Annotated in this window: 54 protein-coding genes (1 of these 54 running past the window's edge); 35 read left to right on the top strand and 19 right to left on the bottom strand. The window is 67.0% G+C overall.

The genetic code is table 11. The features are described from left to right. Window positions 1-1,419 carry the 5' portion of an FAD-binding oxidoreductase gene (locus tag HV783_RS18095; protein ID WP_064525073.1) on the bottom strand. Its footprint begins 9 nt before the window's first position, so 1,419 of the gene's 1,428 nt are visible here — the first part of the coding sequence; its start codon is at window positions 1,417-1,419; its stop codon lies off the left edge, out of view. Between the two features lie 219 nt (window positions 1,420-1,638). Here HV783_RS18095 and HV783_RS18090 point away from each other — a divergent pair, with 219 nt between their 5' ends. Beyond that, window positions 1,639-2,787 (top strand): alpha-hydroxy acid oxidase, encoded by a 1,149-nt coding sequence (locus HV783_RS18090; protein ID WP_064525070.1) that lies wholly within the window; start codon window positions 1,639-1,641, stop codon window positions 2,785-2,787. 17 nt (window positions 2,788-2,804) lie between these two features. Next, entirely contained in the window at window positions 2,805-3,611 is an 807-nt protein-coding gene (gene proC / locus HV783_RS18085; RefSeq protein ID WP_175189609.1) for a pyrroline-5-carboxylate reductase, read from the top strand. Window position 3,612: 1 nt separating this feature from the next. Here the strand turns inward: proC and HV783_RS18080 are convergent, their stop codons facing one another. Next, window positions 3,613-5,058: an MFS transporter gene (locus HV783_RS18080; RefSeq protein ID WP_175189608.1), complete on the bottom strand. Its 1,446-nt coding sequence runs from the start codon at window positions 5,056-5,058 to the stop codon at window positions 3,613-3,615. Between the two features lie 95 nt (window positions 5,059-5,153). Between HV783_RS18080 and HV783_RS18075 the strand changes: the two genes are divergently transcribed. Further along, complete coding sequence (locus HV783_RS18075) at window positions 5,154-6,080, top strand: helix-turn-helix transcriptional regulator (RefSeq protein ID WP_254603944.1); 927 nt, start codon at window positions 5,154-5,156, stop codon at window positions 6,078-6,080. 73 nt (window positions 6,081-6,153) lie between these two features. Then, window positions 6,154-7,050: a DMT family transporter gene (locus HV783_RS18070; RefSeq protein ID WP_116791662.1), complete on the top strand. Its 897-nt coding sequence runs from the start codon at window positions 6,154-6,156 to the stop codon at window positions 7,048-7,050. Between the two features lie 87 nt (window positions 7,051-7,137). Here the strand turns inward: HV783_RS18070 and HV783_RS18065 are convergent, their stop codons facing one another. Further along, window positions 7,138-7,359 (bottom strand): hypothetical protein, encoded by a 222-nt coding sequence (locus HV783_RS18065; RefSeq protein ID WP_144655635.1) that lies wholly within the window; start codon window positions 7,357-7,359, stop codon window positions 7,138-7,140. Between HV783_RS18065 and HV783_RS18060 the strand changes: the two genes are divergently transcribed. Both HV783_RS18060 and HV783_RS18055 read left to right on the top strand, forming a co-directional pair. Beyond that, a complete protein-coding gene (locus HV783_RS18060) occupies window positions 7,354-7,998 on the top strand; it encodes a PadR family transcriptional regulator (RefSeq protein WP_240317270.1) in 645 nt (214 codons plus the stop codon). The two genes, HV783_RS18065 and HV783_RS18060, sit on opposite strands and share 6 nt — an antisense overlap. Before the next feature lie 25 nt (window positions 7,999-8,023). Continuing rightward, window positions 8,024-8,839, top strand: coding sequence for a siderophore-interacting protein (locus HV783_RS18055; RefSeq protein WP_064525052.1), 816 nt, complete (start codon window positions 8,024-8,026; stop codon window positions 8,837-8,839). Window positions 8,840-8,853: 14 nt separating this feature from the next. On the opposite strand, the gene HV783_RS18050 is transcribed toward HV783_RS18055, so the two are convergent. Further along, window positions 8,854-9,732, bottom strand: a complete 879-nt coding sequence (locus HV783_RS18050) for a LysR family transcriptional regulator (protein WP_064525049.1) — start codon at window positions 9,730-9,732, stop codon at window positions 8,854-8,856. A gap of 107 nt (window positions 9,733-9,839) precedes the next feature. Between HV783_RS18050 and HV783_RS18045 the strand changes: the two genes are divergently transcribed. Further along, window positions 9,840-10,700 (top strand): isocitrate lyase/PEP mutase family protein, encoded by an 861-nt coding sequence (locus HV783_RS18045; protein ID WP_054500525.1) that lies wholly within the window; start codon window positions 9,840-9,842, stop codon window positions 10,698-10,700. Between the two features lie 46 nt (window positions 10,701-10,746). Here the strand turns inward: HV783_RS18045 and HV783_RS18040 are convergent, their stop codons facing one another. The 4 genes from HV783_RS18040 to HV783_RS18025 form a co-directional block, all read right to left on the bottom strand. Next, a complete protein-coding gene (locus HV783_RS18040) occupies window positions 10,747-13,635 on the bottom strand; it encodes a WG repeat-containing protein (RefSeq protein WP_175189607.1) in 2,889 nt (962 codons plus the stop codon). Next, the gene (locus HV783_RS18035; RefSeq protein ID WP_254603942.1) at window positions 13,632-16,742 is read right to left on the bottom strand and encodes a WG repeat-containing protein; all 3,111 of its coding nucleotides are present in this window, start codon (window positions 16,740-16,742) and stop codon (window positions 13,632-13,634) included. Before HV783_RS18035 ends, HV783_RS18040 begins: the two co-directional genes overlap by 4 nt. A gap of 184 nt (window positions 16,743-16,926) precedes the next feature. Beyond that, the gene (locus HV783_RS18030; RefSeq protein WP_054500527.1) at window positions 16,927-17,490 is read right to left on the bottom strand and encodes an RNA polymerase sigma factor; all 564 of its coding nucleotides are present in this window, start codon (window positions 17,488-17,490) and stop codon (window positions 16,927-16,929) included. Window positions 17,491-17,764: 274 nt separating this feature from the next. Continuing rightward, on the bottom strand, window positions 17,765-18,403 hold the full coding sequence (locus tag HV783_RS18025; protein WP_054501193.1) for a response regulator: 639 nt from the start codon (window positions 18,401-18,403) through the stop codon (window positions 17,765-17,767). 66 nt (window positions 18,404-18,469) lie between these two features. Between HV783_RS18025 and HV783_RS18020 the strand changes: the two genes are divergently transcribed. Continuing rightward, window positions 18,470-19,876 (top strand): sensor histidine kinase, encoded by a 1,407-nt coding sequence (locus HV783_RS18020; protein ID WP_175189606.1) that lies wholly within the window; start codon window positions 18,470-18,472, stop codon window positions 19,874-19,876. Window positions 19,877-20,030: 154 nt separating this feature from the next. Next, a complete protein-coding gene (locus tag HV783_RS18015) occupies window positions 20,031-21,221 on the top strand; it encodes an MFS transporter (protein WP_054500529.1) in 1,191 nt (396 codons plus the stop codon). Window positions 21,222-21,267: 46 nt separating this feature from the next. On the opposite strand, the gene HV783_RS18010 is transcribed toward HV783_RS18015, so the two are convergent. Beyond that, the gene (locus HV783_RS18010; RefSeq protein WP_116791656.1) at window positions 21,268-21,648 is read right to left on the bottom strand and encodes a cupin domain-containing protein; all 381 of its coding nucleotides are present in this window, start codon (window positions 21,646-21,648) and stop codon (window positions 21,268-21,270) included. Between the two features lie 303 nt (window positions 21,649-21,951). On the opposite strand from HV783_RS18010, the gene HV783_RS18005 reads away from it, so the two are divergent. The 3 genes from HV783_RS18005 to HV783_RS17995 all read left to right on the top strand — a co-directional run bounded on the left by HV783_RS18005 (window position 21,952) and on the right by HV783_RS17995 (window position 24,342). Beyond that, on the top strand, window positions 21,952-22,191 hold the full coding sequence (locus HV783_RS18005) for an Arm DNA-binding domain-containing protein (protein WP_054500531.1): 240 nt from the start codon (window positions 21,952-21,954) through the stop codon (window positions 22,189-22,191). After that, a complete protein-coding gene (locus tag HV783_RS18000) occupies window positions 22,188-22,736 on the top strand; it encodes an ureidoglycolate lyase (RefSeq protein WP_054500532.1) in 549 nt (182 codons plus the stop codon). The genes HV783_RS18005 and HV783_RS18000 overlap by 4 nt, the downstream gene beginning before the upstream one ends. A gap of 241 nt (window positions 22,737-22,977) precedes the next feature. Next, a complete protein-coding gene (locus HV783_RS17995; RefSeq protein ID WP_254603941.1) occupies window positions 22,978-24,342 on the top strand; it encodes a DUF1254 domain-containing protein in 1,365 nt (454 codons plus the stop codon). Between the two features lie 84 nt (window positions 24,343-24,426). On the opposite strand, the gene HV783_RS17990 is transcribed toward HV783_RS17995, so the two are convergent. Beyond that, window positions 24,427-25,128, bottom strand: a complete 702-nt coding sequence (locus tag HV783_RS17990; RefSeq protein WP_175189604.1) for an XRE family transcriptional regulator — start codon at window positions 25,126-25,128, stop codon at window positions 24,427-24,429. Window positions 25,129-25,401: 273 nt separating this feature from the next. Between HV783_RS17990 and HV783_RS17985 the strand changes: the two genes are divergently transcribed. From HV783_RS17985 to HV783_RS17915, 15 genes are all read left to right on the top strand, one after another. Next, window positions 25,402-25,992, top strand: coding sequence for a hypothetical protein (locus HV783_RS17985; protein ID WP_231132937.1), 591 nt, complete (start codon window positions 25,402-25,404; stop codon window positions 25,990-25,992). Window positions 25,993-26,145: 153 nt separating this feature from the next. Then, window positions 26,146-26,613 carry a phage tail tube protein gene (locus HV783_RS17980; protein ID WP_049076510.1) on the top strand — a complete coding sequence of 156 codons (468 nt, stop codon included), beginning with the start codon at window positions 26,146-26,148 and terminating at the stop codon, window positions 26,611-26,613. Window positions 26,614-26,618: 5 nt separating this feature from the next. Then, window positions 26,619-27,092 (top strand): phage tail assembly chaperone, encoded by a 474-nt coding sequence (locus HV783_RS17975; RefSeq protein WP_054500535.1) that lies wholly within the window; start codon window positions 26,619-26,621, stop codon window positions 27,090-27,092. Beyond that, window positions 27,092-27,382, top strand: coding sequence for a phage tail assembly protein T (locus tag HV783_RS17970; RefSeq protein ID WP_064525023.1), 291 nt, complete (start codon window positions 27,092-27,094; stop codon window positions 27,380-27,382). Before HV783_RS17975 ends, HV783_RS17970 begins: the two co-directional genes overlap by 1 nt. A gap of 57 nt (window positions 27,383-27,439) precedes the next feature. Continuing rightward, complete coding sequence (locus tag HV783_RS17965) at window positions 27,440-28,723, top strand: phage tail tape measure protein (RefSeq protein ID WP_175189603.1); 1,284 nt, start codon at window positions 27,440-27,442, stop codon at window positions 28,721-28,723. Between the two features lie 2 nt (window positions 28,724-28,725). After that, the gene (locus tag HV783_RS17960) at window positions 28,726-29,064 is read left to right on the top strand and encodes a phage tail protein (protein ID WP_054501195.1); all 339 of its coding nucleotides are present in this window, start codon (window positions 28,726-28,728) and stop codon (window positions 29,062-29,064) included. 4 nt (window positions 29,065-29,068) lie between these two features. Beyond that, window positions 29,069-31,711: a pyocin knob domain-containing S74 family peptidase gene (locus HV783_RS17955; protein WP_175189602.1), complete on the top strand. Its 2,643-nt coding sequence runs from the start codon at window positions 29,069-29,071 to the stop codon at window positions 31,709-31,711. A 2-nt stretch (window positions 31,712-31,713) separates the two neighbouring features. Beyond that, entirely contained in the window at window positions 31,714-32,442 is a 729-nt protein-coding gene (locus tag HV783_RS17950) for a phage minor tail protein L (RefSeq protein ID WP_054500539.1), read from the top strand. 2 nt (window positions 32,443-32,444) lie between these two features. After that, complete coding sequence (locus HV783_RS17945) at window positions 32,445-33,224, top strand: C40 family peptidase (RefSeq protein WP_064525016.1); 780 nt, start codon at window positions 32,445-32,447, stop codon at window positions 33,222-33,224. Continuing rightward, window positions 33,221-33,826, top strand: a complete 606-nt coding sequence (locus tag HV783_RS17940) for a tail assembly protein (RefSeq protein ID WP_175189601.1) — start codon at window positions 33,221-33,223, stop codon at window positions 33,824-33,826. Before HV783_RS17945 ends, HV783_RS17940 begins: the two co-directional genes overlap by 4 nt. Further along, on the top strand, window positions 33,823-37,428 hold the full coding sequence (locus tag HV783_RS17935; RefSeq protein WP_254603939.1) for a TipJ family phage tail tip protein: 3,606 nt from the start codon (window positions 33,823-33,825) through the stop codon (window positions 37,426-37,428). The genes HV783_RS17940 and HV783_RS17935 overlap by 4 nt, the downstream gene beginning before the upstream one ends. Then, window positions 37,425-37,796 carry a hypothetical protein gene (locus HV783_RS17930; protein WP_175189600.1) on the top strand — a complete coding sequence of 124 codons (372 nt, stop codon included), beginning with the start codon at window positions 37,425-37,427 and terminating at the stop codon, window positions 37,794-37,796. The genes HV783_RS17935 and HV783_RS17930 overlap by 4 nt, the downstream gene beginning before the upstream one ends. Continuing rightward, window positions 37,777-37,992: a hypothetical protein gene (locus tag HV783_RS17925; protein WP_175189599.1), complete on the top strand. Its 216-nt coding sequence runs from the start codon at window positions 37,777-37,779 to the stop codon at window positions 37,990-37,992. The genes HV783_RS17930 and HV783_RS17925 overlap by 20 nt, the downstream gene beginning before the upstream one ends. Beyond that, window positions 37,989-38,585: a tail assembly protein gene (locus HV783_RS17920; protein WP_054500543.1), complete on the top strand. Its 597-nt coding sequence runs from the start codon at window positions 37,989-37,991 to the stop codon at window positions 38,583-38,585. The genes HV783_RS17925 and HV783_RS17920 overlap by 4 nt, the downstream gene beginning before the upstream one ends. Window positions 38,586-38,708: 123 nt before the next feature. Next, window positions 38,709-39,638 (top strand): LysR family transcriptional regulator, encoded by a 930-nt coding sequence (locus tag HV783_RS17915; RefSeq protein WP_054500544.1) that lies wholly within the window; start codon window positions 38,709-38,711, stop codon window positions 39,636-39,638. A 55-nt stretch (window positions 39,639-39,693) separates the two neighbouring features. Here HV783_RS17915 and HV783_RS17910 read toward each other — a convergent pair whose 3' ends face one another. From HV783_RS17910 to kce, 3 genes are read right to left on the bottom strand one after another with little or no spacing between them, the layout of a single operon-like run. Continuing rightward, window positions 39,694-40,512, bottom strand: a complete 819-nt coding sequence (locus tag HV783_RS17910; RefSeq protein WP_175189598.1) for an SDR family oxidoreductase — start codon at window positions 40,510-40,512, stop codon at window positions 39,694-39,696. 31 nt (window positions 40,513-40,543) lie between these two features. Then, window positions 40,544-41,743 (bottom strand): ABC transporter substrate-binding protein, encoded by a 1,200-nt coding sequence (locus HV783_RS17905; protein WP_063587942.1) that lies wholly within the window; start codon window positions 41,741-41,743, stop codon window positions 40,544-40,546. 56 nt (window positions 41,744-41,799) lie between these two features. Further along, complete coding sequence (gene kce / locus HV783_RS17900) at window positions 41,800-42,735, bottom strand: 3,5-dioxohexanoate:acetyl-CoA acetone transferase (RefSeq protein ID WP_049076490.1); 936 nt, start codon at window positions 42,733-42,735, stop codon at window positions 41,800-41,802. Window positions 42,736-43,002: 267 nt separating this feature from the next. On the opposite strand from kce, the gene HV783_RS17895 reads away from it, so the two are divergent. The 5 genes from HV783_RS17895 (at window position 43,003) to HV783_RS17875 (ending at window position 48,703) form a co-directional block, all read left to right on the top strand. Next, the gene (locus HV783_RS17895) at window positions 43,003-44,574 is read left to right on the top strand and encodes a xylulokinase (RefSeq protein ID WP_254603937.1); all 1,572 of its coding nucleotides are present in this window, start codon (window positions 43,003-43,005) and stop codon (window positions 44,572-44,574) included. Between the two features lie 147 nt (window positions 44,575-44,721). After that, window positions 44,722-45,666: an ABC transporter permease gene (locus HV783_RS17890; RefSeq protein WP_175189613.1), complete on the top strand. Its 945-nt coding sequence runs from the start codon at window positions 44,722-44,724 to the stop codon at window positions 45,664-45,666. 14 nt (window positions 45,667-45,680) lie between these two features. After that, window positions 45,681-46,640, top strand: coding sequence for a sugar ABC transporter substrate-binding protein (locus tag HV783_RS17885; protein WP_175189597.1), 960 nt, complete (start codon window positions 45,681-45,683; stop codon window positions 46,638-46,640). A 45-nt stretch (window positions 46,641-46,685) separates the two neighbouring features. Then, window positions 46,686-47,456, top strand: coding sequence for an ATP-binding cassette domain-containing protein (locus HV783_RS17880; RefSeq protein ID WP_175189596.1), 771 nt, complete (start codon window positions 46,686-46,688; stop codon window positions 47,454-47,456). A gap of 167 nt (window positions 47,457-47,623) precedes the next feature. Beyond that, window positions 47,624-48,703, top strand: a complete 1,080-nt coding sequence (locus HV783_RS17875) for a hypothetical protein (RefSeq protein ID WP_064524993.1) — start codon at window positions 47,624-47,626, stop codon at window positions 48,701-48,703. A gap of 106 nt (window positions 48,704-48,809) precedes the next feature. Here the strand turns inward: HV783_RS17875 and HV783_RS17870 are convergent, their stop codons facing one another. Together HV783_RS17870 and HV783_RS17865 are read right to left on the bottom strand one after the other, a co-directional pair. Beyond that, window positions 48,810-49,091, bottom strand: coding sequence for a peptidylprolyl isomerase (locus tag HV783_RS17870; protein ID WP_006385706.1), 282 nt, complete (start codon window positions 49,089-49,091; stop codon window positions 48,810-48,812). A gap of 197 nt (window positions 49,092-49,288) precedes the next feature. Further along, window positions 49,289-50,305, bottom strand: coding sequence for an amino acid ABC transporter substrate-binding protein (locus HV783_RS17865; protein ID WP_175189595.1), 1,017 nt, complete (start codon window positions 50,303-50,305; stop codon window positions 49,289-49,291). Window positions 50,306-50,598: 293 nt separating this feature from the next. On the opposite strand from HV783_RS17865, the gene HV783_RS17860 reads away from it, so the two are divergent. Beyond that, window positions 50,599-50,922, top strand: coding sequence for a YXWGXW repeat-containing protein (locus HV783_RS17860; protein ID WP_049076479.1), 324 nt, complete (start codon window positions 50,599-50,601; stop codon window positions 50,920-50,922). A 57-nt stretch (window positions 50,923-50,979) separates the two neighbouring features. Here the strand turns inward: HV783_RS17860 and HV783_RS17855 are convergent, their stop codons facing one another. Then, window positions 50,980-51,246, bottom strand: a complete 267-nt coding sequence (locus tag HV783_RS17855; protein WP_175189594.1) for a hypothetical protein — start codon at window positions 51,244-51,246, stop codon at window positions 50,980-50,982. A gap of 59 nt (window positions 51,247-51,305) precedes the next feature. On the opposite strand from HV783_RS17855, the gene HV783_RS17850 reads away from it, so the two are divergent. Both HV783_RS17850 and HV783_RS17845 read left to right on the top strand, forming a co-directional pair. Next, the gene (locus tag HV783_RS17850) at window positions 51,306-51,701 is read left to right on the top strand and encodes a type II toxin-antitoxin system RelE/ParE family toxin (RefSeq protein WP_269465443.1); all 396 of its coding nucleotides are present in this window, start codon (window positions 51,306-51,308) and stop codon (window positions 51,699-51,701) included. Continuing rightward, complete coding sequence (locus HV783_RS17845) at window positions 51,698-52,000, top strand: addiction module antidote protein (RefSeq protein ID WP_049076473.1); 303 nt, start codon at window positions 51,698-51,700, stop codon at window positions 51,998-52,000. The genes HV783_RS17850 and HV783_RS17845 overlap by 4 nt, the downstream gene beginning before the upstream one ends. Before the next feature lie 279 nt (window positions 52,001-52,279). On the opposite strand, the gene HV783_RS17840 is transcribed toward HV783_RS17845, so the two are convergent. The 3 genes from HV783_RS17840 to HV783_RS17830 form a co-directional block, all read right to left on the bottom strand. Next, complete coding sequence (locus HV783_RS17840; protein WP_175189593.1) at window positions 52,280-54,925, bottom strand: DEAD/DEAH box helicase; 2,646 nt, start codon at window positions 54,923-54,925, stop codon at window positions 52,280-52,282. Next, window positions 54,922-55,887: a HamA C-terminal domain-containing protein gene (locus tag HV783_RS17835; RefSeq protein ID WP_175189592.1), complete on the bottom strand. Its 966-nt coding sequence runs from the start codon at window positions 55,885-55,887 to the stop codon at window positions 54,922-54,924. The genes HV783_RS17840 and HV783_RS17835 overlap by 4 nt, the downstream gene beginning before the upstream one ends. A gap of 87 nt (window positions 55,888-55,974) precedes the next feature. Further along, window positions 55,975-56,055: an integrase core domain-containing protein gene (locus tag HV783_RS17830; RefSeq protein ID WP_238924200.1), complete on the bottom strand. Its 81-nt coding sequence runs from the start codon at window positions 56,053-56,055 to the stop codon at window positions 55,975-55,977. Window positions 56,056-56,057: the final 2 nt, after the last annotated feature.

Here is a 56,057-nt window from a genome sequence, read left to right as displayed (position 1 = left end):
CAAGCGACCGGGATTGAAGAGGGCGGCGGGATCGAAGCTGGCTTTCAGCGTGCGCATCATGGCCAGTTCGACCGGGGACTTGTAGTGCGCCATTTCGGCCAGCGACGTGCGGCCCACGCCATGCTCGGCGCTGAAGGTGCCGCCCAGCGCATCGGCCACGTCGTTGACGGCGCGGCGGATGGCGGCCGCCATGGCGTCGCGCTCGGGCAGCGCGTTCCACGCGTCGAACGTGAAAAACGGAATGAAGTGGACGTTGCCGTCGCCCAGGTGGGCGACGATCAGGATGGGCAGGTCGGGCACCAGGCGGCGCACGGCGTCGGTGGCGGCGGCGATGAATCGCGGCACGCTCGAGACGGGCACCGCGCTGTCGGTGGTCAGGCCCACGCCCGCTTTCTTGTTGCCTTCCGAGACGCTGTGGCGGACTTCCCAGAGCGCGGCGCGCTGGCTGTCGTTGCTGGCCACCACGGCATCGTGCAGCAGGCCCTGTTCGGACGCCTGCTCCAGGATCTGCTGCAGCACGTCCTGCAGTTCCGTCCCGCTGCCGGTGTCCGACAGCTCCACCAGCACATGCCACGGATGCGCGCCACTGAGCGGATTCTTGCGGCCGGGCACGTGCGCCATGACGATGTCCAACTGATTGCTGTCGATCATCTCGAAGGCGGACAGGCGCGAGCCGCACTGCTGCTGGAACAGGCCCAGGATATCGAGCGCGGCCTGCGGATCGGTGGGCGCCAGCCAGGCGATGGCGTGGCGGGTGGGCAGCGGGTGCAGCTTCAGCACGGCCGCGGTCACGATGCCCAAGGTGCCTTCGGCGCCGATGAACAGGTGCTTCAGGTCGAAACCCGTATTGTTCTTGCGCAGGGCGGTCAGGCCGTTCCAGATGGAGCCGTCGGGCAGCACGACCTCCAGGCCCAGGATGTTGTCGCGCGTATTGCCGTAGCGCAGCACGCCGGTGCCGCCGGCGTTGGTGGCGATGGTGCCGCCGATCTGGCATGAACCTTCCGCGCCCAGGCTGATGGGATACAGGCGGCCTTGTTCCGCGGCGGCCTGCTGCACGGCGGCCAGCACGCAGCCGGCTTCGACTTCCATCGAGTTGTTGGCCGGGTCCACGCGGCGGATCTGGCGCAGGCGGGAGAGATTGACGATGACGGGGGGCGGGCCCGCTTCGTCCGGCACCGCGCCGCCGCACAGGCTGGTGTTGCCGCCTTGCGGCAGCACGGGGGTGGCGTGGGCGTTGCACAGGCGCACGATGTCGGCGACCTGCTGCGTGGAATTCGGCAGGGCCACGCAGAGCGCCGCGCCCTTGTAGCGGCCGCGCCAGTCTTCGGTGTAGCCGGCCATGTCGGTGTCGGTGCGCAGGATCGCGCTGTCGCCCAAGGCCTGGATGAGCGCATCGAGCAGGGAGGTGCCTGTGGTCATGTCTGTCGTCCCATGGAGATCGGGGGTAGAAAAGCCGATCACGTTGAGACACAGCATACGATTACTTAAATCGCTTTTCGATTTAAGTAATCGTATAACGATTGAATTGAGGGTATGTCCTAGGGCGGAACATCCGGGCAATCGTCTAAAAAACAATCGAAATACAATCGATACGTTCGATATGTAATTTAATCGGATTCCCGGCAACAAGGAAGAGAAATGCTGCCCAGCGTGATGGATTACCGGGCGCAGGCGCGCAAGCGACTGCCGCGGCTGGCCTTCGATTATCTGGACGGGGGCGCAGAGGACGGCGCCTCGTTGCGGCGCAACGTGGCCGCCTTCGGCGCGCTGGAATTCGTGCCCGAGGTGCTGGCGGACGTCACCGACTGCCATCTGCAAACCACCGTCCTGGGCGCGGCCGCGGCCATGCCCGCGATCGTCGGGCCGACGGGCCTGAACGGGCTGTTCTGGCCCGACGCGGACGTGCACCTGGCGCGCGCCGCGCATCGAGCGGGGCTGCCGTTCGTGCTGTCCACCGCATCGACCTCGCTGCTGGAAGAAGTGCGCGCGGCGGGCGCGGGCGAGCTGTGGTTGCAGTTGTACGTGCAGCGCGACCGCCGCATCGCCGAACACCTGATGGACCGGGCCTGGGGCAGCGGCTACACGGCGCTGTTCCTGACGGTCGACGTGCCGGTGCATGGCAATCGCGACCATGACAAGCGCAACGGCTTCCAACTGCCGCTGCGTCCTTCCGGCCGCTTGCTGCTGGACCTGGCGGCGCATCCGGGCTGGTGCTGGCGCATGCTGCGCGGTGGCGGGCCGCAACTGAAGAACCTGGCCGTCAGTTCCAACGCGCGGGAGAACATCTCCGAACAGGCGTCCGCCCTGAGCCGGCAGATGGACCTGGCCTTGACCTGGGATGACATCGACTGGCTGCGCCGGCGGTGGCGCGGCCGCATCGTCATCAAGGGCATCCAGACGCTGGCCGATGCGCGCCGGGCCAAGGCGCGCGGCGTGGACGGCATCGTGCTGTCCAACCATGGCGGCAGGCAGTTGGAATGCGCTCCCTGCCCGCTCGAAGTCCTGCCGGAGGTCGCGGCCGAACTGGGGCAGTCGCTCGAAGTGCTGGTGGATGGCGGGGTGCGGCGCGGCAGCGATATCGCCAAGGCGGCGGCGCTGGGCGCGCGCGCGGTGCTGCTGGGCCGCGCGCCGCTGTATGGGCTGGCGGGCCGCGGGCCGCGCGGCGCGGGCGAGGTGCTGGCGATCCTGCGCGCCGAGCTGGAAAACACATTGCGGTTGCTGGGACGCACGCGCATTGGCGCGCTGGACGCCACGGCGGTGCGCAGGCGCCGGGCCATTTTCGATTGAGGAAAGGAATCAGGATCATGCAAGAAAAAATCGTCTTCATCGGCGGCGGCAACATGGCTAGCGCCATCATCGAAGGATTGCTCGAACAGGGCCGCCAGTTGGCGGATTTCCTGGTGATCGAACCCTTCGAGCCCACCCGCGCCGGCCTGCTCGCGCGCGGCGTGAACTGCCGCGAGAGCGTCGGCGCCGAGATCGCCGACGCGGCGCTGTGCGTGCTGGCGACCAAGCCGCAGGTGTTGCGCGAGGCGTGCGGGCAAGTCCAGGCGCATCTACGCGCGCAGACGACGGTGGTCAGCATCGCGGCGGGGGTCAATCTCAGCGCGCTGTCGCAATGGCTGGACGGCCATGCCCGTATCGTGCGCGCCATGCCCAACACGCCGGCCAAGGTCGGGCTGGGCATGACGGGCCTGTACGCCAGCCAGGCCTGCGGCGCGGCGCAGCGCGAGCAGGTGGACGCGTTGTTCGCCGCCGTGGGCGAGCGCATCTGGGTCGATCGCGAAACCCTGATCGACGCGGTCACCGCCGTGACCGGCAGCGGTCCGGGCTATGTGTTCCATTTCATGGCGGCGCTGGAAAAGGCGGCGCTGGCGCTGGGCTTTGGCGCGGTCGATGCGCGTCGCCTGTCGGTGGCGGCGTTTCGCGGCGCGGCCGAGCTGGCCGCGCGCGACGAAGCGCCCCTGGTCGAACTGCAGGAACGCGTGACCTCAAAGGGCGGCACCACCTACGCCGCGCTGGCGCATCTGCGCGAGGCGGGCGTGGCGCCCGCCATTACCGAGGCGGCGCTCAAGGCCGAGCAACGCGCGCGCGAATTGTCGGCGGGCTAGGTCAGCGCCGCCGACCCAGCCACCACAGCAGCAATACCGACGCGGCGATCGCCGCCACGTTGAACTGCATGGCGCTGGCGAACGCGCGCGCATAGCGATCGCCGAGCGCCGCGTCGGCGTGCGCGTCCAGCGCGCCGCTGAACAGCATGCCGGCGGCGGACACGCCCAGCGCCGCGCCGACCTGTTGCAGCGTCGAGACCACGCCGGCGGCCATGCCCGCGTGATGGTCCTGCACCAACCCCAGCGCGAGGTTGACCAGCGGTGTATTGACCGCGCCCTGCGCGGCGCCCAGCCAGATCAGCGCCGGCACCAGCGACCAAGGCGCGAGCAGGGCGCCGGCCGCGTCCACCTGCCACATCAACGCGGCCGTGGCGCCGCCGTACAGCATCGCGGCCACCATGATGGCGCGCGTGCCGAAGCGCGCCACGAGTCGCGGCGCGGCCATCGAGCCCGCCACGAAGCCGACGCTGGCGGGCGCGAACACCGCGCCCGCCGTCAGCGCGTCCACGCCCAGCCCGGTCTGCAACAGCAGGGCGTAGCACAGGAACATCGCGCTGGCGGTGGAGAACACCAGCGTCACCAGCAGGCAGCCTGCCGCGAATCGCGGTTGCGCCAGCAGCGCCGTATCGACCAGTGGCACGCGCCCGGCGGCGCCGGCACGGCGCTGCGTCCACACGAACAGCGCCAGCAACGCGACCGCCGCCGCGCCGCAGGCCAGCGTCCACACGGGCCAATGGCGCGCCGGGCCTTCGACCAGCGCCAGCAGCAACAGGCCCAGTCCCGCGCCGACCAGCGCCGAGCCGCCCCAGTCCATCGGCGCGCCGGCGGCGTCGCGCGATTCGGGGATGTGGCGCGCCAGCCGCCAGGCCAGCACGCCAAGCGGCACGTTCACCAGGAAGATCGTGCGCCACGCCAGGCCGAACAGGTCGGCGTGCACGATCCAGCCGCCCAGCACCTGGCCGGCGATGGCCGCCAGCCCCAGCGTCATGCCGAGCAGGCCGAAGGCGCGGCGGCGCGCGTGGCCGTCGTAGCTGACGCGGATCAGCGCGTAGACCTGCGGGAACAGCATGGCCGCCGCCACGCCCTGCAGCACGCGCGCGCCGATCAGCGTGTTGGCATCGGGCGCCAGCCCGCACAGCGCCGAGGCCAGCGCGAAGCCGGCCATGCCCAGCATGAACAGGCGCCGGCGGCCATGGCGGTCGCCGAGCCGGCTGCCGGCGATCAGCAGCACGCCATAGGCCAGCTCGTAGGCGACGATGATGAAATTGATCTGTGCGAAGCTGGCCGACAGCGTGTGCTGCATGCTGGGGATGGCGACGTTGACCACGAACAGGTCGAAGATCGTGATGAAGCCGCCGGACAGCAGCACGGCCAGGCCGAGCGGGCCCGGCGTGGCGGGGCGGGCGGAGGTGTCGGGGCAGGGCGAGGGCAGGGTGGCGCAGGGCATGGACAGGCCGCGGGAGTGGGGATTGGCGCTATTCTGTGGGCTGTTCCAGACTTATACAATTTAGCCGTTTATGCTATTACTGAAGGCAATAGCCTATGCCCCGTTCCCCTTCGCATGACGCCGCGCCCGCGCCGCGCACCGGCGCGCTCGACACGGGCGCGCAGCGCCTGGACCGTACGCGCGCCGACCTCGCCGAATTCCTGCGGCTGCGCCGCGAGCGCCTGAGTCCGGCCGCGCTGGGCCTGCCCGCCGGCGGCCGCCGGCGCACCCCTGGCCTGCGGCGCGAGGAAGTGGCGGCGCTGGCCGGCGTCGGCCTGGCCTGGTACACCTGGTTCGAGCAGGGCCGCAATATCAGCGTGTCGGCCACCTTCCTGGAGAGCCTGGCGCGCGTGCTGCGGCTGGACGCGGCGGAACGACGCCACCTGTACCTGCTGGCGCACCAGCGTCCGCCGGCGGAACCGGGGCGCACCTGGTGCACCGTGCCGCCGCAGGTGCGGCGCCTGATGGACGACCTGCCCGCGCGTCCCGCCTACATCCTCAACCTGCGCTGGGACGTGGTGGTGTGGAATGCCGCCGCCGAACGCGTGTTCGGTTTCGGCGCGCAGCCGACGGGGCGGCGCAACCTGCTGTGGATGCTGTTCGTGGATCCGGCGATGCGCGAACTGTTCGTCGATTGGCCGGCTCAGGCGCCGGCCATGCTGTCCACCTTCCGGCGCGATTTCGCCTCGGCCTCGGGCGCGCCGGACATCACCGAACTGGTCGACGAACTGGAGCGCGTCGCGCCCGAGTTCAAGGCCTGGTGGCGCGAGCACGACGTGCACGGCGCCTGCATGGGCGTGCGCAGCCTGCGCCTGCCGACGCTGGGAGAGGTGGCGTTCGAGCATTCCACCCTGTCGGTCGATGAAAGCCGCCACCTGCGCCTGGTGGTGTACGCGCCCGCGCCGGACGAGCCGCAGGCCATGGCCTTCGCGCGCTGGCTGGCGCGCAAGCCGCGCGCGGCCGTGCGTGGCTCCAGAGATTAGGCGCCGCGTGGTTCTACGGCGGGGGCGCGGCGCGCTTCTATAGTCGGGGCGATCCGCCACTTCCGCCCACGCCATGTCCACTGAAATCCTGCCTCGCCGCCAGGCCTTGTCGCTGCTCATCGTGGTGGTGCTGGCCTGGGGGCTCACCTGGGTCGTCAGCAAACTGCTGCTGCAATACATGACCCCGATCTGGGCGGTGGCCGCGCGCAGCGTCGTCGGCACCGCCGCGTTGCTGGCGCTGGGCCTGGCGCTGCGGCGCGTGGCGTGGCCGGTCAAGGCCGACATTCCGGTGATCCTGAGCGTGGGCCTGCTGCACATGGGCGCGTTCGCCGCGCTCGTCAGCCTCGGACTGCAATACGTGCCGGCCGGCCGCTCGGTGGTGCTGGCCTACACCACGCCGCTGTGGGTCATTCCCGCCGCCCGCGTGTTCCTGGGCGAGCCGATCGGACGCGGACGGCAACTGGGGCTGGCGCTGGGCGTGCTCGGGCTGGCCGTCATTTTCAATCCGTTGGCGTTCGACTGGGGCAATCACGAGGCGGTGTTTGGCAACGGCCTGGTGCTGCTCGCGGCGCTGTGCTGGGCCGCCAATATCGTCTACGTGCGCGCGCATCGCTGGGTCACGCCGCCGTTCGAGTTGGCGTTCTGGCAGGCGCTGCTGGCCTCCGGCGTGCTGGCCGCGGTGGCCTGGGCGGCGGAGGGCGCGCCGCGCGTGCTATGGCATGCGGACCTGGCCTGGCTGCTGGGCTACGGCGGGGTGTTTGGCATCGCCGTGGCCTATTGGGCGGCGGTGAACGTGAACCGGTCCCTGCCCGCGGGCGTCACCGCGATCGGCCTGCTGGGCGTGCCGGTGGTGGGCCTGCTGTGCTCGGCGGCGCTGCTGCATGAGCCGCTGAGTGCGCCGCTGTTGCTGGGCATGGCGCTGATCGTGGCCGGCATCGCCGCCGGCGTGCTGGACAACGAGCGCCGATAGCGGCGGGAATCAAGAAGGGGCTTGACGGCCGGAATCGTGTATGTGTATCGTAAGACCTATATCTTAAGATACATCGTAAGTAATACGTCAGACACCAGCGAGGCCCCCATGCGCCACTTTCATTTCCTGACCGCTTTCGCCCGTGGCTCGCGCCATGCGTTGCACGAGCGCCACCATGGCCACCATGGCCATCACGAATCCCACGATCACCACGGCCATCATGGCCGCCACGAGTTCCACGATCATCACGATCACCACGGCCGTCACGAACGCCATGGCCACGCCGGCCATGACGCGGACGGCTTGCACGGCGGCCGCGGCCGCCATGGCCGCCACGCCGGCGGCGGTCGCGGCTGGTTCGGCGGTCCCTGGGGCGGCAATGGCCGCGGCGGCGATGCCGACGACAGCTTCGGCGGCGATGGCCGTCACTGGGCGCGCGGCCGCAAGGTCACCGCCGACGACCTGCAACTGATGTTGCTCGGCCTGCTGGAACAGAACCCCAGCCACGGCTACGAGCTGATCAAGGCGCTGGGCGCGATGTCCAACGGCTTCTACACGCCCAGCCCGGGCATGGTGTATCCGGCGCTGACCTATCTCGAAGAACTGGGCTACGCCACCGTCGAGCAGGAGGGCAGCAAGAAGCGCTACCACCTGGCGGACCCGGGCCGCGAACACCTGGAAGCCAACCGCGAGCGCCTGTCGGTGATGTTCAACAAGCTCAAGCACGTGGCCCGCAAGATGGACTGGATGCGCCAGGCCTGGAGCGGCGAGCCGCGCGCTGCCGCCGAGGAAGACGCCAGCGGCTGGATCGACGAGTTCGTGCACGCCCGCCAGGAGATCCGCCACGCGCTGCTGCAACGCACCGAGGCCTCGCCCGCCGAGCAACGTCGCATCGCCGCCATCCTGCGTCGCGCGACCGCGGAAATCACCGGCAAGAGCTGTGACTGATTCCGCCTATCCCATTGGAGACCCCATGACCCGTAGCGACCTGACTGTCGAACGCGTGCGCCATCCCCTGAAGATGCGCATCCTGACCGTGGCGCGCGTCGAGCGCATCGCCGGCCTGCTGGCCCGCGTCACCTTCACCGGCGAAGACCTGCGCGACTTCGTGTCCGCGTCCTTCGACGACCACGTGAAGCTGTTTTTTCCCGCCGATCCGTCGCAACCGCTGCTGTTGCCCGAGGTCGGTCCCGACGGCATCAAATTCCCCGACGGCGCGCCGCGCCCGGCCGCGCGCGACTACACGCCGCGCCGCTACGACGCCGCGCGCGAGGAGCTGGATATCGACTTCGTGCTGCATGGCGACGGCCCGGCCTCGACCTGGGCCGAGCAGGCCGAGGCTGGCCAGCGCCTGGGCATCGGCGGACCGCGCGGTTCGTTCGTGGTGCCCAAGGGCTTCGATTGGCACGTGTTGATCGGCGACGAGACCGCGCTGCCCGCCATCGCCCGCCGCCTGGAGGAACTGCCCGCGACCGCGCAGGCCCTGGTGCTGGTCGAAGTGCCGGCCGCCGCCAACGAGATCCCGCTGCCGACCCAAGCGCAGGCCACCGTGCGCTGGCTGCACCGCGACGGCACCGCGGCCGGCTACAGCACGCTGCTGCTGGAAGCCGCGCGTGAGCTGGCGTTGCCATCCGGCGAGGGCTACACCTGGATCGCGGCCGAGTCGGCCGTGGCCAAGGCGGTGCGTGAAATCATGGTCGCGCAGCACGGCGTCGACAAGCGCCGCATCCGCGCCGCCAGCTACTGGAAGCGCGGCGCCATCGCCGTGCACGAATCGCACGACGATTGACGTCGCGCGCGCCGCTACCCCTGCGCCAGCGCCAGCAGGTTGGCCACCCGTCCGCCGGGCGCGTCGTCGCGCACCGCCAGCCCCAGCACCGCGCGCGGCCAGTCCAGCGCGAAGGGACGGTAGACCACGCCGTCCGGACGCAGGTGGCGCAGCGACGCCGGCACGATCGCCACGCCCATGCCCGCCGCCACCAGGTTCACCGCCGATGACAACTGCGGCGCGCGCTGGCCCGGCAGCGGGTTCAGCCCATGCTGGCGGCACGCCGCCATGATGTCCGCGCTCAGGCCGTATCCCGACTTGCGTGAATACTGAATGAAGCGCTCCTGCGCCAGGTCGGCCGGCGCCAACCGCTTGCGCCGCGCCAGCGCGTGGCCCAGCGGCAGCGCCACCACCAGCGGCTCTTCCGTCAACTGCATGAAGCGCAGGCCGCCCTCCATCGCGAACGGCGGCCGCACGAAGGCGGCGTCGATCAGCCCGTCGCGCAGCCGCGCCACCAGCGTTTCGCTGTCATCCTGCGACAGCGTCATTTCCACATCGGGGTATTGCTGCCGGTAGAGCCGGATCAATTCGGTCACCACCGGATGGAACGACGCCGATTCGGTGAAGCCCAACGACAGTTCACCGACCTCGCCGCGCGCCGCGCGTTGCGCCGTCCGCGCCGCGTCCTGCGCGCGCTGCAGGATGTCCTGTGCGCAGGCAAGGAAGGCGCGGCCGGCATCGTTCAGGCTGACGCCGCGGCCGCGCCGCTCGAACAGCGGCGTGCCGATCTCCGCTTCCAGTTGTCGGATCTGCTGCGACAGCGGCGGCTGCGCCATGCCCAACTGCTCGGCCGCGCGGGTGAAGTGCTGGGCCTCGGCGGTGGCCACGAAATAGCGCAGGTGGCGCAGTTCCATATTGGTATCCAAAAAGTACCGGTTATCAATTTTCCATATATTGGACATTCTAGTGTGGCGGCACGATGATGCGGATATCCCCCTCTTCGTCTTCCAAAGGAATGCGCATGGCTTCGACTCCCACTCCCGGCGCGCTGCTGCGCCGCCATCTGGCCCAGGACATCGTGGTAGCGCCCGGCGCCTACGATGGCATGTCGGCCCGCCTGGTGGCGGCGGCCGGCTTCAATGCCGTCTACGCCAGCGGCGGCGCCATCGCGCGCGCCGCGGGCTACCCCGACATCGGCCTGTTGAGCTTCACCGAGGTCATGGACCGGGTCGAGAAGATCGTCGACGCCAGCGGCCTGCCGGTGGTGGCCGACGCCGACACCGGCTTCGGCGGCTCGGCCAACGTCGAGCGCACCGTGCGCATCATGGAACGGGCCGGGGTCGCGGCCTTCCACATCGAGGACCAGTCGTTTCCCAAGCGCTGCGGCCACCTGGACGACAAGAGCCTGGTGGACGCGGAGGAAATGTGCCGCAAGGTCCACATCGCCCGCCAGACGCTTGCCGACGCCGACACGATGGTGATCGCGCGCACCGACGCCATCGCGGTGGAAGGCTTCGATGCGGCCATCGCGCGCGCCGAGCGCTATGTGAAGGCCGGCGCCGACATGGTGTTCGTCGAGGCCCCGGAAACGCTGGAGCAGATCCGCGCCATTGCCGACCGGCTGCCGGGCCTGAAGCTGATCAACATGTTCTATGGCGGCAAGACCCCGCTGGTGCCGCTGCCCGACCTGGCCGCGATGGGCTATCGCCTGGCGATCATTCCATCGGACCTGCAGCGCGCCGCCATCCACGCGATGCAGGCCACGCTGGCGGCGATCCGCGAGACTGGCGACAGCAGCGCGCTGGCCGAGCGCCTGACCAGTTTCAAGGAACGCGAGGAGATCGTGCAGACCCGTCGTTACCTGGCGCTGGACGCGCAGTAGCGGGGCGCGGATGCGGCGCGCCGGCTCGCGCCGGCGCGAGCCGGCCTCACTGGCGGCAGCGCTGCGGCATCGACAGCGGCCACAGCCGCTGGTTGTAGCTGCCGCGGAGCGTGCGGATGCCGCATTCCATGGTGACGCGCGCCACCATCGTGCCGCGCTCGTCCACGATCATCGAGATGTCCCGCGTCGACACCACGGCGCGCTGGTTGGCAAACGTCGAGGCCCACAGATACACCGGGGTGATCGCCAGCCGGCCCTGGCCGTCGGCGTAGCCGTAGCGGTCGCCAACCAGGACCGGCGCCAGGCCATCGCGGCGCGGGCCGATGTGGTCGAACGTCGGCCCGGTCGCCACGCCCTTGTCGTTGACCGCGCGCATGTTGCCGTTGGGCAGCACCATGGCTGCCTGGCCTTCGGAGAACGAGGTCGCGGTGCCCGGCAGGGTCATGCGGGTCTTGCCCGTGGTGTCGGTGTAAACGGTGACCGGGTTGCCCTCGGCGTCGGTGTCCGAACGCAGCAACCAGGCCGAGCCTGCCGGCCAGTACCAGTCGCCGGCAGGCAGGCTGGCCACGGTCTTGCCGTGTTCGTCGATCAGGCGGGCGCCGTCTTCGCCGCTGACCAGCGCGCGTGGCGGCGTGCCCTGGAATGGCGTGCCGGCCACCGCGCCCGGCGCGATCTGCCAGCGGCCCTGGCCATCCACGTAGCCGTGGCGGTCGGCGCGGCGGATGGCGAGCCAGGTGCCCATGGGTGTGTAGTTCGCGTCCTGCAGGTCGAGCGCGTCGGAGGCGTCGGGCGCGATGATCCAGCGGTTCTTCTGGCTGTAGGCCAGATAGGCGCCGCTGCCGTCGCGCGACACTTCCAGCGCCGGCTGAAAGCGGGTCAGGGCGCGTCCCTCGCGATTGAACAGCGCGGCCGGGCGGCGGTAGTCCTCTTCCTTCGAGCCCGCCTGGTACATCAGCCACAGCTTGTCGTTGACGCGGCGGGCGTCGTTGTGGCGCGGCGGCACGATCCACTTGCCCTGCGGATCGATCACGCCCACCTTGTCCTTGCCGAGCGCGGCGATGGCGCGGCCGTCGTGGAACGCGCCGATGTACTGGAAGGCCGGGGCCGACACTTCCTTGCCGGCGATGAAGTCGTACAGGCCCCACGGATCGCCTTCGGCCGCGGTCTTCAGGTAGCGTACCAGTCCCGGCGCGACCACTTCGGCCTCGAAGTAGTCGGGCAGGTCGTAGGTCTTGCCGGCGCGGTCGACCAGGCGCGTCTCGCCCTTGGCGTAGATCAGCGCGTAACCATGGCGGAAGGCGCCGATGTGCTGTTGCAGCGGCAGGTCCATCGGCTTGCCGCGGCCGTCGAGCAGTTGCATGCCCGCGTCGCTCTGCGCGGCGAAGCGCAACTGGTCGGCGGTCAGCGGTTCGGCCTCGGCGTCGTCCTGCGCCGTGTCGTCGTCGCGCGGGCCGTCCAGCGGCACGATCTCGCTCCAGTCCTTGCGGGTGGCGACGCTGCCGTCGGCCAACAGCAGCCCGGCGCCGCCTTCCGTGCAGTGGCAATAGCCCTGTCCCAGCACGCCGAGCGGGCCATCCGGCACGTCCAGCGGCAAGTCGCGCAGTTGCGAGCCTTGCGCCGCTTCGACCGCCTCGGGCTGCAGCACCGCGCGGCCATCGGCGTCGATCGCGTTGAGCAACTGGCCGTCCTGGCTGGAGACCCACAGCTTGCCCTGGCGCACCGCCAGCCGGCCGGCCTGCGCCAGCCAGGGCGGCGCGCTCTCGCCCTGCAGCCAGACGCCTTTGGGCGTCAGCAGGCCGGCCACGTTGCCGGCCTTGTCGCGCAACAGCAGATAGCCGCCTTCGTTCTCCTCGGGCTTGAGGTCGCGGCTGCCCAGCGTCAGGGCCTCGGGGCGTCCGGGCACGTAGGCCTTGAGCCTGTCGCCCGAGACGTAGACCAGCGTGTTGTCGTAGATGTCCGAGGCGTTCGCTTCCTCGTTGGTGAGCGTGGCAATGGAGCGGCCGCGCGCGTCCAGCAGCGCGTAGCCCTTGGTGGGCAGTTGCGCGCTCCAGAAGGCCTTGCCGACGCGGCCAAGGCGCTGGTAGCGCTTGCCTTCGCCAATCAGTGCGCCCTGCTCGTCGATCAGCACCACCTCTTCGTCGCCGATGCCGAGCGCCAGCGGAGCGTCCTTCTGCCGCGTGATGTCGCTGAACTTCGGTTCCACGCGCCAGTTCCAGTCGGCGTCGAGCAGGCCGTACATGCCATGGTTGTCGATGCCGATGAACAGGTCCTTGCCGAAGCTCGACACCACCCGCAGGCCATCCTTGGCGTAGCGGCGTTCGCCGTCGGGGGAGCGGTATTCCTCGCGATAGGTGACGGACAGTTGCGCGGGCCGGCCCTCGCCCAGGATCACGTTTTCGACGCTGGCATCGAGCGCATCGCCCACGGCCTTGCCGCTGCGGTCGATCAACTGGCGCTGGCCGTCCAGCGTCACTACCGCCAGCCCGGCCTCGACGAAGTCGCCGACGCTGTCATAGCGCGGCGGCACCGCCATCCTGCCCCTAGCGTCGATATAGCCCCACTTGCCCTTCCAGCGCACCGCGGCCAGGCCATGGTGGAAGCTGCCGACGCGCTCGAACTGCGGCGGGACCACCAGCTTGCCGTTGCCATCGATGAAGCCCCAGGCATGCCGGCGCAGCGACTGGTCGGTCGGCACGCGGTCGATTTCCTCGAGCGAGGACGGCAGCAGCACGGCGGCGCGGTTGTCCGACAGCGGCCCGATGCAGCCAGTGGGGCCCTGGTAGGCCTGGATGTCGCGGCTGGTCGCGGCCGGATCCATCAGGCCGTCGACGCAGGGGATGCCGTTCTGGCGGTATTGGGCGTGTGCGGACAGCGACAGGCCTAGCGCGGCGACGGCGCAGGCGATACGGGTAGCGTGAAACGCGCGCGTGGTCATGATTGTTCTGCTTTGGTGGATTCGGGGACGGGCACGCCTTCGGTCCCGACGGCGTCGGGGCAGGTCAGCTCCTCGCGCGGCCAGGTCACGCGTTCCTGCCCGTCCATCACGATGATCTGGCCGCACAGCAGGCCGAAGATGGCGGTGGTCTTGCCGCGGGTGTCGATGAATTCCAGCAGGCGATCGCGGCGCACCAGTGCGCGCCCCTCCTTGAAGTCGCCGGCCCAGCCGAACTCGGGCGGGATCACGTAGCGCCCGCTCAGGTCGATGTAGCCGAGCAGCTTGCCGCTGCGTTGGTCGCGCCGCGCCAGCGCCAGCCCGTCGCGCAGCGGGCCGAGCTTGTTGAAGTAGGGGCCGACGATGCGCTTGCCGGATGCATTGACGAAACCGTAGCGGTCGCCGTTGCCGCGATAGGCCACCACGCCCTCGCTGGCGGTGTCCTCTTCAACCGCGAACTCGCCCTTGAATCGCGTGATTTCGCGACCCTGGAGATCGGTCATGACGCTTTCCGCCGTGTCGCGGTCGCGGAAGATCACCCGCTGCATGGAGGCCAGCGGCGTGCCGTCGCCGAGTTTTTCGAGCAGGGCCTTGCCGTTTTCGTCCATCAGGCGGTAGCGCTGGCCGTCGTAGACGCGCGCCAGGCCCTCGGGCTGGACGAAGAAGGGGTTGAACTCGCCGTTGCTGGCGGAGACCTTGAGGTTGCCGCGCGCGTCGATCGCGCCGTTGCGCGAACGGTATTGCACGTAGATCCAGTCGCCGAACTGATCCTGGCGCTCGGGCACGCCGTCGAACAGGCGGGTCATGCCGCCGCCTGCGTCGAACAGCAGCGTGCCGCCGTCCTTGCCCTGTCCCAGGTAGCGGCCGTGTTTCAGGTCCTGCGGTTTCTCGTGCAGCACCGCGCTGCGCTTGCCGCTGGGCAAATGGATCAGGCGGTAGTCGTCGCGGTAGCCCGAGTCATTCTTGCCTTTGGGCTCGCGCACCAGCAGGTAGCCGTTGCCGAGGTAGTCCAGGTCGTAGCTGCCGGTGTAGGTGGCAGGCACGACCCACTTGCCATGGCGGTCGATGATGCCCCAGCGGTCGCGGTCCTGCGCCTTGGCCCAGTTGTCCTGGAAATCCTCGATCCGGCCCAGCGTCGGCGCCACGGCGACGCTGGCGCTGCGGATGTTCCACAGTCCCCAGCGGCGGTTGCGGCGCTCGTCCTGCTTATAGAAGTAGAGCAGGTCGCCGTCGATCTTCTCGCCGTTGACTTCTACGTAGGCCGGCAGCTTCTGCGCGTTGCCCCGTGTGTCGATCAGCACGGCCTCGTCGCGGCTCATGCCCGGCGTGCGCGCCCAACTGTAGGCGCCCTTGAAGCCGCCGATGCCGGCGTAGGTGGGCGGCAGGATCCAGTTGCCCTCGGCGTCGATCGCGCCGACGGTGCGCTTGCGCGTCTTCACCAGCAACGGCGCGGCGGCGTCGTAGGTGCTCATGTCGTCCCAGTCGGGATTGGTGACGATCCTGCCCGAGCGCGTCAGGATGCCGGTGGGCTGCTGGTAGTCGTTCGGCCGCAGCAGGGCCAGCGGCAATTGGTCGGCGTCGGGCCCGGCCTCGCGCGATCTGTCGTTGGCGCGCCGGGGGGAGAAGGGCAGCACGCGATATTGGCCCAGGCGTTCGGCGGTATCGCTGTCGAGCAGCGCCGTGCCGTCGGCGCGGTAGATCTGGCGCAGCGTGGCTTCGCTGTCGGTGCCGGCCACCGCGACGCTGGTGGCGGCATCGGCCGCGGCTTCGACGGCAGCGGGGACCGCGTTGTCGACCGCGGCATCGACCGTCGGGCCCGCGATGTCGACCGCCGCGGCATCGGTCGCCGGACCGCTGGCGTCGGCAGTCGTTGGCGTCGGCGCGGATTCGATGATGGCCGGCGCCGTCGGTGGCGGGGGATCGGCGGGGCCGGCGCCCGCTTCGGCCGGCGCCGCGGCGGCGTCGGCGTGGTCCGTCTCCGAGGCAGGCTTGGCCGCGTCGCTCGCGAACGCGTCGCCGGGGCCCTGGGCGTACAGCCAGGCCAGGCCATCGTCACTGACCGTGACACGGCCGAAGGCGGCCGGCGTCACCACGATATTGCCGCCCGGGGCGATCATCACGACCGCGTCGACGTCGGTCAGCACCTTCCAGCCGCCGCTTTCCTCCACGCCCACATAGGGGTTCGTGAAGGTGCGCATCGGCCGCAGGTTGGCATCCAGCAGCACGTACTGCGCCGTGTCGCGGGGCTTGACCAGCCACAGGCCCGCGCCGGGCCGGACCACGCTTTCATAGCGGCCCGCCGTCAGCGGCGAGCCGTCGGGCCGCACGAATGCCCAGGCCTCGTCGCGGTGCACGGCGAGCGTGTCGCCGTCGCGCAGCGGCGGCTGATCCGAGCCCAGCACCTCGGGCGCGATGGCCCATTTGCCGTCGGCATCCAGCAGGCCCCACAGGCCGCCGTAGCGGGTGCTGCGGCGCTGCGCCGGCAGCGTGTCGGCGACCGGCCGCTCCAGCCGCATCACGTCGGCCGGCAGCGTCAGGGCGCGGCCGGTCGCGGTGTTGAACAGGCGCGGCGCCTGCGGCACTTCCATCGCCGCCAGTTTCTGGCCCGGCTCGAACCCCCAGGATCGCGTGCCCAGTTCGAAGGTCTTGACGACCTGGCCCTGGCGATTGATGAGCACGTCGCGCTCATTGTCCTCGACCAGCGCGGTGCCCGCGGCGTTGAAGCCCGAGGCGCGCGCGAAGCGCGGCTTGATCACCCAGGCGCCGCGCGTATCGATGTAGCCCCACAGGCCATCCTGCCGCACCGCGGCCAGCCCGTTCTGGAACGACTCGGCGTCCTGGTAGGCCGGCGTGATGACCATCCGGCCCTGCTTGTCGATATAGCCCCAGGTGCCGGCCGCATCGCTCGCCTTGCCCGTCAACACCGCCGCCAGGCCTTCGGCATAGTCGCGGTTGCAGGAGACGTCCGGGGTGATGGCATAGGTGCGGCCGACGCAATCGTATTGCCAGTCGGCGAACGCCTCTTCCGCCCGGACGCTGCCGGCATGCAGGCCGGCCAGCGCCGCGGCCAGGGCCAGGGCCAGCGGCCGCCACATGACGGCGCGCCTCATGACGCGGTCCGCGCGGCGGCGCACGGGAGGGCTGTGAGGGGAATCAAGCGAAGCCGGACGTGCCGCATGGTGGTGATGCCTGCCAAAGAGGAACGAAGGCAGCACTGTAACCAGCAGTAGCAGGTAAAGAAGCGGCAAATGTAACTATAGAAAACGAACCGTTAACAACGCGTCCGCAAACGCTTCAGTTGTCGAGCCAGGCGCCTTGCTGGCGCATGCGCGAGCGCAGCAGCGACCGCGCGCGCGACAGGCGGCTGCGCACCGTACCGATCGGCAGATCCAGTTGCGTCGCCGCTTCCTCGTACGACATGCCGTCGGCGCAGATCAGCATCACCACGTCGCCCAGGTCGGGCGGCAGGGCGGCCAAGGACCGGTCCATGATGCGCAGCGTCTGCAGCAGTTCGGTGCGGGCGGCGGGGTCCGAGCGGCGATCGTGTTCCTCGGCCAGGGCGTCCTCGCTCACGAACGCATAGCGCCGTTCGGGGGCGCGCGACAGGTGGTTGCGGATGAGGTTGCGAGCAATGCCGAACAGCCAGGTCGACGGCTTGCTCTCGCCTCGGAAGCGGTCGTAGCACGATGTCATTTCGACGAAGGCCTGCTGCGTGATTTCCTCCGCGTCGGAACTGTTGCCCACCTGGCGCAGCACGAAGCGGCGCAGGCGTTCGGACTCGTCCCGCACCAACTGGCTGACCGGATCGGCGTGCGGCGAGGACGGGATGACGGCGGACGGACAGGAAGCAGGGGGCATGGTGGCGGCGCAGCGGGTCGTGGACGGGAGCGCCCGCAGCGCCGCGGCGGGCGCCTGGCGCGGGCGCGCACCTGTCCTGCGCGGCCCGGGCGGGTCCGCGCGGAAAGTGGCGTGGAGGAGTGCGGTGCAGCCCCGCGATCTCCCATGGCCCTGTCGGAAAGAGAAAGCGGATGCTGCGAAACCAGTCTACGTTTGGAAGATTCGGTAGCAAATACGGCGCGTGCCGTATTTTGGCGAGCGCGGCGAGGCCGCGCTCAGGCAGGCGCCGGGCGGATCAGGCGCAGGGCAGGCCCAGGCGCACCGCGTAGGCGACCAGCTCGGCAGTGCTGTGCAGCGCGAGCTTGCGCATCAGGTTCTCGCGATGCTTGCGCGCGGTCAGCGGGCTGATGTGCAGGGCCTCGCCGATCTGCGCGGCGGTGGCGCCCTGCGCAGCCAGCGCCAGCACCTGCTGCTCGCGCCGCGTCAGGGTTTCGGCCGGCGCCGGCGCGTGCGTGGACCGCGGCTGGGCCGGGCGTCCGGCCCGGCCGTCATGCAGGCGCTGGATCGCCGCCATCAGTTCGCGCGAGTTGCCGGTCTTGGCCAGGTATTCGTCGGCGCCGGCCTCCAGGATCGCCTGGCGGCTGCGGGCGTCGGTATTGGCGGTCAGCACCATGATGTGCAGGGCGGGATGGCGCACGCGCAGCGCGCGCACCCAGCCCGACCCAGCCACACCGGGCATGCCCAGGTCCAGCACCAGCACGTCGGCGCCGTGCGCGGCCAGCAGCGCCAGCACCTGCTCGCCGGTGGCCGCTTCGTCGATCGAACCGATCATCGCGCCCGCCTGGCTCAGCACCATTTTCAGGCCCTCGCGCACGATGCCATGGTCATCGGCCAGCAGGACGCGCAGCAGGGGAGGCGGGGAGGTCGGAGTCATGAAGGCGGTGAGGGGGCCGCGGCTTGTGTCAGAATGATGCACCATTATAGGGACCGATCCAGGCGCATGACCGCCCCTGCCGCGCTATCCCCGCCCCAACCGCCGGACGCCTCCGCGACGCACGCGGCCCCCGTCGCCGACGCCGTCGCGACCGAGTTGGCCACGCTGCTCTACAAGCAATCCTATGGCGTCCTGTTCGCCAATTTCGCCGTCGCGCTGCCGGTGCTGTACGTCATGCGCGACGCCGCGCCCGCCGGGGTGCTGGCGGCTTGGCTCGGCGCCGTGTATCTGCTGACGCTGGCGCGCGTGGTCGTCTGCCGCCGGTTCGTGCGGCGCGCGGCCGGGCCCGTGCGGCCCTGGGTGCGCGGCTTCTGCCTGCTGTCGTGGACCTCGGGCCTGCTGTGGGGACTGGCGGGGCTGCTGGCGGTGATGTCGGGACAGGACCTGCTGCTGGCGTTCGGCTGCGTGATGCTGGCCGGCATGTGCAGTGGCGCGGTGCCGTCGCTGTCGGCCTGTCCGCCCGCCTATGTTGGGTCGGCGCTGGGCATGGTGGCGCCGTTCATCGCCGCCTGCCTGGTCTCGGCTGACGGGCTGCACCTGGTGTACGCGGCCTTCGGCGTCTGCCTGCTGGCGGTGAACCTGTATTTCAGCGCGGTCACTTATCGCAGCCTCAGGACCACCGTGGCGCTGCGCTTCGAGAACAGCGCCTTGATCCGCAGCCTGGAACACGAACGCGACCGCGTGGCCGCGGCCGACCGCGCCAAGACGCGCTTCCTGGCCGCCGCCGGGCACGACCTGCGCCAGCCGGTGCACGCGCTCGGCATGTTCACCGACATCCTGGCCAGCCGTGCGGAGCAGGGTAGCGTCACGCCGCAGGATGCGTTGCATGTGGCGCGGCGCCAGCAGGGCGTGCTGGACGGGCTGAACCGCCTGCTGGACGGCCTGCTGGATGTGTCGCGCCTGGATGCGCACCTGGTTCGCACCGAGCGCCGCGTCGTCGCGCTCGACGCCCTGTTCGACGACGTCCGGCTGGACTATGAGCCGCAGGCGCGGGCCCGGGGCCTGCGCCTGGTGGTGGCGCCGACCTCGCTGACGCTGGAGACCGATCCGGCATTGCTGCGCCGCATCCTCGACAATCTGCTGGGCAACGCCTTGTCGTACACGCCTGCGGGCTGGGTGCTGTTGTCGGCGCGCAGGCGGCGGGGCGGGGTGTTGCTCCAGGTCTGGGATACCGGCGTGGGCATCGCGCCTGAACTGCGGGAAGCCGTTTTCACCGAGTTCACGCGCGGCGCCGGCGCGCCGGCGGCGTCTCGGGGGGACGAGGGGCTCGGCCTGGGGTTGGCCATTGTGCGCCGCTTGGCGGACCTGCTGCATGGCGACATCTCGCTGCGCTCGGTGACCGGCAAGGGGTCAGTGTTCTCGCTGTGGCTGCCGCTTGGCATTCCCGGCGCGCATGCAGCCGACGAAAAATAATCAGTTGAAGCGCGGCCCCGGCGCCCCTGTAATAGCGTCATCCATCCATCCGCACGGGATCGACGTCCCACGCCCGAGGTTCGCCATGTCCGTCGCCGCATCGTCCGTCGCCTCCCCGCCTGCTCGCGCCGCCGCGCCCCGCAACCTCTGGCTCATGGTGCTGGCGGGCGGCATCGTCATGGGCCTGGCGCTGGGCGTGCGCCACGTGCAGGGCCTGTTCCTGCTGCCGGTCACCATGGACAGGGGCTGGTCACGCGAAACCTTCGCCATGGCGCTGGCGGTGCAGAACCTGACCTGGGGCGTGGTGCAGCCGTTCACCGGCATGATCGCCGACCGTTTCGGTTCGGCCAAGGTGATCCTGGGTGGACTCGTGTTCTACGCGGTGGGGCTGGCCGGCATGGCGCACGCCGCTACGCCCGCCGCCTTCATGTGGACCGCCGGCATCTGCATCGGCGTCGCGCTTTCCGGCACGGCGTTCGCCGTCATCTATGGCGCGCTCAGCCGCCTGGTGCCGCCCGAGCGGCGCGGCTGGGCCCTGGGCGTGGCCGGGGCGGTCGGCGGGCTGGGGCAGTTCACCATGGTGCCGGCGGCGCAGTGGCTGATCGGCGGCACGGGCTGGGTCGGCGCGCTGATGATCTTCGCGGCGGTGCTGGCGGTGGTGATGCCGCTGGCCTGGCCATTGAAAGAGACGTCGCGGCGGGTTGCTGGCGCCGCGGCGGCGCCGGAGCAGCCATTGGGCGCGGCGATCCGCGAGGCCTTCACGCAGCCCGGCTTCTGGCTGCTGAACCTGGGCTTCCTGGCCTGCGGCTTCCAGCTCGCCTTCATCGGCACGCACCTGCCGGCCTACCTGATGGACAAGGGCCTGCGGGCGGCGGACGCCGTCGCGGCGCTGGCCATCATCGCGCTCGCCAATGTCGCCGGCACCTATGTCTGCGGCATCCTGGGCGCGCACCATCGCCGCAAGTATCTGCTGGCCGGCATCTACCTGTTGCGCACCGCCGCGATGGCGCTGTTCTTCCTGCTGCCGCTGTCGCCCGCGTCGGTGTACGTGTTCGCCGCGGTCATGGGCTTCGTCTGGCTGGGCACGGTGCCGCTGACCAACGGCCTGATCTCGCAGGTGTTCGGCGTGCGATACATCACCACGCTGTTCGGCTTCGTCTTCTTCGGCCACCAGGTGGGTTCGTTCCTCGGCGTCTGGCTGGGCGGGGTGGTGTACGAGGCGACGCATTCGTACGACCTGATCTGGATCGGCGCGATGGCGCTGGGCGTGCTGTCGGCGGCGCTGCACTGGCCGATCGACGACCGCGAGCTACCGCGCATCCGCGCCGCCGTCGCGGCGGGCTGATCCGCGCCGGGACGCCGCCCGGGGGCGCTACGCGGCCGCGCGGGCTTCAGACCGGCCGGTGCTGCGTGCCCGCGCCCATGGTGATGTGCAGGATGCGACAGGACTCCACCACCTTGAGCGTATGCCAGGCGCCGCGCGGCACCACATAGGCATCGCCTGCCCGCAGCCGGACGACCTGCGCGCCGGCGGGGCCCTCCAGGTGCAGATCGGCCGCGCCGGCCATCAGGCGCACGATCTCGTCGGCTTGTGGATGCATCTCCCATTGCGGCCAGTCGCGGGCGCAGGCGTATTCGGACACCAGCCAGCCGCGGCCGTAGCGCGCCAGGTCCTCCTTCGGTTGCGACCAGAAGGCGTCGCCGCCCGCCAGCGCGGTGGCGTGGCCGGCGGCGTCCAGGAAGACGTACTGCGACGACAGGTCGGTGGGCATGGCGGTCTCCAGAGTGAGGGCAATAGGCGTTATAACAGCGCCGAAGGCCGCCTCCACGGAAGGCGCGGCGGACGTGGCCCATATGCGCCAGCGCACCACCGATCGCGGCACCATCGACCCGCGCATCCTGATCCTGCAGCCCGACGAGCGCCCGCGCTACCCGATGCCGCGCAGCGCGGTCTGGTGCGCCGACCGGCCAGGCCGTGCACGACAAGGGCGGCGACGCGGCTGGAATACTCGAAAAACTGCGATAATCCGGGTCTTTCCAGGGGGCGCCGGCTCGCATCCGGCGTAGGTGTCGGCATGAGCAAGGGATTCGACGGCGTCCGGCCGGCATCCGAATCGTCCATCGAGATCGGTTTCTTCTACCAGGGCCGCCATTGCGTGGAGCGCATCCGCGTCAAGCCGACCGCCGCCAACCTCAAGCGCGCCGCCGAACGGCGCACCGCCATCCTGGCGGCGATCGCGCGCGGCGATTTCGACTACGCCGCCGAATTTCCCAAGCGCACCACCCCTGCCCCTTCCGCCAAGGACGAGCCATGACCCGCGTTGCCGCATTGCCCATCTACGATCTGACCGCCGAAGCCTTCGCATCCTATGGCTGGATGCTTGGCAAGCCGATCCCGCAGGGCAATGGCGTGCCGCTGTTCAGCAACGACGCCACCGACTTCTGGCAGGAGCACGTCTTCAATACCGGGGCCGGCGGCGACGCGGAGGTGCTGTGGGTGAACTACCGCAGCGCTTCGCCCGATGTCGCCAGCCTGGAAAAGCACCTGCTGACGCAGCAGGCGATCGTGCCGTTGACCGGCGCCATTGTCCAGGTGGTGGCCCGCAGCGCGGCCGACGGCAGCCCCGACCTGGACACGCTGGCGGCATTCCGCGTCGATCCCGGGCAGGGCGTCTGCATGCGTCCCGGCTGTTGGCACGCCACGCGCGTGGCCGACGCGGAAGTCACCTGCCTGATGCTGACCCGCCGCTCGACCACGCTCGACCTGATCCAGCACCTGACCACCGACGCCTCCGCCACCGAAAGCGCGATCACGCCGATTCCGCCGCGGCAGTTGGAAGCCCTGCGTTTGCCGGACTGATTCACCGAATTCGCGTTGCGAGCCAAGCGCCCCGCGCCTGCGCGGGGTGCGCAAAGTCGTGCCGTCATCGGCGCGCGCTATCCCGAGCGTGGCGAAATGTGCCAGAATTTGCGCGACTGTTTTTTCGGTCGCGACGCTGCCGCCATCCGGGCGTTGCCAACCACTTCCCGTGTTGGAGCATGGAATGCGCATACGCCCCGCAGGCGTTGGATCGAGCCGCTCTGTTCGCGGCCTGTTTGTCATGATGTTGTGCATCGTCGCGGCCGGCTGCAGTTTCACCTCGCCCGACGCGGCGACGGGGGCGCAGTACGTTGGCATCGACGGGGTGTCGGCGCCCGAGGCGCGCCGCATCGCCAAGGAAGCCTATGTCTACGGCTATCCCATGGTGGCCAGCTATCAGGCCATGCATGCCGCCAGCATCGATCGGGGCAATCCCCGCTACCGGGGGCCGTTCAACACACTTGTGCGCGCCGAGCCGTCGCCGGATGACACGCCGCAGTTTTCGGCCGTGCTGGATCTGCGCGCCGAGCCCGTCGTCATCAGCGTGCCGCCGATGGAAGCGAGGCGCTACCACGCGTTGCGGTTGACCGACCTGTATGGCTTCAACTTCGCCTACATCGGCAGCCGCGCGACGGGCAATGGCGGCGGCAGGTATCTGGTGGCGGGGCCACGCTGGAGCGGCGCCGCGCCCAAGGGGATGGCCGCGGTGCTGCGCGCCGAGACCGAGCTGGTGAGCCTTTCGGGACGCATCCAGCGTTTTTCGTCCGCGGACCAGGCCAGCGTCAGGCGCATCGAGGCCGGCTACCGCATCCAGCCGCTCTCGGCCTATCTGAAGAAGGCGCCGCCCACGGCGGCCGCGGTCGACTGGCTGGCGCCTGAAGCGCCAGCGCAGATGCGTACCTCGCTCGAGTTCTACAACGAGCTGGGATTCCTGCTGCAGTTCGCGCCGGTGGCGCACAGCGAGAAGTCGCTGCGCAAGCGGCTCGACAGCATGCGCATCCGGCCGGGCGCGCCGGCGGTCACGGACGGCAGCAATCCGCGCCTGCGCCAGGTCATGCAGGAAGGCATGCACGATGGCCAGAACGAGATCGACAAGCGCCGCCTGGCGCTGGACGGCAAGGCTGATACGCTGTTCGGCGACCGCCGCACGCTGGGCAACGACTATCTGGCGCGCGCCACCGGCGCGCAGGTCGGCCTGGGCACGGACAGCCGCGAAGAATCGATCACGGCGGTGCTGGCCACCGACGCCACGGGCCAGCCGCTGGATGGCGCCCAGCCGTATGTGCTGCGGTTCGCGCCGCGCGCCTTGCCGCCGGTCAACGCGTTCTGGTCGGTGACGCTGCAGCGCACGGCCGGGGCCGCGCAGGCGCCTCACACCGCCCGGCGCACGCGGGTCGATTCGGCGATGCTGCCCGCGCTCAAGCGTGATCGCGACGGCGGGCTGACGCTGCACATCCAGCCTCAGTCGCCCGGCAAGGGCAGCGAGGCCAACTGGCTGTCTGCGCCGGCGGGGCCTTTCACGATCACGCTGCGTTACTACTGGCCCAAACCGGCCTTGCTGGACGGAAGCTGGCAATCGCCGCAACCGCGGCGCGCCGGACTGTAGCGCACACGCCCGGGCGGTGGCGTGCGCGGCCGCTTCCATCTTGCCGCCGCGCGCCGCCCGCCGGCTTGACGCCGCCGGGCGGCGTCAGAGATCCTCGCTGCGCCACACCTTCAACACGCGTCCGAAAATCTGCAGGTCCATGTCTTCGGTGATGTCCCAGGCGTCGTACTTGGTGTTCTCGGACTTGGCGCGGATCAGCAGGCCGTTGGCGCTGGGAATGCGCTGCAGGCGCTTGATGAAGCCCTCGTTGCCGACGCGAAAGAAGAACACGCCGTCAACGTCCGCCTTGACCACGCCCAGGTCCACCAGCAGCGGATCGCCCGGGTTGTACATGGGCCGCATGCTGTCGCCGAAACCCGTCACCACGCACAGGTTGGCGGCCGCGGTGTAGTGGCGCAGGTTCTTGTGCAGCCATTCCTGGCTGACGCGCAGGCTCTGGATCACGCCGGGCTGGTCGCGCAGCTCCACGCCCGCGCCCATGGCGCCGCCGGTATCGAAGCGCGGGATGCGCAGATCGTCGCTCGCGCCGACATCCACGGGCGGCGCATCGCCGCCGCCGGCATCGGCCAGCACGATGTCCGGCGGATACTGCGCCGACTCGTCCAGCAGTTGCTCGAGTGACAGCCCCAAGCCCGCCGCCAGGCGGGCCGCGTACTTCGAGCGTTCGCTGTCGCGCCCCTCGAGCGCGGCGATGGTGCCCACGCCCACGCCGGTGCGCGCTTCGAGCTGTTCCAGGGTGAGACCGAGAGCGGCGCGATAGCGCCTGATTTGTTTTCCGAGAGCCATGGTGTCGACGCTAAACAGTTGTGGAAAATTGTGCAACAACAAGTGTTGAAATCGAGATTATACACTTGTAGAATTCCAGTCATGGATCACCCAAAATGTGTGCTGTTATCAGACGGAAGCGTGGGTAGCGTATCGCTACCGAAGGGCTTCTCTTCCTCATCCATACGGACCCCCGCAGCGGCGGTCCGCAACCCCGGCGCCCGGGTGGCGCCAACCCGGCAGGGTCCGCCAGCGACGGACGCCGGCATCGAACTCAACGGCAAGGAGCGGCGAATGAATCAGGCAGGAAACATGGCATTGCAGGCCCCGCAGGGCTGGGTCGCGGCGGCATCGCAGGCGGGCGCCGCCATCGCGCGCTCCTTTGCGCCGCGGCCGGCGGAGCGGGCCGGCCGGTCGCAAGCGGCGCAGGGCCAGAATCTGAAGGGGCAGAACATGACGCGGGAAGAATCGGATCAGGTCGAAGCGCTGATCATGGAGTGGTACCAATGGAGCCGCGGCTACCGGCCCAAGCTGGGCGTGGGCCGGGTATCGGCATTCGCGCGCGGCATGACGGCCGACGAGGCCTATGACGACGAGGACGTCGACGCCCGCCTGGCCGCCGCGCGCGGCGAGCAGACGGAGTTGTGTATCGACGAGCTGCCGTGGCAGCAGCGCTCGGCCATCGGCGTGCACGCCGGCAACCGCGCGGCCGGCGCCCGCGTCTTCAGCAATCCGCGCCTGACGCCCGAGCAGCAGCACGCCGCCTATCAGGAAGCCAAGGTCGCGTTGCTGCCGGCGTTGCGCCGGCGCGGGCTAGTGACGGCGCCGCAGGTGCGACACGCCGATCGCGCAAAGGCTTGCGGTGCGCGGACCACGTCCGCATAATTGAGTCGTCGGGCCAAGTTGCGCCCGAAGAAAATCTGAACGTATCGACCAAGCCCCTCGGCAATCGCCGCGGGGCTTTTTCATGGCCGCTCCGGATTCCCGGAAACGCCACTATTGCCCGCCTCTGGCGGGCTTTTTTTTTTGGAGTCTGCAATGGCAGGTACTACCGTTTCGCAATTCGTTCAAACGCAGGGCACCCAACTGGAAGTGTCGACCACGGCTACCGAAGACCTGGGCGCCGCCGGCCTGACGTATGCCGATCTGGCCATCACCATCAAGGACCCGAACTTCCAGGGCGGCCAGACCACCGAGATCGACGTCACCGTGCTCAAGTCCACCGCCAAGGAATACGCCCTGGGCCTGGACGACAGCGGCACCTTCAGCATGGCCGGCAACTGGAAGGCTGGCGATCCCGCCCAGAAGGCGCTGGTGGCCGCACGCAGCGACAAGAAGACCCGCGCCTTCCGCGTGACCTTCGCCGACGGCGCCAAGTTCGAGTTCCTCGGCCTGGTGACGCAATACCAGTGGCAAGGCCAGTTGGACAACGTCGTGTCCGCCACGTTCAACGTGCGTGTCACCGGCGCCGTCAAGCTGACCGATGCGCCCGCCAACGGGGGCTGAACGCCATGACGGACACGTCGATCAAATCCTCCGCGCGCGCGGCTGGCCTGCGCGGCCTGGCGGTCGATCCGCTGGCCGGCTTCGCCCACGAAACCCTGACCGTGCCGCAATGGCAGGACGCCCGCGTCATCGTGCGCGCGCCCAGCGCCGGCGATCACCTGTTCCATATCCGCGCGATCTGGGCGGCCGCGGGCGTGGTGCCGGGCGAGGACAACGAGGTGGTGCGCGCCAAGCTGGACGCGCCGGGCGTGGACTACACCCGCGCCTCGGCCAGCCTGCTGGTGCGCACGCTGTTCGAGCAGACCGAGCAGGGGCCGCGCCGCGTCTTCGACGACGAAGACGTTGACGTCGTGGCCGCGGCCTACGGGCTGGCGCACGCCACGCTGGTGGCCAAGGCGATCGAGCTGGGCAACCTCGGGGAGGGGGCGCAGGAGCGCGCAAAAAAGCCCTCCAGGAAACGCCAGACCTCCGTTTCCTGATGGTCCTGGCACTTCGACTGGGACGCACGCTGGGCGAGTTGATGGACACCATCGACACCCATGAAGTGTCGCTGTGGCGCGAGTGGGACCGCACGTCTCCGTTGGGCGACGACCGGGCCGACGTGCTCACGGCCAGCCTGGCCGCCACGGTGGCGCGCGCGGCGGGGGGCAAGGTGCGCGCCGCCGACATGCTGGTGCGCTGGGGCGCGCAAGACGAGGAACCTCCCGCCGAAGCGGGGGCGGACGCGTTGAAGGCGTTCCTGATGTCGAAGGTCAAGAAGGGGTCTTGACGACGTGTCCGGCCCGCGCAAGCGGGCCGGAGGCGGATCTATGTGAGGTATAGGACCATGGCAAACAACAATAACGCCGCGAATATCGAGGCGGAAAACAGGGCGCTCAGACAGAACACCCTCGAGCTCAATCGCAATGCGGCGGCCCGGCGGGCATGGGAGAGCGCCGTTGCGCGGGCCGCGACCGTGTGCCAGAAAAGCAACGACACCACCGACAAGGGCACCGACGGCAAGAAAAAGTCGACGGACGCGCTGAACAAGCATGCCCAGGCGATCCGGTCCGAGGCGGTCGAGCAGGCGCTGGCGGAAATGAAGAAGGCCGGCGCGATGCTGGGCCGTTCATCCGAAACCGCGAAGATGGAGTACGAAACCGAGGCCGGCCGGTTCGCGGGTGAGAGTCCCAGCGACAAGTACAGCCTGACGACCGCCGCGTGGGATCTCGACAGGCTGCGCGACCAGACGAAGATGCGCGCCTATATCGAGAATCTCGCGGATCCCGATGCGGAATCCAGACGCGAGAGGACTCAGAAGCAATGGGCGCTCGACGACGCGCTGCGAGATGGCACGCTCAGCCAGGACAAGTACGACAAGGAACGGCGCAATCTCGGGCTCGTCGAGAAAGACGGCGACTTCATGGCGAAGGTGAACGACAAGCTGCTCGAATCGGCGCGCAACGGTGCGGGCAAGATCCAGGACATCCTGGGCACCAAGATGTACGACTTCGTCTCCGAGAAATTCGACAAGATGGGGCTGTCGTTCCTGGACAACGTGGCCAAGATGGTGACGTCGGCCGCCTCCGCCCAGCTCATGGAGACGTTGCTGGGCAAGGAATTCATGTCGGGTTCGGGCGGCCTGGGGGGCTGGATTGGCCAGGCGGGCGGCTTCATCGCTGGGTTGTTCGGTTCGGGTGGCGCAAGTACCGCCAGCGCCATCGTGCCATCGGTGGCCCAGGCGTTTCCCGTCCAGTTCGCCAAAGGCGGCGCCTTCACCAACGGTATGACCGCCAGCCCCGTCGCCTTCCCCATGGGCGTCATGGGCGAAGCCGGTCCCGAGGCCATCATGCCGCTGCATCGCGGCGCCGACGGCTCGCTCGGCATCCGTGCCGCCTTCCCGAATATGGGCGGTGACACGGGCCAGACCGCCGGCGGGGTATCCGTCAATGTCTACGTGCAGGACGGCAACGTCAGTTCCTCGAGCGAATCGGGCGAGGGCGGCTGGCAGCAGTTCGGCCAGCAGATCGGCGAATACGTCACCCAGCTTGTGGACCGCCGCATGACGCAATCGTATCGCCAGGGCGGCCTGGCCTGGCAAGCCAACAACAACCGTTTAGCGGGGGCATGATCATGGCAATCGAAACCTTCACCTGGTCGCCGCGCGTCAATCCGCAAGGGCGGACCAAGTTTCGCGTGCTGAGCGCGCAGTTCGGCGATGGCTACCGCCAGACCGCGGCCGACGGCATCAACAACAAAGTGGCCTCGTGGCCGCTGCAGTTCTCCGGCTCGGGAGCGCAGGTCGGGCCGATCGTGGCATTCCTGGACCGGCACCAGGGGTATCGGGCCTTCCAGTGGCAACCGCCGCTGGGCGAGCCGGGCTACTACACCGCGACGGATTACGACCTGACCGCGATGGGCGGCGAGATGTACTCGCTGGCCGTGACCTTCCAACAAGTCTTCAGGCCCTGACACCATGGCAACCCTACAAGCGATCAATGTCGGCAAGACCGACAACGACCAGGCGGGCGATCCGCTGCGCGTGGCCATGCAGAAGGTGAACGCGAACTTCGCCGACGTGCAGTCCGGACTGGCTGGCCTGTGGAATGCGTCGACGCTTGGCGCGACAGTGGACCTGAACACGCTGACCAACCCCGGACGCTATCACCAGGGCGCCAACGCCAACGCGTTGACGGGCAGCAACTATCCGATCGCGAACGCCGGCCTGCTGGAAGTGGCGGCTTCCGCGGACGGGCTGTTCGTATACCAGGAATACACCCAGTACCGGTCGGGCGCCTATTCGCGTCGTTTCTGGCGTTCGTTCTATGGTGGCATCTGGGCCGCCTGGCAGGAGCTGCCGGCGCTGTCGCAGAAAGGGGCCGCCAATGGTCTGGCCACGCTGGATGCGAATGGCAAGGTGCCCGTGGCGCAGATCCCGAGCGCGTTTGCGGCCGTCCTGCCGACGACCGCGCACGATCTGAATGACTACGCCACGCCGGGTTCGTTCTATCAGTCCGCCATCGCCGGGGCCACGGCGGGCGCCAATTATCCGGTGGCCAACGTCGGCTTTCTTGAAGTCACGGCCACCGGCACGCCGGTGGCGCAGGTCTACACCACCCGCACCAATGTCGCGGCCGCCATGCAGCGCTTCTGGCGCGTGCGGGTGTCGGCGACCGCCTGGTCCGCCTGGAAGGAACTGACCGACGTCTCGACCGTGGTGTCCTATGCCGGATCGATGGCGGCCGCGCAGGATCTGAACAGCTATACGCAACGGGGCCTGTGGGCCGTCGCCTCGTCGGCGATCGCGGCCGGGGGCAGCAATTTCCCGGTCGGACAGTCGGGCTACCTGCTGGTCATGTCTGCCTCGCCCCAGGGCGGCGCCAGCGTTACCTCCGGGGTGTGCCAGGTGTATTACGCCGGCAATGGCAACAAGGTATATAACCGTTCGCTGATCACCGGAACCTGGTCGCCCTGGGTGGCCAGCGTCGATTCAGGGCAACTGGCGGCGCCGGGCGGCATTGCCACACTGGACGCTGCCGGCAAGGTGCCGCAGGCGCAGATCCCGGGCGTCAACGCGCGGCCGTTGGGCGCTGCGGATGACTTGGATACCTATGCTACGCCGGGCGACTACAGCCAGAACACCAATGCGGCCGCGGCGGCCGGGGCGAACTATCCCGCGCCGCTGGCCGGCCTGCTGTCGGTGAAATTCGGTACCGGCAGCAACAACGCGGTGTACCAGGAGTACACCACCTATACGCTGGCCAATCCGCGCAAGTTCATCCGCAACCGTTTCCAGAGCGCGGGCGTCGCCACCTGGGGGCCGTGGTTCGAACAGGCCCGCGCCGATCAGGCGATGACGCATGTCTACCTGACCGCCGCGACGGACGCCAACACGCTGGTCTCGGACAACACGTTCTACACCTGGGGAGCGGCGACGCCCATGTCGGCCGGATCGAACTGGCCGCCCAGCGCCGCCGTCAATGCCGGCTACATGAATGTCTATTGGTTGTCGGCGGGGATCGTTTGCCAGGAAGTGTCGGTGCTCTTCACCGGCCAGAAGCCGCGCCGCTATGTGCGCCACGGCAACACCACCAACGGCGGCTGGCAACCGTGGCGCGCCGTGGGTAGCTGGAGCAATGCGCTGCAGATGCCGACCGCGGATTGTGGCGACATCTACGTCGACGGCGCGGGCTGGCACCGCTGGAATGGAACGGCCTACGCGAAATACGATCCGAGCGTGGCGCAGGACCTGGTGTTTGATTCCGCCGCCTGGAAAGTCCGCGGCGCGATGGGCTTTGGTCCCAATGCGGGCGGGGTTTTCCAGAGCCTGTCGGGCACGGGCAACCTGAATGTCGCACCCGGCACCGCCGCCGCGGGCAGCCGCGTGAACGTGTGGCAGGACAGCGGCGCCAACGCCAGCGTGCTGTCCTTGCAATGCTTTCCGTCGGGCTCGTACATCACCTGCGGCAGAACCGGGACGGGCGCCTACCAGCCGCTGATATTCGAAGTCATCGGCTATGACTGCGGACGCATCAACACCGCCGCCACCTGGGTCCTGGGCGCGGAATACAGCCGCAATTACCTGGTGCGGCAGGCCATCAACTTCGAAGGCGGCGGCAGCCGCTTCGGCACGCTGTATAGCCCGCAGGCGGACAACACGTCGCCCATCGTATTCACCAACGCCGCAGGCGGGCTGGTGGGCACCATCCAGACCTCGCCGGCGGCAACCTCGTACAACACCACGTCGGACTACCGCGTGAAGTACGACATCGAGGATATGGACGGCGCCTGGGCCTTGCGGTCCGTGCTGCGCATGCGACCACGCACGTTCCGGATGGTGATGGACGACAGCGCGCAGGATGGCTTCATCGCGCATGAACTGCAGGAAGTGGCGCCGCTGGCCGTGTCGGGCGAAAAGGACGCGGTCATGACCGATGTCCACGGCGCCGCGCCACGCATGAAGCTGCAAGGCGTCGACAGCTCCAAGCTGGTCGCGCGCATGGTCTGCGCCATGCAGGAAATGCACCGGCGTATCGAGGAACTGACCAGGCAGGTCGAGCGCCTGCGTGGCGGGGACGGCGAGTCCGGACAACCGCCACGGCAGGCTGAAGAGGAATAGCAATGGGTATTTATTCAGACGTTCAAAAGCTGGAAGTCGGCGCATTGGTCGAGCTGTTCGAGCTGGATGCGACGGCCATCGGCGGCCAGGTCCTGCGTTTCCATGGCTACACGCAAGTGGGACCCATCTGGTGGCAGGGGCAGCAGTACGATCCGTGGGCCATCCGCGCCGAAGGGTTCGAACTGGTGGGAGAGGGCCAGCAGCCCTCGCCGACGCTGTCCGTGGGCAACATTGGGCAGGACGACAAGGGTAAGCCGGTGGTGGGCGTGATCTCGGCGCTTTGCGTCCACCTGGACGACCTGGTGGGCGCGCGCGTGGTGGTGCGTCGCACGCTCGGGAAGTATCTGGATGCGGTCAATTTCCCGCAGGGCAATCCCACCGCCGATCCGCAGGAAGAGTTGCCGCAGGAAGTCTGGCTGGTGCAGCAAAAGACCGCCGAAACCGCCGAGGTGGTCGAATTCTCGCTGTCCAGCGCGCTGGATTTCAACGGCCAGAAGCTTCCCGACCGGCCGATCATCGCCGGCGTGTGCTCGTGGCTGCGCAAGGGCGGTTATCGCGGTCCCTACTGCGGTTACACCGGCAGCCGCATGTTCGACCTGGATGGCAAGCCGGTCAGCGATCCGACGCTGGACCGCTGTTCGGGCCTGATGTCCGACTGCAAGAAGCGCTTCGGCGAATACGAAGTCATCAACTTCGGCGGCTTTCCGTCCGCCGACCTGGTCAGGGGATAGCCATGCTCAAACGCACGATGCAGGCCATCCGCGCCCATGGCGTGGCGACGTATCCGCAGGAATGCTGCGGGCTGGTGGTCAAGGCGGGCCGACGCGAATGGTATGTGCCGTGCCGCAATACCGCCGCCAGCGAAGAGCACTTCGTCATGTCGGCGCAGGACTACGCGGCGGCCGAGGAAAGCGGCCGGATCACGGCCGTGGTGCACTCGCACCCGGATGCGGCGGCGCTGCCCAGCGAAGCCGACCGGGTGGCCTGCGAGGCCTCCGGCCTGCCCTGGTACATCGTTGCCGTGGCCAAGGATCTGGACGGCAAGGTCAAGGCCGGCGAGATCCGCGGCTTCACGCCGGAGGGCTTCCAGGCGCCGCTGCTGGGGCGCCAGTTCGCCCACGGCGTGCTCGATTGCTATTCGCTGGTGCGCGACTGGTATGCGCGCGAACGCGGCATCACCCTGCCGGACTTCCCGCGCGAGGATGGCTGGTGGGAACCTGGCCGCGCCGGCGATCTGTACATGGATCACTACGCCGAGGCGGGCTTTCGCCCGCTGCAGCCGCATGAAGCGCTGGCGCCGGGCGACGTGGTGGTGATGCAGGTGCGTTCGGACCGCGCCAACCATGCCGGCGTCTTCCTCGGCGCGCAGCCGTTGAGCGAAGCGCCGGACCTGTTTCCGCTGCCCGACGCGATGCTGCATCACCTGTATGGGCGCGACTCCGAGCGAGTCGTGTACGGTGGATTCTGGCGTGAAGCCACCCGGGTGGTGCTGCGCCATGGAGAAAAGACATGAACGACAGGACACGAGTGGTGCGACTCTACGGCTGGCTGGGCGCGCGCTTCGGCCGCGAGCACCGTCTGGTCGTGGCCAGTCCGGCCGAGGCGGTGCGGGCGCTGTGCGCGCTGTTGCCGGGCTTCGAACGCGCGCTCGCGAACAGCGAGCAACGGGGCGTGCGCTTTGCCTGCTTTGCCGGCCGCCGCAATCTGTCGGAAGACGAATTGGGGCATCCAGTGGGCGCGGATGCCATCCGCATCGCGCCGGTGCTGGCGGGCGCCAAGAACGGCGGCCTGTTCCAGACGGTGCTGGGGGCGGCGTTGATCGCCGCGGCGGCGTTCTACAGCGGCGGCCTGACGGCGGCGTTCACGGCGGGGGGCATGATTCAGGCCACGGCCACGCTGGGCCTGTCGATGATGCTGGGCGGCGTCGCGCAACTGCTGTCGCCGCAGCAGCGGCTGCTCAGCGCCAGGGATCGGCCGGAGAACGGCGCCTCCTACAACTTCAACGGACCCGTCAACACGACGGCACAGGGCAATCCCGTGCCGCTGTTGTACGGGGAAATGTTCGTCGGCAGCGCCACGATCTCCGCAGGCATCTATTCGGAAGACCAGGTATGAAACAACGACATCGCATCAGGAACAGGGCGCCCGCGGGCGCCTTTTCTTTTGGCGGCAAGCCGCTGGCCGAGGGCCGGGGCCTTGTCGGCCACAAGGGCAAGGGCGGCGGCGGCGGCCGCACGCCGGTGGAATCGCCCGACAGCCTGCACAGCACCGCCTACGCGCGCGTCATCGACCTGCTGGGCGAAGGCGAGATCTACGGCCCCGTGCACGGCATGGACAACGCGCTGCGCGATGTCTACCTGAACGGCACGCCCGTGGCCAACGAGGACGGCTCGCTGAACTTCACCGGCGCGTCGATCGACTTTCGCACCGGCACGCAGTTGCAGGAGCCGCTGCCCGGCTTTCCCGCGTCGGAAAACACCATCGGCATCAACGCCGAGCTCAAGTCGAGCCAGCCGTGGACGCGTCTGTTCACCAACCTGCAGGCCTCGGCCGTGCGCGTCACGCTGGCGGTCGAAGGCCTGAGCCGCGCGGATACCAAGAACGGCGACATCAACGGCTACCGCGTCGAATACGTGATCGAGCTGAACACCGACGGCGCCGGCTACCAGACGGTGCTGTCGACCGCGTTCGACGGCAAGACCACCCAGCGCTATACGCGCTCGCATCGCATCGAGCTGCCGCGCGCGCGCCAGGGCTGGACCGTGCGCGTGCGCCGCGTGACGCCCAACGCCAACAGCAACACCATCTCGGACCGCACCGTGGTGGACACGGTCACCGAGATCGTCGACGCCAAGCTGCGCTATCCGATGTCGGCGCTGGTGGGCATCAAGATCGACGCGTCGCAGTTCCAGAGCATTCCCACCCGCGCGTATCACGTGCGCGGCCGCATCATCCGGGTGCCGTCCAACTATCACCCGGACCTGCGCCGCTATGACGGCGTGTGGGACGGCACCTTCAAGCTGGCCTGGACCAACAATCCGGCGTGGGTGTTCTACGACCTCATCAGCAACGACCGCTACGGCCTGGGCACGCGCGTGCCGGCGGGCTGGCTCGACAAGTGGGGCCTGTACCAGATAGGCCGCTACTGCGACGAGATGGTCGATGACGGCTTCGGCGGCAAGGAGCCGCGCTTTACCTGCAACGTCTACCTGCAACAAGCGGCCGATGCCTACCGGGTAGTGCAGGACTTCGCCTCGATCTTTCGCGGCATGGCCTATTGGGCCAACGCCGCCGTGTTCGCCTCGGCCGACATGCCGGGCGATCCGGTCTACACCTTCTCGTCGGCCAACGTGGTCGATGGGCGCTTCAACTACGTCGGCTCGGCGCTGACCACGCGCTATACGGTGGCGCTGGTGTCCTGGAACGACATGTCCGAGATGGGCCGCCAGAAGGTCGAGTATGTCGAGAACCGCGAGGGCATTGCGCGTTACGGCATTCAGCAGGTGGAAGTGACCGGGTTCGGCTGCACCTCGCGCGGCCAGGCGCACCGGATCGGCAAGTGGATGCTGCTGACCTCCAACCTGGAGACGCGCTCGGTCACGTTCTCGGTGGGCCTGGACGCCTGCCGTGTGCGGCCGGGCAGCGTCATTCGCGTGGCCGACCAGCATCTGGCGGGCCGCCGCATCGGCGGCCGCATCCGCGAAGGCTCGGCGACGCAGGTCACGGTTGACGCCGAACTCGGCGTGCGGCCGGGCGACCGCCTGACCGTCAACCTGCCCAACGGCCTGTCGGAGACCCGCGTGGTGGCGACCGCGGTGGGCACCGGCCTGACCGTGGACAACACCGTCTTCACGGTGGACTCGACCGAGCTGACCGCCGACCTGGTCGGCCTGCCCGGCACGGTGCTGCACATCACGGTCACCACGCCGTTCTCGCAGGCGCCGCAGGCCGAGTGCGTGTGGACGCTGGAGTCCGAGGCCCTGTCGGCGCAGACGTTCCGCGTGTTGAGCGTCAAGCGCAAGGAAGGCCTGGTGGCCGAGATCGCCGCCGTGCAGCACGAACCCGGCAAGTTCGACAACGTCGATTTCGGCACGCGACTCGATCCCAAGCCGATCACCGTCGTGCCGCCGTCGGTGCAACCGGCCCCTGTGAACATCCGCCTGGCCTCGCGCTCGGTGATCGACCAGGGCCTGGCGCGGCACGTCGGCGTCATTAGCTGGGACGCGGCGCCGTCGGCCGTGGCGTACCAGGTGCAGTGGCGGCGCGACAATTCCGACTGGGTCGAAGCGGGCCGCACCGGCGCGCTGACGCTGGAATTGCCGGATATCCGCGCCGGCGCCTACGTGGTGCGGGTGCGGGCGATCAACGTGTCGGACATCTCGTCGGTGTGGGTCAACTCCACCGAGACAATGCTGCAAGGCGACATCGCGCCGCCGCCGGCGTTGGCGCTGCTGGCCGCCAAACCGCTGGTATTCGGCATCGACCTGAGCTGGGCCTTTCCGGAAGGGCGTTTCACCGCCCAGCGCACCGAGATCTGGTACAGCGCGTCCGACGACCGCGCCAGCGCCGTCAAGCTGGGCGACTTCGCCTTCCCGCAAAGCGCCCATACCCTGATGGGGCTGGCGGCCGGCAAGCGCTTCTACTTCTGGGGCCGAATCGTTGCCCTGAACGGCGAGATCGGCGCCTGGTATCCGGGCGACCAGGGCGTGATGGGCGAGTCCAGTTGGGAAGCCAGCGAGATCCTGGAATACCTGAACGGCAAGATCAGCCGCGACGAACTGGCCCAGGAGCTGACCGGCACCATCGATGGCCTGACCACCGGCCTGGACGAGACCCGCGCAGCGATCACGGCGGAGGAGACCAAGCGGGCCGATGCCGATGGGGCGTTGTCCTCGCGCGTCGACACGGTGATGGCGACCGCCAACGGCGCGGCCGCGGGTGTCGAGGAGACGCGCAATGCGCTGGTGGACGTGGATGGCAAGCTCAAGGCCACCTGGAGCATCAAAGCCCAGGTTGCGAAGGACGGCAAGATCTACGCTGCCGGCATGTCGGCAGGCGCCTATTCCCAGCCCGACGGGAGCATGCAGACAGCGGTGTATTTCCTCGCGGATCGGTTGGCGCTGTTGAACCAGGCGAATGGCGCGACGACCACGCCATTCGTGATCGAGAACGGGCAGACATTCATCAACGAGGCTTTGATCGGCACCGCGAAGATCACGAACGCAATGATCCAGAGCCTGGACGCCGGGAAGATCAAGACGGGTTTGATGATCGCGGATCGCATCGAAAGCGCCTCCTTGTTCGCGAAGCTGGCGAATTTCGACTCCGCCTACATAAAGACCGCACACATCGGTGTGGCACAGGTCGATACGTTGCGGATTGCCAGCGGCGCGGTGGTGATCAATAACTCGGTTTCGTTCAACCTGGAGTGGGGCAGGACGTCGGATATCAATACTGCGTCGGTGGCCATCAACCTGAACGTTCCCGCCCGTCTCATGCTGGTGCAGAACTACGATTTCAATGGCGGAAGCTGGGGCGGATCTGCCCCCCCAGATCCGACGCTGACAACGAATTTTGGCGTCGGTAACTTCAACGGCGTTTACCTGAGTGAGGTCCTGAATCCGGGAATCTATTCTATGACTATCACTTTCCCGAGACCGTTCGACGGTCGCGCACGTGCGTCCGGGAGCATGGCACTGATGGGGTTGTTGCGATGAGTATTTATTCTCTTTATGACGTTAATGGTCGCGTTTTCAGCGTACTTTCGTTGCAACAGGACGACCTCTTGGAAACCATGCTCGCGTCGAATGGCGCCGTTGGATGTGTCGAAGGCGCCGCCGATGCGCAAACCCAGTACATCGAGAATGGAAGGGTGATGCCGCGCCCATTGAGTAGGGCCTCCCTGGACGGAAGAACCCTTTCCGGCCTGACGGTCCCCTGCTCGATCATTATCAATGACGGTGAATATCCCTGCGATGAAACGCATGTCGAGTTGGTGTTTGACCAGCCTGGCAGATACCGCGTCACCGTCCGAGCCTGGCCACAAATGGACAAGGAGTTCGAAATTGAAAATCCGCCACTATGAACCCTACGCGCCGCTGCGCGCCCGCACCTATCCCGCCATCGGCGACCAGCTCGACGCCATCATGAAGTTCGCCGCGCACCTGCAGGCGTCGGGCCAGGCGCTGCCCGCCGAGGTGACGCAATGGGTGGCGCAATGCCAGGGCGTCAAGCAACGCTATCCGAAGCCGGTCATCGACGCAGAGGGGGACACGCCATGACTCAACCCCTCACAACCGTCCGCCTCTACGGCCGGCTGGGCGCGGAGTTCGGCCGGCTGCACCGGCTGGCCGTCTCCAGCACCGCCGAGGCGGTACGCGCACTGTGCGTATTGCTGCCCGGCTTCGAGGCCCGCCTGCTCGACAGCGAATCCCGGGGCGTGCGCTACGCCTGCTTCCTCGGCCGCCGCAACCTGGAGGAAAGCGAACTGGCGCGGCCGGCGGGCCGTGAAGACATCCGCATCGCGCCCATGCCCACCGGCGCCAAGCGTGGCGGCCTGATGCAGGTGGTGGTGGGCGTGGCGATGATCGTCGCGTCCTTCATCCCCGGCATCAACGTCGCGTTGTGGGCGGGCGCCAGCACTTCGCTGATGACCATGGGCCTGGCCATGACGCTGGGCGGCGTGGTGCAGTTGCTCACGCCGCAGCAGCGCGCCCTGAGCGTCAAGGACGGGCCCAATAACGGCGCGTCGTACAACTTCAACGGCCCGGTCAACACCACGGCGCAGGGCAATCCCGTGCCGGTGCTGTATGGCGAGATGTTCGTGGGCAGCGCCACCATCTCGGCGGGCATCTACTCCGAAGACCAGGTGTGACGGCGATTCGCGGATACCGGACGGTTGCCCGTCCGGCCCGCCAGCCCTTGGCGGTCTTCTCGACCTAGAATCAGGCATCGGGCGGAGCGAGCCTCCGCGCCAACAGTGGAGCCGCGACGCCGCATGAAACGCAATTTCAACATCCACGACCTGCGCATCTTCTACACCGTGGTCATGACCGGATCCACCCGGCAGGCCGCGCAGGCCATGCACCTCACGCAGCCGGCGGTCAGCCACGCCATCTCGCGGCTCGAACAGTCGACCGGCGTGCAGTTGTTCGACCGCTCCCACAAGACGCTGCGGCCCACCGAGGCCGGCCAGTACCTGTACGGCGAGGCCAAGTTCGTGCTGGATGAATTGGTGCGCATCGACGAGGCGCTGCACAGCATCGAGCAGTTCGGTGGCCGCGGGCTGCGCATTGCCTGTTCGCCCGCGCTGGCGCTTTCCTACGCGCCCGACGCGGTGCGCCGCTACCTTAAAGCCAATGGCACGAGGCCGTTCTCGCTCGATCTGGAGTCATCGGTGCAGGCGATCAGTGCCGTCGACACCATGCGCGCCGATTTCGGGCTGGGGGCGGTGTCGCAGCAGAGCGCGCGGCTGGCGTTCCGGCCCTTCCTGCGCACCGAGGTCATGGCCATCGTGCATCGCGAGCATTGCCTTGCGCGTGGCGATGTCGTGAGGGTCGGCGACATCCGCCCCGATAGCTACGTGCAGCCCTTGTGGTCCGACTACGTCATGCCCCAGGGCGACATCGCCGAGTCGATGCAGTTGCGTTCCGGCATGCGGGCCCATATGTCGCTGCTGGCGGGCACCGTATGCGCGGTGCGCGGTGTCAGCATGGTCAACGCGCTGTCGGCGGCCGACATCGCGACAGCCTACCCGGAATTGGTGGCGCTGCCGTTGGCTTCGCGCCAGTGGTTCGATTTCGTGTTGATCGCGCGCAACGAGGCGGCCAGCCAGGAGCCGAGCGAGCGCCTGGTCGAGGCGCTGCACGCGGCCGCCCGCGAACGGCAACGCGGGGTGTACGAGCAAACGATCCAGTTGCTCGCTTAGGCGCCGGGCGCCGAGCGCCGGTGGCCGCGCGCCCCGGTGCGGCAGGGGAAGACCTTCAGTCCGCGGGCGGTTGCCACGGCAGCGATTGCAGGTCGCCGTCGATGCTGATGGCCTGTCCGCTGACCATCGCGCCGAAGGGACTCGCCAGGAACAGCGCCATGTTGGCGATGTCAGCGGCGCGCACGAACTGCCCCAGGCTGACGCCGGCCAGTTCGAGCCGGGTTTCCTCGGCCACCGTCACGCCCATGTTGCGGGCGCGGGCCGCGATCACGCGGTCGATGCGCGGCCCCGCCACCAGGCCCGGCAGCAGCGCGTTGACGCGGATGCCGTAGCCGCCCAGTTCCACCGCCAGCGAACGGGTCAGGCCGACCACGCCCCACTTGGTGGCGGCGTAGGGCGTGCGCATCGGCACGCCCATGCGGCCGGCGACCGAGCTGATATTGATAATGCTGCCGCCGCCCGCCTCGCGCAGCGCCGGCAGCGCATGCCGCACGGTATGGAACTGCGCGGCCAGGTTGATGTCCAGCGTCGCGTCCAGGTCCTGCGGGGCGATGTCGCCGATGCCGGCGGTCGGCCCGGCGATGCCGGCGTTGTTCACCAGCACGTCGAGTCCGCCCAGGTGCGACAGCGCCTCGCCCATGTAGCGCTCGATCTCATCGCGCCGGCTCACGTCGGCGCGCGAATGGGGATGCGGGCAGGCCGCGAGCGCCTGTTCGTCCACATCGCACACATGCACCCGCGCGCCGCGCGCCGCGAATGCGCTGGCGATGGCCGCGCCGATGCCGGCCGCGCCCGCCGTGACGATGACGCGTTTTCCCGACAGGTCCACGGGCAGGGCGCCGATGTCCGCCGGGACGGGGTTCTTCACAGTCATGCTCGTTCCTCCAGGGATGACCCGCGCGGGATCAGGGTTTCATCAGGCGGCAGGTCGATTCGGCCGGCGAGGTATAGATCTGGTCGCCCGGCGCGCGCGCCACCAGTTTGTAGTAATCCCAAGGCCCCTTCGATTCCGCGGGCGCTTTCACCTGCATCAGGAACATGTCGTGCACCATCAGGCCGTCGGCGCGGATCCTGCCGTCTTTCACGAAGAAGTCGTTCACCGGATTGGCCTTCAGCCACTTCATCACCGTGTCGCCATCGGTGCTGCCGGTGGCGGCCACGGCCTTCAGGTAGGTGGTGGTGGCCGAGTAGTCGCCGGCCTGCAGCATCGACGGCTTCTTCTTCATCTTCTCCTCGAAGCGCGCCGCCCACTGGCGCGACGCGTCGTCCTGGTCCCAATACCACGCCGTGGTCAGGTACATGCCCTGCGCCGCCGGCAGGCCGAGCGCGTGGATGTCGGTGATCAGCACCAGCAGGCCGGCGATCTTCATCTTCGGCGTCAACCCGAATTCGGCGGCCGCCTTGACCGCGTTGCTGGTGTCGCTGGCGGAGTTGGCCAGCCCCAGCACCGAGGCGCCCGACGCCTGCGCCTGCAGGATGAAGGACGAGAAGTCCGCCGTGTTCAGCGGATGGCGCACGCGCCCCTTGACTGTTCCGCCCTCGGCCTGCACCACGGTCGAGGCATCGCGTTCGAGCGCCTGGCCGAAAGCGTGGTCCACCGTCAGGAAGAACCAGTCCTTGTTGCCCTCCTTGAGCATCGCCCGCGCCGTGCCGCGCGCCAGCGACACGGTGTCGTAGACATAGTGCACGGTGTAGGGCGTGCATTGCGAATTGGTCAGCTCCGAGGCGCCCGCGCTCACCACGAAGAACGGCGTCTTCTTCTCTTCGGCCACCTTGGCCATGGCCAGCGCGGCAGCCGAGTTGGCGCCGGCGATCAGCATGTTCACGCCTTTCTGGTCGAGCCATTCGCGGGCCCGCGAGGAGGCGATGTCGGCGCGGTTCTGGTGGTCGGCCACCAGCACCTCGACCTTCTTGCCCGCCACCACGCCGCCCAGGTCCGCCACTGCCATCTTGATGGCCTCGGCGCCGCCGGGACCATCGGCGTCCGCCGACAGGCCCGACATGTCGGTGATGAAGCCGATGCGGATCACGCCCTCATCGGCCCGGGCCGCGCCCGTCCATCCCAGCACGGCGGCCAGCGCGGCCGCGCACAGTGTCTTTTTCATGTGTGTCTCCTCGATCCCGCGGATCTCGTTGTGGTGGATGGCCTCGCCGCCTTGGTTCAGAAGGCAACGTCCTGGCCACCTTTCAGTTGCAGGGTCGCGCGCGCTTCGTCGGGCGTGGCGATCTGCAGCGACAGGTCTTCCAGGATGCGGCGGATGCGCCGCACCTGGTCGGCGTTGGACCGCGCCAGTTCTCCCGGCCCGTCCCACAGCGAATCTTCCAGTCCCACGCGCACGTTGCCGCCCATCGTCGCGGCCATGGTGGCCAGCGGTGTCTGCTTGCGTCCGGCCGCCAGCACCGACCAGGTGTAGTCGGCGCCAAACAGGCGGTCGGCGGTGCGCTTCATCATCATCACGTCCTCGGGGTGGGTGCCGATGCCGCCCCGGATGCCGAACACGGACTGGATCAGGAAAGGCGGCTTGAGCAGCTTGCGGTCGACGAAATGGGCCGCGGTGTACAGGTGGCCGATGTCGTAGCACTCGATCTCGAAGCGCGTGCCGTTGTCGCCGCAGGATGTCAGGATGTGCTCGATGTCCTTGAAGGTGTTCTTGAAGATCAGGTCGTTGCTGCCTTCCAGGTAGGGGCGTTCCCAAGTGTGCGAGAACGTCTTGAAGCGCTCCAGCAGTTCGTACATGCCGAAGTTCATCGAGCCCATGTTTAGTGACGCGACTTCCGGCTTGAAGCGCAGCGCCGGCGCCATGCGGTCGGCCAGCGGCAGCACCGGCGAACCGCCTGTGGTGATGTTGATCACCACATCGGACGCGGCTTTGATGCGCGGCAGGAACTGCGCATACAGCGCCGGGTCCTGCGTCGGCTGGCCGGTGTCCGGCCGGCGCGCGTGCAAGTGCACGATGGCCGCGCCCGCCTCGGCTGCCTCGATGGCGGAGCGGGCGATTTCGTCGGGCGTCACGGGCAGGTGGGGCGACATCGACGGCGTGTGGACCGAGCCGGTGATGGCGCAGGTGATGATGACCTTGTTCCTGGATGGCTTCATGGGCCTGGACCTCTTGGATGTGAAGGCCCGGCTGTCTCCCGCCAGGCGCAGGCCATTCTGTCGCACGCCGCCGGCCGCTGTCACCTGAACAGAAATTATCAATTGATAGGGAATCCGGTGCTGCGGCGCAGCGTAGGGCGGGCCGTCGACGGGGAAGTGCGGGATCTGGGGGGGCGTGCCATCGCTTCCATTGATGCGCCGGAAGGGGCGTTTTCGTAATATGCCGGTTCCGGCGCGCCCGTCCCCTTGCCCTTTTCGATCGATGTCATGAATGCTCCTGTGAACTACGTCCTCGCGGTGGACCTGGGCGGCACGCGCTTTCGCGCGGCGCTGGTCGACGGGGAGGGCGGCATCGCCCATTCCTGCTTCATCGACAGCCCGGCGGGAGTCGCGCTTCAGCCCGGTTGCGACGAGATCGACGCCGACGCCTGGTGGCGCGGCCTGCAGGCGCTGGCGGACACCCTGGCGGCGCAGGCCGGCGCGGCGGCTTTCGACGCGGTCCGGGCCATTGCCATCTGCGGTGTCACGCGCACGCAGGTGTTCGTGGACGCGCACGGCGTGGCCATCCGGCCCGCCATCACCTGGCGCGATACGCGGGCGGCGGCGGACCTGCCCGAATGGTTGTCGTCGCTGCCGGCCGGCCATCCGGAAATCGGACAGATCAACGCCTTTCATCCCTGGGCGCGCATCGCCTGGTTGCTGCGCAGGGAACCGGCGCACGCGGCCCGCGTGCGGGCGGTGCTGGATCCCAAGGATTACCTCAATCTGCGCCTGACCGGCCGTGTGGCCAGCGACACGGTTTCGCTGGCTCGCCTGGCGGCTGCGGCGTCCCCTGTTCCGATATACGCCGGGCCGGCGTCCCCGGCTGTTGCGGAGGTGCCGGCTCCGGCGGCGCCCGCCACCGACCTGCTCACCGCCATTGGCGCCGACCCCGCCTGGGTGCCCGACCTGCTCGATCCCCTGGACACCGTCGGCCCGGTGCGGTCCGGCCTGCCGGGCGCGCTGGCCCGCCTGGCAGGCCGTCCCGTGATTGCCTGCGCCAACGACACCTGGGCCGCCGTCGCCGGCCTGGGCGCGTTGCGCCCGGGGTATGCCTACAACATCTCGGGCACCACCGAAGTGTTCGGCGCGGTGGGCGCCGAGCCGGTGCATGCCGAGGGCCTGATGACCGTGGATTGGGGCGGCGGCCATCACCAGGTCGGCGGGCCGGGCCAGAATGGCGCCGACACCATTGCCTGGCTGTTGCCTTTGCTGGGCCGCCTGGGCGCTGAAGGCATGGCCGGCGTCGGCCCGGCGATGGATGCCCTGCTGGGCGCGCCGCGCGATCCGCAGCCGGCGCTGTTCCTGCCGTACCTGCAGGGCGAGCGCGTGCCGTACTGGGATCCGCATCTGCGCGGCGCCTTTGTCGGCCTGAACCGGCGCCATGGCCCGGGCGACCTGGCCTGGGCCGTGCTGGAAGGCGTGGCGTTCCTGAACCGCATCGTGCTGGAGCGCGCCGAGGCGGCGCTGGGCCAGCCCGTGGCCGAAATCCGTTTCGGCGGCGGCGCCGCGTCCAATCCGCGGTGGTGCCAGGCCAAGGCAGACATCTGCGAGCGTCCCGTCATCGTCGGCCAGGCCGACCAGCCCGGCATTCTTGGCGCGGCGGCCACGGCCTGGACCGGGGTGGGGCGTTACGCCAGCTTCGCGGCGGCGCAGGATGCGCTGGCGCGCGTCGCCCGGCGCTACGCGCCTCGCGCCGATCGGCTCGCCGATTATCGGGCCCTATATGCCCAGTTCCGCGCCGCCGAAGCCGCGCTGGCGCCCGTGTCGCATGCATTGACGGCGCTGCGGCTGGGGTAAAACCCTAGGCGCGATCCGGCGCGCCGCGCTGCCGGCGCGCGTGTGCCGGGTATACACTACGACGCCACAGGCCCGGACCACGATCCGGCCGGCGGGCGCGGCATGGTGGACGCCCCGCCATCAATCACATGCAGCAAGGGCGAGTCGATGCGCGGCATCCTGGAAAAGTACGGTACGGCAATCGCGGGATTGGTCCTGGTGGGCTTTTTCGCGATAGCCGCCCCGAATTTCGCCGCGCCCGGCAACCTGCTGAACATCGCCAAGGAAACCAGCTTCCTGGCCATCATCGCCATCGGCTTCACGCTGGCGCTGGTGACCGCGGAACTGGACCTGTCCGTGGCCGACGTGGCCAGCCTGGCCGCCGTGGTCACCGGCGCCCTGGTGCATACCGGCCAACCCGTGCTGCTGGCGATTGCCGCCGGCCTGGGCGTCGGCCTCTTCTGCGGCCTCTTCAATGGCTTTGCCGTCACCCGGCTGCGGGTGCCCTCCCTGATCGCCACGCTCGGCATGGCCGCCATGGCGCGCGGCTTCGCCTTCATGCTGACGGACGGCGTCTCGTACGTGGGCCGCTGGCCCGCCGCGTTCACCGACCTGGCGCGCGGCAAGCCTTTCGGCATTCCCGCGTTGGTGCTGTGGATGGCGGGCGCGGTGCTGCTCGCCTTCTTCCTGGTCAAGTGGACCCGCACCGGCGCCCGCATGACCGCCACCGGCGAGGCCGGCGAGTCCGCCCGCCTGGCGGGCATCAACATCCGCGCCATGAAGAGCATCGGCCTGGCGCTGTCGGGCCTGTGCGCCGGCCTGGCCGCCGTGCTGCTGACCTCCAGCCTGTCGTCCGCCGCGCCCAACATGGCCGGCGACTATTTCCTGTACGCCATCGCCGCCGTGCTGCTGGGCATGACCATGTTCAATCCCGGCCATGCCAACATTCCCGGCACGCTGGTCGCCGCGCTGATCCTCAAGGTCCTGGGCAACGGCCTGGTGCTGATGGGCGCAGCCTATTACGTGCAGGACATCGTCCTGGGCTTCATCATCGTCGCGTCCGTCGCGGTGTCATCGGCCGTGCTCAAGAAAGCGGCCTTCAAATTCGGATAGGAAGGGGAAACAGCATGAACCGATTCATCAAGCGCACGTTGCTGCTGGGCGCGTTTGCCGCGCAGGCGCTGGCGGCCAGCGCCGCGCACGCCTTCGACGTCGGCGTGGTGGCCTTCCAGATGTCCTCGGAGACCCATGCGCGCGCCGCCAACGCCGCCGCCGAGGCCGCCCACGCCAAGGGCTGGACCGTGACGCAGTTGAACGCCGAAGGCTCGCTGCCCAAGCTGGCCGAGCAGCTCGACACGCTGGTCAACAAGAAGGTCGACGCCATCGTCATCGCCATGGGCAAGCCGGTCGAGACCGACGCCCAGTTGCAGGCCGCCAAGGAAAAAGGCATCGCCGTCGTCGGCGTCATGTCCGGCGCCAGCCCGCACATGCTGTTCGACGTCGAGGTCAATGAATACGCCACCGGCGCGCAATCGGTGCTGTACCTGCTGGGCAAGATGGGCTACCAGGGCAACATCCTGTCGGCCCGCTTCGACGGCAATTCCGGCACCCGCATCCGCGGCAAGATGCTCGACGCGGTGCTGTCGGAAAACACCGCCGTCAAGGACCTGGCCAAGTTCAGCATGGCGCGCACGCAAAGCTGGCGCGACGACGTGCGCAACGGCATGCAGGCGCTGTTCCTGCGCAACCAGGGGCAGTTCAAGGGCGTCTGGGCCTCGTTCGACGGCCAGGCCTACGTGATTGACGACCTGCTGCAGGCGCAAGGCATGAAGAAGGGCGACATCACGCTGGTGTCGGTCGACGGCGGCCCGGAGACCTATCGCCGCATCGCCGATCCCAACAGCCTCATCACCGCCACCATGATGATTCCGTTCGAGCAGTTGGGCGTCACCGCCGTCGACGCGATTGACCGCATCGTCGTCAAGAAGGAACCCAAGGACAAGATCGCGTCCGGCCCCTACCTGTTCATGGACTCGGTGCTGGTCGATGCCAGCAACGTGCAGAAATTCCTGACCCCCGCCAAATAGGCCCACGGCAGGCGGCGTGCCGCGCCGCCCGCCGCCGTATCATTCATGTCCGCTTCCGCCACCATGACCGCCGCTCCGCCCGCCGCGCTATCGCTTCGCCAAGTCCGCAAGTCCTACGGCGCCGTCGCGGCCCTGAAGGGCGTCGACCTGGAGGTGCCGGCGGGCCGCGTCATGGCCATCTGCGGCGACAACGGCGCCGGCAAGTCCACGCTGATCCGCATCATTTCGGGCGCCCAGGCGCCCACGGGCGGCGAGTTGAGCCTGGATGGCAAGCCGGTGGTGTTCGGCTCGCCGCATGACGCGCTGGCGCAGGGCATCGCCACCATCTACCAGGACCTGGCGCTGGCGCCGCGCCTGTCCATCTGGGAAAACGTCTTCATGGGCGCCGAACTGGTGCGCCGCATCGGCCCGCTGCGCGTGCTCGACAAGCGCCGCATGGCGCAGGAGGCGCGCGGCTACCTGCAACGCCTGTCGGTGCCGATCGACGACATGGACCGCCCCGTCGAACGCATGTCGGGCGGCCAGCGTCAGGCCGTGGCCATCGCGCGGGCGCTGCGCTGGGATGCGCGCGTCGTCATCATGGACGAGCCCACCGCCGCGCTCGGCGTCAAGGAAACCGCGCTGGTCCTGAACCTGGTGCGCAAGCTGCGCGAGGAAGGGCGCACCGTCATCCTGATCAGCCACAACATGGCGGACGTGGTCGCGCTGGCCGACCGCGTCGCGATTCTCAAGAGCGGCGTCAAGGTCGTGGAGCGCGACGTGGCGGGGCTGGACGCCGACGCGCTGGCGCACATGGTGATGACGGGCAAGGCCTGACCGTCCGGGCGCGGACAAAGTCAGGAGCAAACTTCACAGACCTTCACACGGATCCTGCGTAGCATTGGCGTATCTCGTTCCCGAATGCCGCATCAATGACTCCCTACGCCGTCTTTCGTGTCGGCCGCCCGCCTCGACGCCCGCTGCGCTCACGTGCCGCGGGCGTCTTGCTGCTGACCTGCGCCCTGGCGCTGCCGGGCGCCGCCGCCGCGATGACGGCGGGCGCCGCTGTTTCACCGGCCCGTTGCATGCGTATCGTGTTGCAACAGCAGGACGACCGCCTGACGCTGCAATCGGATTACGACGCGACCACGCAGACCGTCGTCCCCGAGCGGTCGGCCGCGCTCCTGTCCAAGGAGTTCCGCCGCGTCTACGACATGCTGGAAGAAAACCGGCGCCTCGACGGCCGGTTTGACGCGCGCATGGCGGTCTTGTCGCATGAACTGCTGGGACCCCTGCTGCCCGCGCTGCGCAAGGCGCCGTGCGTCATCTTCGAGATCCAGCCGACTTCGATGCACTTCGCGCTCGATCTGCTGCCGGTTGACGGCACGCCGTTGTTTGTCCAGAAGCCGGTCGCGTTCCGATTCCTGGCGACGGCCGGAATGTCAGAGGACAGCGCCGCGCCCGGATCCCGCCTGTCACCCGCCGCGCCCGCGATTGCCGGCGCGCGTCCGCGCGCCGTCGCCTTCGGTCCCGAGGCTCGGGGCTTGATCCTGAGGGACCCGCAGACCGATCCCGACGACGGCACCGGCGACGTGCGCCGCCTCTACCCCGGCTCGGCCTTCCAGCTCACCACGACCGCCACGCCCGACATGTTCGCGCGCAGCCGCTATGATTTCCTGCTGATCAGCGGCGAAGGCGTCGTCAGCCCCACCTGGGGGCGGCCGGAAAAAGACGAGAACGATGCCATCGGCCTGGGCGAGGACGACATGTACCCCAAGGACCTGCAGGGCGCCGCTTTCGATCTGGTCTATCTCGACGCGAGCCAACTGGGCATGAGCAAGGCTTTCATCGACGCCGCGCGCCGGTGCGGCGCCCGGCACTACCTGGCTCCCATCATCAGCAACGAGGCGGGCCATTCCTCGACCCTGATGCTGCGCTACTTCTTCGGCGGCGCGCGCCAGGGCGAGGCGCCCATGGAAGCGCTGTATCGCGCTCGCAAGCGGATCTACCAGGAGTTCGAGGGCAAGGTGAATCGCACCGAGCAGATCTACTACGCGTATCCGTTCCGGTTGTATCTGCTGTAGGGGGTGGGCAGGCTTGCGGCTGCGCCGCGGGCCGTTTTGCCGCTCCAAAAAAAACCGCCGCCGGCGATGCGCCGGCGACGGACTCTTGGCCTGCTCAGGCGAGGACTCAGTCCTTGCGGCTGGTCACTTCGACCAGGTGGTAACCGAACTGGGTCTTCACCGGGCCCTGGACTTCGCCGACCGGGGCGCTGAACACCACGGTGTCGAATTCCTTGACCATCTGGCCCGGGCCGAACGTGCCCAGGTTGCCGCCGTCGCGGCTCGACGGGCAGCTCGAGTTTTCCTTGGCCAGTTGGGCGAAGTCGGCGCCGTTTTCGATGGCGGTCTTCAGTTCGTTGGCCTTGGCTTCGGTCGAAACCAGGATGTGGCGGGCGGAGGCTTGTGCCATGTTGGGCTCCTTGCGGGGGAATGATTGGGGTGGGGAGAGTAACGCATTTGGGCGGACTCGCTACGACGCCATCATAAACGGGGTTCAGGACGCGGCCGGCGCTTGGTGGGCTGTGCTTACATCTTGGAATGGATGGCAGCAGGGCGCCCAAGAAAACGGGCGCTCTGCGCGCCCGCTCGTCCTGTCGGATAGCCGTCTTACCGCACCGGCCACCCATACATCAACCCGCCATTCCGATACGACGCGTTCAACCCCCGCGCCAGCTCCAGCGGGCTGCTGGCGCCCAGATTCTTCTCGAAGCTCTCGCCATAATTGCCGATCTGCTTGATGACGTTGTAGGCCCACTTGTCGTCCACGCCCAGGTTCTTGCCCATTCCCGGCGTCACGCCCAGCAGGCGTTGCACGTTGGGGTTAGTGCTCTTGAGCATCTCGTCCACGTTCTTCGAGGTGACGCCGTACTCCTCGGCTTCCAGCATCGCGAACAGGGTCCAGCGGACCACGTTGAACCATTGCTCGTCGCCCTGGCGCACCATGGGGCCCAGCGGTTCCTTGGAGAAGTTCTCCGGCAGGATGTCGTATTTCTCGGGGTTTTCGAGATTGGTGCGGGCCGCGGCCAGTTGCGACTTGTCGCCGGTGAAGGCGTCGCAGCGGCCCACCGCGAAGGCGCGGACGATTTCATCCATGCGCTCGACCACCACCGGCTTGAAGGCGATGTTCTGCGAGCGGAACCAGTCGGACAGATTCAGTTCGGTGGTGGTGCCGGGCTGCACGCAGACGGTGGCGCCGTCCAGCTCCTTGGCGCTTTTCACGTTCAGCGACTTGTTCACCATGATGCCCTGGCTGTCGTAGTAGTTCACGCCCACGCCGATCAGGCCCAACGTGGTGTCGCGCGTCATGACCAGGGTGGTGTTGCGCGGCAGGACGTCGACTTCGCCGGACTGCAGCGCGGTGAAGCGCTGCACCGCGCTGACGGCCATGATCTTCGACTTGGAGGCATCGCCGAACATGGTCACGGCCAGCGCGCGGCACAGGTCCACGTCCAGGCCCGTCCAGCCGCCCTTGCTGTCGTTGACCGAGAAGCCGGCCACGCCGGTGGACACGCCGCACTGCACGAAGCCTTTGTTCTTGACGTTCTCGAACGTCGCGCCCGCGCTGGCGCCCCACGACGAGAGAAGAAGCGCGGCGCCTGCCGCGACGGTAGTCAGTGCTTTCATGGTGTCTCCGCGCGGGCGCGCAACTTATGGGTCTATGTCCGCCGACAGGCGGAAATGCGGCGAATGGTATCGGCCGGGCCTGGGGCGGAGAATCAGGGAATTCCCGTTAAATCCACTGGGCGGAATTTACGGGGCCGGATGGCGCCGGCGCGGGCCGCTGGCGTGAGGAGCGCTACTGCGGAAATCCACTGAAACCGTCTGCCCCCGACGCGTAACCATTTCGATAATTCCTTCCGCGCACACTGCCCTCACCGCGTCCGCATCGGCTGACGCGATTGCGAGGGAGATGCATCATGAAGAGTCTAGTCAAAGCCGCCATGACCGCGGGTGCCGCGGCGGTCCTGTCCCTGGGGGCGCTCGCCGTGCCCGGCGTCGCGCAGGCCGGCGTGGCCATCAGCATCGACGTGGCGCCGCCGCCGCCCCGGGTGGAAGTCGTGCCGCCGCCGCGCGTGGGCTATGTGTGGGCGCCGGGCCATTGGGAATGGGTCGGCGGCCGCCATGCCTGGATCGAGGGCGCCTGGTTACCGGCGCGGCCGGGCTATGTGTATCACCGTCCCGAGTGGCGCCAGCGGCATGGGCATTGGGTGTATTACGAGGGGCGTTGGGGGCGGTATTGAGATCGCGCCTGGCGTGAAGCAATGATCACGCTCAGGCGGAGGGAAGCTCCGCGCGGATCATGATCGCTCGCGCCGGCGCGCCGGCCGGCCGCGGCATGCCGACGTGTTCGCGCACGCCATAGCCGAACGACACGATCTGGATATGTTGAAGTCGTCCTGGTTGGGAAGAAAGGTCCTGGCGATCTCGCCATACATGACCTTGCCATCCACATCGGCCGCATAGATGTCGTGTCCGCGTTCGTCCCAGCTGCGGATGCCCCCGGCGAATCGGGCTCTCCCTTCGGTCGCGGACACCCAATCGAAAGGGCGCTCGTAAATGTCCATGTCGAGGTCTCCGTGCTTGTCGGGGAGCTTACTCTGCAAGTTGATGGCCCGGGCGGCTCATGCGCTTTCCTGTCGCGGATGGCGCGCTGCGCGTCTTTGCGCCATATGCAGTTGGGCTTTTATCCCTTTTGAGCGACAATGCTGAAATGTTGAGGTTCCGCGAAACCGACGTTTTTTCAAGATGGATCTTGGGGTTGCGGGACATGCGGGCCAAGGCGCTGATCTTGCGTCGGCTGGCCCGTGCAATGGCCGGGCATTTCGGCGATATAGCGCCCGTTGGTGACGGCATCAGTGAAATGCGGATCGACGCGGGCGCTGGTTATCGGGTCTATTACCGCCGCCAGGGGCAGGACCTGTACTTGCTGCTGTGCGGTGGCGACAAGAAGTCCCAGGCGCGCGACATTGCGACCGCGAAGCGGCTATGGGCCGAACTCAAAGGGAAGGCATTCAAATGACCCAGTTGCGTGATTTCGATCCGGCGAATTATCTGGCCGATGACGAGACCATTGCGCATTACCTGGCGGACGCGGCGGCCGATCCCGATCCGGACGCTTTTCTCCAGGCGCTTGGCGATGTTGCCCGCGCGCGCGGTATCGGGGCCATTGCGAAGGAGACCGGCCTGGCGCGCACGAACCTTTACCGCGTGCTCGCGCCGGGCGCCAACCCAAGCTACCTGACGCTGCGCCGGGTCATGGATGCATTGGGCGTATCGCTCACCGCCGTCGCCAAGGGCAAGGACACCGCGCACGCATAGCGCCGCGCAAACAAAAAGCCGCTCTGCGTAGCAGGAGCGGCTTTTTCAATCTGGTGCCCGGGGCCGGAATCGAACCGGCACGCCTTGCGGCGGGGGATTTTGAGTCGGTGTTTTACAGTGCTTCTACAGAGAAATGGGGCGAAATCTAGTGAAGGTTGAAATAGGTACGATCAGTTTAAAATCAGTAGGTTAGCGTATTTTAACTGAATTGGTGAAAACTGGGCGCTGTACCTGTACTGTACCGAAATTTCGGCACAATACAGGAGAGAGCTATTTATATTAATTAACAGTACTTGTAGGAAGTAAGTCCTTGGCCCGTAGCTCGGAAATTATTAGTTCTGACAACTGAGATAGTAACTCCTCAGGTTGAGCGCGAATCCACGCCTTGACTTTTTCGGGTGGGAGAGATGAATCAGTAATCAAGCTCGCAATCGCCGATGCTGTAATTCGTGATAGCCCGAATTCGACGAGAGACCTGCCTGTTGTAGTTGAAACTCCAAGTTCCAAGGCAAGCGCAAAATCATAAACCCCGGGCACCATGTCGGAACGGCCCTCAGCAGCAAGTGCGAATTTGAGGAGGTCTACATAAGCCTTTGCCCATTGAACGAGCCTAAACCTAATGGTCTGCTCAATAAGAGTGAACATGTCGCGGATGGCAGAGTCCACAATAGCTTGCTCAGGCTTTGACCTAGGTGACTTTTTGGCAACTGACAGTTTATATTTGACTGCCTCATGAACTAACTGGGTAAGAGGCTCGCCCCGCATCCATTTAATCGCGGTAACGGTAACATGGTTGACAAAGCTACGTGACCGCTTACCTTCATCCCCGCTGAGAGTAAGGCCGCCAAGGTGCTTGTACATGCGTCGAAATATGCTGTTATATACGGCATATGAATCATTTGATGGATTTACAGGCAGGAGCTTACTGAACTCGCTCTTGCGGATCAACTCTCTCTGTCTTTTCAATAAGCTTGCTAACGCGACAGGATCAATCATCCAGCTACTATTCAGAACCTCGAGAGGTAAGCCAAGGTGTGAGAGCGCGCGATCAGCTCTTTCTGTAAGGTGTGTTTTTTGTACCTGGGTGAGATTTAAGTCGGCTCTGTCTAAAAGCGAGTCTAGGCTTCCTTGAGCTGTCCGAAATAGTACGAGGCCAGCTGCTGCTGTAATGCGGTCATCTGCTCCATTCCGATCTTCGCTAATGCTTGATTGGCTTGCTGCTTCTAGAACATCAACAACTTCATCGAAGCCTTCTTCTATGGCATCCTTAAACGCAACCTTCATTTTGAACGGTCTACGCGTGGTTAAGGGCTGTGTATCCCAGTTTTCGTAGTTGACTAGGAAGACGTTTCCGACGACCTCTTCGCCTAGCCGGCCGGCACGCCCTGCAAAGTTCCAAAGCGCAGCTTCATCAAGAGGTTCACCCCTATTTCCTCGGGTAGGTGTGTCAATAAAAACATTTCTTGCCGGCAAATTGACGCCTTGGAAAAGTGTCGTTGTGCAGCATAGATAGTCAAGTTCACCTTCACGAAAACTGGCTTCAATTCCTTCTCGTAGAAGACTGGGCATATTGCCATAGTGAAAAGCAACTCCACGCCGTATGAATTGCGACAGTGAATACTGCTTGTGGATATGCTTTTCTACAAATTTTGCTAGTTCCTTCAGGGACGCGGAATCCTTGTCGTTTCGGTTTAGAGCAATTAGTGATGTCAAGTCTTCGGCGTTTTTGGCACCCGTGGCATATACGAGCGACCTACCAGAAGCGCCAAACTCTTCGGCAACGGCTGCAAGCTTCGCGTCATTTGAAAGGGCAAAACCACGGTCGAATGTATAAGAGCCAATGTGGTCAAAATTTTCCGGGGTCACCAGATTAAGTTCTACCAAGTGCTCGTTTTCGATAGGGAAGCGTACGCTGATACGATTCTGGACAACCGGCGACAGTCCGGTCTCCTTAATTTGGAGGTCAGAAATACCGACACTATTTCCGACAAGCTCAAAGCCGCTTGCTCCTGGAGCGAGAAATAGGAAGCGTGCGTTTGGATTCGCTGTTCGAATTTTTTCCACCGCATCCTGGAGAATCATTCCGCGGCTGTCCTCGCCAATGGCTTGAGCCTCGTCGATAATTACCAGGTTTATGAGCCCACTGACGTCTACAGTAGAAAGCAATAGTTGTGCTCGCTCTTGGGTCAGCACATATATTTGCTTCGGCCGTCTTTCAGGATCAAGTACTGGAACAGTTGTAACCCGGAGCTTGGCGCTAACAGATGCCAAGCGCTTCTCAAGTTTTCCCTGGATTTCCGCCAGTAAAGCGCGCGTAGGAGCAATGTAGAGTGCCGTATAAGAATCTGCAGCGATAGCACTCTCGCAGAGGTATTCCATCACGACAAAAGATTTGCCAGCGGATGTAGGGGCCGATACTGCTGTTGAAAGCTGAGATCGCAGACTTTCCCACACATCAAGCTGAAACTCGGTCAAAGCAACCCGCTTCCCCGCCATTTCTACTGAATTCAGTTCGCGTAATAGAGCATTGCGTATGCGTGTTTGGAGTCTAGGGCTTTCTGAGATTGCACTGTCAATTTTTGATAAACCAGGAAAATTTCCTAGGCCAGTAAGGATGTGTACCGCAGCATCATGAACATCTGTTTCGTCGGAAGCAAGAGAGGCAAAAACCGCGATTTGCTGTGCAAGATCGTGGCTCACCTCGTCCTCAGCTTGCGCAAATATACTTGCAGAGTTCAGCAGTCTAACCAAGGCTTCACGCTCTAGGAGAGGACCATTTACTCTCGGCTCCACAACGATTAAGTCTTTAGAATTTTCAGCGAGGAGGGTGGTACGTATACCTACAGCTCGAAGTGAGGCTAGATCTTTCCAAAATGAGGAATTTAGACGAATGTCATTAGAGAGCTCTGATGCAAAGCTTATCATTTATTTAGTTCCGAAAAGATCCGCTTGAGCTCGTTTATATCCGGTACGGCAATAAGAAAGACGATACAGTGGCCAAGGTCAAGGTTCTTAGCGCTAGCCTGCCGTTCAAGGTTGGCTTTGAATCGGGGATGTTTTGCCGTGTAATTTTTTGCGAAATTATCTTCGTGGATAGATATCGGCTTTTGATGATCTATAGGTAGCCGGTCTTGATAAGCTATTTCGCTGAAAACCAAACTGCCCACATGGACATCTCTGCGTCTAAGATGCTCTCCACTACCCTCGTATGCATTGAAGAAAGACTTGGCTGCGTCGCGCTGCTCTCCAACAAGGGCATCCAGATTTGAAAGGTCATTGATTAGTCTGAGTTCATTGAGTTTTTTAGACCGGTCGGCTCGATATTCTGCAATCGAAGCAACCATATCTCTGGACGCATCAGTTGCGTCTGGCATGACCTTTGACTCAAGCACGAAAAATGTAACTGTTCCGTCGGAATTGGCTCTTGCATGAAGACCATCTGCACCATGGACAGGCATGCCTTGAGCAGTTTTGAGGGCCATTTTTGACCCAATTTGCGCTGCACCTAGGTAGCGAACGGCGATGGCGTAAGACAATAACTCTCCAAGCTCCCCATAGCGTCCTTGATTGGCCTTCTCATATTCGATGAGCAAACGCTTAGCTTCACGATAGAGACGCATATGCATCGCTGTGCTGCCCCCGGTTGTTGAGGCATTGCCAATTTCATTAGCTTTTCGTCGTTTTTTCAACGGAATTGCATAGTCCACGAGCAAGTCAGTCAACAATTCTGCCAAGGCATCAACTTGGGGTTCATCTGCTTGCATTCTCAAGAACAGCAGGCGCGGCTGGTGAAGTTGAGGGTTGGCATCAACTTCTTTTAAGACGTTGTCCAAACCGTCGATCGTATCTAACAGTCTCTCAAACGGCGCACCTGATGAATCATTCACTTTCGCCCTCTTTCTTTCGTAAGATTCGTTGTGGTTTGGCTATCGAGCTTTGTCGTATATGTAATGACCCAGCAGAACCTGCTCAGTTTAAGCGGCTAATGCAAATGCCTCAGCCGGGGTCTTCATGCCGAGCGCCTGGTGCGGGCGCCGGTGGTTATAAAAGCGTATCC

The sequence above is a fragment of the Achromobacter dolens genome, assembly GCF_902859745.1.
Taxonomy (GTDB): domain Bacteria; phylum Pseudomonadota; class Gammaproteobacteria; order Burkholderiales; family Burkholderiaceae_B; genus Achromobacter; species Achromobacter dolens.
This window is presented reverse-complemented; position numbering and strand designations above follow the sequence as displayed.

Coding starts and splice junctions, on each gene's coding strand:
- HV783_RS17970 (WP_064525023.1), top strand. CDS start 27,092: ATGGTCCTGGCACTTCGACTGGGACGCACGCTGGGCGAGTTGATGGAC.
- HV783_RS17840 (WP_175189593.1), bottom strand. CDS start 54,925: ATGATAAGCTTTGCATCAGAGCTCTCTAATGACATTCGTCTAAATTCC.
- HV783_RS18040 (WP_175189607.1), bottom strand. CDS start 13,635: ATGACCACGCGCGCGTTTCACGCTACCCGTATCGCCTGCGCCGTCGCC.
- HV783_RS17885 (WP_175189597.1), top strand. CDS start 45,681: ATGAACCGATTCATCAAGCGCACGTTGCTGCTGGGCGCGTTTGCCGCG.
- HV783_RS17955 (WP_175189602.1), top strand. CDS start 29,069: ATGGCAACCCTACAAGCGATCAATGTCGGCAAGACCGACAACGACCAG.
- HV783_RS18050 (WP_064525049.1), bottom strand. CDS start 9,732: ATGGAACTGCGCCACCTGCGCTATTTCGTGGCCACCGCCGAGGCCCAG.
- HV783_RS17930 (WP_175189600.1), top strand. CDS start 37,425: ATGAGTATTTATTCTCTTTATGACGTTAATGGTCGCGTTTTCAGCGTA.
- HV783_RS17920 (WP_054500543.1), top strand. CDS start 37,989: ATGACTCAACCCCTCACAACCGTCCGCCTCTACGGCCGGCTGGGCGCG.
- HV783_RS18070 (WP_116791662.1), top strand. CDS start 6,154: ATGTCCACTGAAATCCTGCCTCGCCGCCAGGCCTTGTCGCTGCTCATC.
- HV783_RS18005 (WP_054500531.1), top strand. CDS start 21,952: ATGAGCAAGGGATTCGACGGCGTCCGGCCGGCATCCGAATCGTCCATC.
- HV783_RS17890 (WP_175189613.1), top strand. CDS start 44,722: ATGCGCGGCATCCTGGAAAAGTACGGTACGGCAATCGCGGGATTGGTC.
- HV783_RS17895 (WP_254603937.1), top strand. CDS start 43,003: ATGAATGCTCCTGTGAACTACGTCCTCGCGGTGGACCTGGGCGGCACG.
- HV783_RS17855 (WP_175189594.1), bottom strand. CDS start 51,246: ATGGACATTTACGAGCGCCCTTTCGATTGGGTGTCCGCGACCGAAGGG.
- HV783_RS17915 (WP_054500544.1), top strand. CDS start 38,709: ATGAAACGCAATTTCAACATCCACGACCTGCGCATCTTCTACACCGTG.
- HV783_RS17870 (WP_006385706.1), bottom strand. CDS start 49,091: ATGGCACAAGCCTCCGCCCGCCACATCCTGGTTTCGACCGAAGCCAAG.
- HV783_RS18035 (WP_254603942.1), bottom strand. CDS start 16,742: ATGAGGCGCGCCGTCATGTGGCGGCCGCTGGCCCTGGCCCTGGCCGCG.
- HV783_RS17975 (WP_054500535.1), top strand. CDS start 26,619: ATGACGGACACGTCGATCAAATCCTCCGCGCGCGCGGCTGGCCTGCGC.
- HV783_RS17995 (WP_254603941.1), top strand. CDS start 22,978: ATGATGTTGTGCATCGTCGCGGCCGGCTGCAGTTTCACCTCGCCCGAC.
- HV783_RS18000 (WP_054500532.1), top strand. CDS start 22,188: ATGACCCGCGTTGCCGCATTGCCCATCTACGATCTGACCGCCGAAGCC.
- HV783_RS18010 (WP_116791656.1), bottom strand. CDS start 21,648: ATGCCCACCGACCTGTCGTCGCAGTACGTCTTCCTGGACGCCGCCGGC.
- proC (WP_175189609.1), top strand. CDS start 2,805: ATGCAAGAAAAAATCGTCTTCATCGGCGGCGGCAACATGGCTAGCGCC.
- HV783_RS18055 (WP_064525052.1), top strand. CDS start 8,024: ATGACCCGTAGCGACCTGACTGTCGAACGCGTGCGCCATCCCCTGAAG.
- HV783_RS17850 (WP_269465443.1), top strand. CDS start 51,306: ATGCGCTTTCCTGTCGCGGATGGCGCGCTGCGCGTCTTTGCGCCATAT.
- HV783_RS18020 (WP_175189606.1), top strand. CDS start 18,470: ATGACCGCCCCTGCCGCGCTATCCCCGCCCCAACCGCCGGACGCCTCC.
- HV783_RS17990 (WP_175189604.1), bottom strand. CDS start 25,128: ATGGCTCTCGGAAAACAAATCAGGCGCTATCGCGCCGCTCTCGGTCTC.
- HV783_RS18030 (WP_054500527.1), bottom strand. CDS start 17,490: ATGCCCCCTGCTTCCTGTCCGTCCGCCGTCATCCCGTCCTCGCCGCAC.
- HV783_RS18090 (WP_064525070.1), top strand. CDS start 1,639: ATGCTGCCCAGCGTGATGGATTACCGGGCGCAGGCGCGCAAGCGACTG.
- HV783_RS17945 (WP_064525016.1), top strand. CDS start 32,445: ATGCTCAAACGCACGATGCAGGCCATCCGCGCCCATGGCGTGGCGACG.
- HV783_RS18025 (WP_054501193.1), bottom strand. CDS start 18,403: ATGACTCCGACCTCCCCGCCTCCCCTGCTGCGCGTCCTGCTGGCCGAT.
- HV783_RS17985 (WP_231132937.1), top strand. CDS start 25,402: ATGAATCAGGCAGGAAACATGGCATTGCAGGCCCCGCAGGGCTGGGTC.
- HV783_RS17950 (WP_054500539.1), top strand. CDS start 31,714: ATGGGTATTTATTCAGACGTTCAAAAGCTGGAAGTCGGCGCATTGGTC.
- HV783_RS17860 (WP_049076479.1), top strand. CDS start 50,599: ATGAAGAGTCTAGTCAAAGCCGCCATGACCGCGGGTGCCGCGGCGGTC.
- HV783_RS18015 (WP_054500529.1), top strand. CDS start 20,031: ATGGTGCTGGCGGGCGGCATCGTCATGGGCCTGGCGCTGGGCGTGCGC.
- HV783_RS17980 (WP_049076510.1), top strand. CDS start 26,146: ATGGCAGGTACTACCGTTTCGCAATTCGTTCAAACGCAGGGCACCCAA.
- HV783_RS18080 (WP_175189608.1), bottom strand. CDS start 5,058: ATGCCCTGCGCCACCCTGCCCTCGCCCTGCCCCGACACCTCCGCCCGC.
- HV783_RS18075 (WP_254603944.1), top strand. CDS start 5,154: ATGCCCCGTTCCCCTTCGCATGACGCCGCGCCCGCGCCGCGCACCGGC.
- HV783_RS17960 (WP_054501195.1), top strand. CDS start 28,726: ATGGCAATCGAAACCTTCACCTGGTCGCCGCGCGTCAATCCGCAAGGG.
- HV783_RS18045 (WP_054500525.1), top strand. CDS start 9,840: ATGGCTTCGACTCCCACTCCCGGCGCGCTGCTGCGCCGCCATCTGGCC.
- HV783_RS17910 (WP_175189598.1), bottom strand. CDS start 40,512: ATGACTGTGAAGAACCCCGTCCCGGCGGACATCGGCGCCCTGCCCGTG.
- HV783_RS17880 (WP_175189596.1), top strand. CDS start 46,686: ATGTCCGCTTCCGCCACCATGACCGCCGCTCCGCCCGCCGCGCTATCG.
- HV783_RS17965 (WP_175189603.1), top strand. CDS start 27,440: ATGGCAAACAACAATAACGCCGCGAATATCGAGGCGGAAAACAGGGCG.
- HV783_RS17905 (WP_063587942.1), bottom strand. CDS start 41,743: ATGAAAAAGACACTGTGCGCGGCCGCGCTGGCCGCCGTGCTGGGATGG.
- HV783_RS17940 (WP_175189601.1), top strand. CDS start 33,221: ATGAACGACAGGACACGAGTGGTGCGACTCTACGGCTGGCTGGGCGCG.
- HV783_RS17865 (WP_175189595.1), bottom strand. CDS start 50,305: ATGAAAGCACTGACTACCGTCGCGGCAGGCGCCGCGCTTCTTCTCTCG.
- kce (WP_049076490.1), bottom strand. CDS start 42,735: ATGAAGCCATCCAGGAACAAGGTCATCATCACCTGCGCCATCACCGGC.
- HV783_RS17935 (WP_254603939.1), top strand. CDS start 33,823: ATGAAACAACGACATCGCATCAGGAACAGGGCGCCCGCGGGCGCCTTT.
- HV783_RS17845 (WP_049076473.1), top strand. CDS start 51,698: ATGACCCAGTTGCGTGATTTCGATCCGGCGAATTATCTGGCCGATGAC.